This is a genomic window from Mycobacterium timonense, assembly GCF_025821985.1.
GTDB lineage: Bacteria > Actinomycetota > Actinomycetes > Mycobacteriales > Mycobacteriaceae > Mycobacterium > Mycobacterium avium.
The window spans coordinates 1-57671 of record NZ_JACKSY010000025.1 but is presented as its reverse complement, the minus strand read 5'-3'; the positions used below and the strand labels follow the sequence as shown (position 1 = coordinate 57671).

Here is a 57671-nt window from a genome sequence, read left to right as displayed (position 1 = left end):
AACACCCCGCGCGACTCGAACGTGTAGCTGGCCGAGTCCGGGTACGGCAGCAATTGGCCATCGAACAGTTTCACAGTGAACGACATGCCTCAAACTGTACGGGATCTAATGCATATCAAAACTTTCCGCCACAGGTTATTTTTGAATCGAGTACTCCTCTCAAAGCTCCTCACGCAGAGAGAAGGGCCCGGTCAGCAGGCAAGCCATGGCGCGTCTTCCAATCCTGCCGGATCGTTTACCAAGACAGCTACTGACCGTGATACCTGAGGGGTCGGTCCGACGTTAGGTTCCAGGGCCACCGTCAATCCGTACGCCGCTCCCTGCCTGTGGAACACCTGCTCCCAAGGGCACGGCCGGCCCCCTTCACACCACCTCAGTGCTCGGCGGCGCTCGCTAAAGAATGCTGCTGGAATTCGCGATCACAACCAATCGGCTGACCTCGGCAGGTCAGATTGGTTGGGAGGCCCAGTATTCGCGCAGGCTGGCGATCTTGTTGTCGACGAGGTCGAGGATGGCGACTTCGCGCATCAGCTTGCGGTGACCTTTGACCTTGTCGTCGAATCGGGCTTCCCATTCCGCAATCGCTGTCGAGCCGCCGGCATCCAGGTACAGGTTGAGCAGGCTGGCCTCGATGTTGGCTTGTTCGGCGACGACTTTGGTCTCCCAGTAGCGGCGGATGCCGTCGTGGCCGCGGATCGGCTCACCCAGAACCCGCTCGTGATAAGTCGCCTCTGGGGTGAAGATCGTGACGATCAGGTCGGGGTCCTGGGTCATCCAGGCCCGCAAATACACGTCGATCATGGCGCGGACGCGCTCGAGCGGCGCGCTCACCGACGCTCCGTGACGTCGGCCAGCGCTACTGGCCCATCGAACCTGGTGCGGGCGCTCAGCAATGTCGACACTTCCTGCGGGTCGGCGAGCGTTACCGCGGTCAGATCAACGCGGGCGGCAGATCCGGTGTCGACCCGTGCCCACGTCCATCGCCCATCGCCAACCTCGGTGTCGGTCAGTACCGCGGTGTAGAAGCCATCCATGGTCATCTCTCCGGGCAGCACGGCCAGGTGCAGCGCCCCGTAGAAGTAGCGGTCGTTGACGTTGCGCCACCGCCCGATCACATGGCGGCCGAACACGCCGGCGTCAATATCGTTGGCATACCCGCGCTCGTGGCCCTCCAGACGCGGGCTGGGTGGGTAATTTTTCACCGACACCCCATCTTTGGTTGCGCTCACCACAGACAGATCGACATGGTGGCAATCATCGACGACGTAACTGGTCACCCACAGCCCAGCTAACTCGGCGGCGTCGACGCCTGGACGCACCCCGGTCATCACATCGCCGCCGCGCGGCGTGTGCTGAGATCCGAACAATTCTTTGGCCGTCCACCCGGGGAACATCCGCTCCAGCACGGCGCAATGGTAGCCACGCGGGAGATGCTGGATTTCGCCGCCAAGCCAGCGGTAGTACTGGGCCTTGGTCGGCGGGGCTGCCTGGCGTGCCACTCCGAGTTCTCTTGCGCGCCTATTGTATTCAGCAACAAACTCTGAGTAGGCGTGCAGGTGCCGCTCCTCTAAAAGGGCTTTCAGGGCGATCACCACAAGCCGAATCGTACCCAACGAAACGAGACTCAACGAGACCGAGCTAGACGATGTGTGCACCAAACGATCCCCCGCAGCTATCGCGCGGTGACCTTGGCGCCGGGCATCGTTTGATGTGTCCGGCCTTTGCATCCCTTCGAGGAGTCGTTATGGCGAACACCGATCACGACCCAGATCTGGTCTTGGTCCGCAATTACACCCGCGCACTCAAGATCGCCTGCGACGAGTTGCATGACGATCCGTTCGATCCGGTGGCCCGCGCACAGCTGCGCCAGTTGATCCAGGAAGCAAGCCCCACCGCCGACGCCGCCCACCAACGCTTGCTCCTACGCATCGCCTGATTCGCTTTGCCGCTTTGCGGCGATAAACCGTCAAGCAAGCAATCCTGGTTACAACCCTCGCGAATGCATCCCTTCGTGGCTTCTTTGGCCGGGGCAGCGTGGTTGAGTATCGTTGTTATTCAACAGTTTTCGTGTTGACAAGTTGGGCGAGGCGATTCGTTGGGACGCGCGGGGGACCCTGCAAAGCCAAGGCCCACACGTTGATCACGTTCGGGTAGCTGCTGATTGCCACGGTGTCCCCAATCAGGTGGTGCCGTCGGGTTCGTCGGTGCCCGGACAACATTGGCCGCACGAACGTTCAGGCTCGGTCGCGCTCACACGTCCTTCCGTTGTGGTGTCTCGTCGTCTGCTGCGTCGATGACCATGAACTTGCTGGGCCGGGTGATCACTGTCTGGTCGATGTGTTTGTAGGTCTCGTGGGCCTTGACCGTGGCCGCGGCCATGGTGAAGCGTTGGCCGACCTCGATGTCGAGCGCCTTGTGGGCCTTCCACACGATGGTGTGTCCGTCGTCGGCGATCGCGACCAGGAAGGTGGTGGTGCCCCAGTCGCCGTCTTGGTACACAACGGTCTTGGCGGTGGCGGTGATGTCCTTAATGCGCGCGCCGACGTCGCCGAGGAAGCCAGCGACGACGGGGTGGGCATTGCGCTCGGCCTCGATTTGCTGTTGGCGGGCGTACACCTTAACCAGAGACCCGAGGATCCCAACGTTTTTCCCGCTGACGCTCTCCCCTGCCAGCAGCACGCGCAGGTTGCGGCCGTAGTCGCTGTCTGCGGCGGTCTCGGTCACCGAGGATTTGATCGCGGCGAGCAGATCGGTGTCGGCGAGATGGCCGGCCGCCTCGGCGGCCTTGGCGCGGTAGTACTCCCGATCGGCGTCGTGGAGTTTATTGATGTCGACGAACAGGCTGGTGCGAACCTTGCTGACAGTGGAGGTCTGGGAATACATGCCGGACGGGACGTAGGCGCGCCCTTATCGGAGTGCGCGAATGCGTAGGCCAAGACGACGTCGACCGGGGCTCCATAATGCCGCGGACCGAACCCACCGCCCAGGTCATCGCGGGCGAAGCACGCCAGCTCCTCGTCAAAGGTCAACGCCCACAATCCCTTTGGGCTGACACCGGTGTAGAGCTCAATGCAGGAATGGCCGAGCTGGATAATGGACCCATCGCGGTCGTCGCGTACCAGGTATAGCCGAGTGCGGCTGCGCTCGACCTGGCAGTGATCGCAGGCATTGTCCCCGCGGGGGCTGTACCCGCTGAGTTCCTGGCCGGGCGCGGAATGCACGGTGATGCCGGCTTCCTCAGGCACTAGGCGGGCCACGAAGGTGAAATGACCGTGCCGAAGGGTCAGCGGGCCGGTAAGCGTCGCGCGCACCCAGGGCTCGTAGACGTAGACCGGGGCGTGGTTGCTGATCACCGAGTGGTCGACGTGCGCGACGTTCTTCTTGACCTCGAAGTCCGCGTAGGAAATCTCGAAGCGGGCGTCGAGACCCGACTGTGCCAACCGCTTGTTGGCCTGTGAGATCTTCGCCTTGAAGGCGTCGAGCTTGTAGGACGGGATCTCCCACTCATGGGTCTCGACGGTCGGCAGGCTCATGGCGATCATGCTTTCCCCCTGGGGAATTGGGTGACCTGGCGAGCACGCCCGGTCGGCTGGTATGTATACCACTTTACATTTTTGTGGTGTGTTTGGCTAGCGCCGCAGTCCGGGCGTCCCTTCGGAAGCTGCCGGGATCCGCCGTGGTCCTTCGCGCGGAGCGAATGACACAAAAATCAGTGAAATACTGACGGGGTGGGGGTTCGCCCGAAAGTTCACCGCGCGGAGCTGGCTGCTGCCATTTCCAGGATCTCGCGTCGACGCGCGAAGGTTGACGATGTACACCGCGATCGCCTTCCAGACGCGCCCGACTCTGACCCGCGCGAAGTACTGCGCTACCTGCGCCGATTCAGCGGGCAAGACATACCTCGGTGGGTGCTGCAGGCCGACGTCTGCGATGCGCTGACGCTCAACAACTGGCTGTGGTGGGAAGACCGCCGCACCGAACTGCACTTCCTTGTCGAGGGCCGGCGCCGCGGACTGTTCCTGGATCAGCTGGGCGCCCAACTTGGCATCGGCAAACAGGGTGTCCGTGACCGGATCGACCGCCTCGAAGCCCTCCTGCGCTACGACCGGCCCAACGAGAAGCTGACCCGCGCGGCGCGCGCAGCCGCACGAGACGCCGAACGGCGCCGTACCGCCGAGGACCACTGGCTCGAGGAACACGAGCCGACGTTGCGAGGCATGATCGCCGATCTGCTGGCCGAGGCGGCCGCTCACACCCTTGCCGATGACGAACGTGAGTGGATTGACGAGCTGGCCGTCGAGATCCGCGGTGCCGACGGTGACCTGGGACGGACGATAATCCCGATTCTGGGGCTGGCGGCTGACGAACTCCGCACCTCAGTAGCGGTGATCTCTCTTCCACCCACGCGGCCACCACACCGAATCCACGGCGTTCTCGCGCGCTGTGACGCGCTTCGCAGCGACTTCGCCTCCCTGGGATCGACCCCTCCAGAAGCGCCACGAGCCCGCAGATCATCGGCCATGCCCCTGTAACAGCGCCCAGCTCGAACCAGAAGAGGTGGACCACATCTGACTTCTAGCGGGCACGCGTGGTCAGTGCCTCCGGCCCGGGGCACTTGCCCTGGAGGGCTCATCATGACCGAGCTGCACGTCGTGCTATTCACCATCACCGCGGCGGTGGCCATCGTTGGCTTCTACGCGACCGCCGCGTTCATCGTCGCTAAAACCGGATCCACCGAGGGCATCAGCGACCTCGGCAAGAGCGTCGCGCGGATCATCCGGGCGCTATTTGTCATCTCCGACGACCAATAGCGCTGCTCGCTGCGCCGGGGCCAAGACCTGAGCTCCATCCGGCGGTCACTTTTACTCATCGTGGGGGACGGTGACGCGCACGCCAGGCCGGCTGGTGTGTATACCGCTTTACGCTTTTCGGGGTTGTGCTCCGATGCGTCTGAAAGTAGGCCTTCGCTGCGGCGCGAACTGCGGCGCTGGCCGGGACGGGATGCTCGTGGTCCGTGCGCGCGGAGTGCGTGGCGGGTGTGGGCGCCGCCGCTGGCGGGTGCTGAGGCAGTCGGCGAAGCCGGTAGGCCAGGAAAGCCCCTGGTCTTTCGATGTGGGTTGGCCAGGACCAGCCGCGATCGCGCATGTCGGCGTTGAGGGCAGTGATGATCTGGCGTGCAGACCAGGTGTTGAGATCCAGGCCCGAGCGAGTCAGCGCGTCGCAGATGTGGCCGGGGTGGACGTGAGCGAGCCCGACGCTGGCGGCGATGAGCTCGGCGGCGAGTTTTTGTGTGCGCAGCGGACGTGGGGTGCGTGATGGTTGTTTGTGAGATCGAGATCCCCGTGGCGGACGCGTGCGTCCGCTTGGTGAGTTCTTACCAGGGTGAGTTACCCGCCTATCCCTTCGGGATGGCGGTAGGTCGCAAACGGCGTGTTTATCCACAGACTCGCTGCGGCTCACCAGGTGCCAGATGGAGGGTCGGCGTTGATCGGTCGGCGCCTTGGCCGAACCAGTGCCGCGGCGGATTTCGACCGCGAGGCCGGCTTCAGAGAGCAGCCGACGCGCCGTTGTCACTGTGCGTGGTGAGCAGCCCGCCGCGGCGGCGGCTGCCGCGTTGGTAACCGCACAGTGGCGGCCGGTGCGATGATCGGCGTGCATCGCTAGCACCTGGGCGACCCGCAGCAGCAGCGTCGCGCGCAGATGCGCTTCAGCGCACGCAGCCATGCCTGGGTCGGTGCCGAGCCATCGCTCGAGTTGCTGCAGCCAGCCGTCGCGGCTGGTCCACATCGGCAGCGAGGCTGGCGATTGACCGGATTCAACAATCCAGCGCCGTCGTGCGCGGCGTCGATGCGCACGCACCGTCCGCGGGTGCCGGACCCGCGCATAGTCAAGATTTGCATCACGAAATAGCGCGTCCTGTAGCCCTGAAGAAGGGTGTGCGCTACCGTGGCACCTGTCAGCCAAGACAAGTCCCTTCGGGGATTGGGGCGAAAGCCCACCGAACCGAGATGCCAACTCGGTTCGAAAACTTCAGACGAAGCCCTCGGTGCCTAACGCCGGGGGCTTCGTGGTTTCTTGAAGCCTGTAGACCTCACCCGCTATTCAGATGTCGGGGTCGCAGCCCGTTCCCGCCCGGGTATCTCTGTGAGGTCACGAATGCCCTCGAAAAGGGACGTTCTGGCGGGGCCGCTTATGTTCACATGGCCAGGGGCAACTCCTCCCCCAGCGGGAGTTCGCGGTTGCGGCCAAGCTCAACTACTAGGTCCGGCCGGCCCACATGGAGGGCTAGGGCATCGGCGACGTACAGGGCCGCCGACTTCACCCCGGCCTCGCGCTGCATCCGGTGAACCTCCTGCCACACCTCAAGGAGTGGACGGGTCTGCAGTAGAGGGCCACGGGTGGGTGGACCGGTGCGGCTTTCACCGGTGTCGTCGTCGGCCAGCGGCAGCTGCGGATGGTTGCCGACCTCAACTGCGAGATGCGGGCGGCCGACGTGGATCGCCAAGACGTCGGCGATGTACTGACTGAGCGACGAGACACCAGCGCTCTTCTGCCGGTCTTGGACCAACGCGGTCACTTCGAGCCAGGGGCGCGTTTGTAGGAGGGCCCGTTCTCCCTTGTGTGGACGACCCATGAGGATCACCTTCTCAACTCGAAAGGAACAATCTGATTCAACACGCCGACGCATTTCATAACATGTGCGTCGGCCCCCAGCTGAGAAACCAGCTGGAGCTTTGAGCCTACTTTTCCCCAGCGCCGAAATACTTCCCGCCATTGGACAACTTTGCAGATCGCCGGACGGGTGACCCGCTGGAGTGAGATCTGGACCTTCAGGAGCGGCGGCAACAAGCCGGATGGGTACTGCGGGGGTCATCAGATTTCCCGCGCCAGATAGACACCGTGGGACCTCCGGATGGCTACTCGATGGAGAAGGCGGTGCGCTTGTGATGATTCCCTGGATGAACTCACCCGTACCGCCCATTCGCCTTGTCACCGGTTTACGAAGTCCTCTCAGTCCATGTAGTACCGCTTGACCATCGGGTTTCCGTCGCGCGGCGATCCGATCGTGGCGCGTGCGGTCTTGGCAGGCATCGGCTCGGGCCCGCCGGTGTGCGCGCAGCATTTAGCGCGATTTGTCATTCGATAGCAACATCCCCCAGCTATTGCCGGCGCCGATTTAGGATCCCGAGGCAACGGTCGGACGTGTGCCCGTCTTTAAACTGAACGCCGGTGCCCCAGGTCTGCTGGAAAGGGTTGCGCGAGAAAGGGTTACCGCGAAGCGGCAGTCTGCGTTGTGCGCGCCGGCCTAGCTCGTTGTTGCGCGCACCACGCAACGATGGCGTGGGTTCATGGCAACCTCCCAAGGTCTTGGATGTGTACCCAGAAAGGATGGTCGCACGCGGATGCGCGGACGCCCGCGCACGACACGCGGACGTCCGCGCAATCAGATTGAAAGAGCGCGCGGCCCCGATAGCCCTATGACGCCTTTGCCGACGTCGAGGCCCCCTCTAAGGCACGCAGGATCAGCGCCTGCGCCTTGGTCAGCCCCCGCTGCTCCGCAAGATCTTGCAGTGCCTGTGGATCCGCCGCCAGCAGCGCGAGCGCCTCCGGCGTCATCAACGGCTGCAGCGCGTCCAGCAGCAGCGCCTGCACGCTGGACTTCTCAAACTCGCCGGCGAGGGCTTCAGCGACCTGCTGCTCACTAGGCAAGAGGCGCAGCGTATAGCGCTCGGTCCGCTGGCGGGTCTCGGTCCCCCGCCGGCTCTTCCTCGCCGGCGTCGCCGCAATGACTACCTCAAGCGGGAGGTCAAGCTCTGCCGTCACTGCGACTCCTTCCTACGTGGCACGGGTGGGCACAAGATCCATACCTGCGGACGTCCGCGCAGGTTGAGCGTAGCGCAAAATGCACCACGACACGTGTATTTGCACTGCAATACGTCAATATGTGTCGAACTATCCACTGACGCCCCGAGTCGCCACTACATTTAGATGCATGGTGACGCACGGTGGCGCGTCCGAGGATGTCGCGCCGGACGAGTGGATGTCGGCCGACGACATCGCCGCATTGTCACGCGGCCGAGCCACTGCCAATACGGTGCGCAGTTGGTGGCGATCCGGCGCCCTCGAGTTCGACGTGTTTCCCGAACTCGGGACCAAATCAAACAAGCGGTCCAACCGCGCCGCCGCCGAGCAGTTCCTGCGCCGCAAATACGGCAACTTTGACAAACCGGCGCCTGCGGCGGCGGATCGCAGCCACGCCACACCCCTGGTTGCCAGCTCCCACCCTGGATCACCACCAGCGGCAGGCGGCGTCGCGGATCTGATCGACACACTCGCCACGGTGAGGGCATCAGCCGACGCCGTCATGCAAGCCTTGATAGCCGAAGCCGAAGCCAACGCCGTGCGGTCGCGCGCGATCGCCGAGGCGGATGAGAAACGCGTCGAGACGCTCAAGCATCTGCAGACGATGCTGCGTGGCTACGACCTGGCGTTGTCCACGCATCTGCAGCCACCCACGGTCGGCGATGTTTCCGAGGTCAATACCTCGTAACGATCGTGCTCGCCCCCTGCCGAGTAGAGACGATCGCCTCCCTGCACAACACACCACCAGGTCGCGCCAGCCCGAGTGCGGTCTGACCTGCGATATACGGGCGATTGACGGACAAGATCACGGGTTATCAACGCCTTATCGTCGGTGTGTTTGACGGGCAAGCTGCGGCTGTACAACGCCGCTGCGCCCGGCCTTTACCCGTACTAATAGTGGTGCAACAGAGGCGCAATTGACGTACGTCGGCACGCCCGTACCACCGACTGACGTTCCGGGATATTTGCGGGTATTACACGTCCGGTAAGCCGCATGAGTTGCCGTCCAAACTTGCCCGCGTGCGAACGTGCGGCATAACACCCGCTCGCACGACCAGACGTCCACTGCGGCCCACGGCCTCCGAAACGGACAAGATCCGACCGTGCACGCGCCGGTACATCCGGATGCAAACACATCCGAGCTCCGGTAGGCACCCACGCGCGAAGTCCAGCGCGTACGACCACCCAGGCGACCGTCAGCGCGGGCGGCCCAGGCCACGGCCGGGTAGTGAGGTGAGTAACGGTTCGGAATCACGCCTGTGTGTCTGGCGGATAACCGCGCGTGTCGTCGGTAGGTTGCCGCGCATGACGATGAACGGACCAGCCAGGGCCATCCTTGTGGCCAACCAGAAAGGCGGAGTCGGGAAGTCGACCACGGTCGCGGCGATCGCCGAGATGATTGCCGCCGGCGGCCGGCGCGGCTATCGGGTGCTCGTGGTCGACGGAGACCAGCAGGCCAATCTCACTGTGGAGGACCTCGGTGTCGACGGCGACCAGGGTCGCTCCCTGGCCCAAACACTGCAGTTCGGCGCCCCGCTGGTGCCTATCCGCGATGTGCGTACGAACCTGGATCTCATCGCGGGTGGACCGCAGCTCGCGGTGGTGGGCGCCAGCGCGCACCTGATGGCCGAGAACGGCATCAACATGACCGAGCACCTGCAGACTCAACTCGAAGCGCTCTGCGCCGCAGAGGCTTACGACGTTGTCGTGATCGATTCGGGGCCCGGCGACGTGCCATTACTCGACACCTACCTATCGGTCGCCAATTACCTATTGATCCCCACCCGCGACGATCAGGCAAGCATCGGCGGCGTCGAGCGACTTGCTCGGCGGTTTTGGCGCGCCAGAAATAACGGCGCACTCATCCAGCTGCTCGGGGTCCTGCTCTTCGACGTCAATCCCCGCGCTACCAAACGCAATCAAGACGTCTTCGACCAAATCAACGAGATGCTCGAGGGTAGCGGCACGACACCATTTGATATCACCATCCGTTCTGCGCCGGCCGCGGCTGTCGACATGCGAACCCACCACAAAACTGCGGGCGAGCTCGTCGCATTAGCCAACGATGACCGCCGCCTGCGACTCTCACGCCTGAAAGACAAGCAGTCACCTGACCGCACGCTGTGGACCAGCGACCCGACTGGACTCGCGGCCGACTACCAGGAGCTCGTCCGTCAAATCGTCAAGCGCCTAGCGCGCTTCGAATCCATGGCGTCGTCCACGACTGCAGAGGAGCGCGTCGGATGACACCCCCGCGCACAAAACGCCGAGCCGTCTTCGACCCCAATGCCCTCGACGAGGACCTCGACGAGCTGTTACCGAAGGCTGCAGGACAGCCCGCGCAATTTGCACCGTCGCTGGTACCGTCACCCACCGAGCTAACTGTGGAGCGGAAAACCCTTACCGAGTCCACTCACGCTCAGCCCGGCCAGTCTGTCCGCGACGCCGAGCCCACGCCGGGCCAACAGCCGCGGGCCCAGTCCAGACCGGCGGCCGTCAACGCCGGGGCAGGCCGTGAAGCCGGCCCTCAGCGGCGCGGTGGCACTGTTTCGGCGGCGGGGGAGACCCAAACCCGTTACCGCCCCCCGGAAGTCCTGCTATCGGCCGAAGTCTACGACGCGCTGTATCAGCTTCAGATCGCCGAAAAGAAGAGCCGGCGCGGTCTCGCACGGCCGATGGGTGCCATCGTGTTGGACGCCATCGAGAAGCATGCGCAGCGACTGGTGAGCACTTGGGAAGCTGCCGAAGACACGGTGGGGGAGGGCGGTCTATTTGTGCGGCCGTCCTCGAGTGCCGTGCCGCGCCGGCGGCGCCATGCAGTAGCGCCTCGGACAGTTGTCCTGTCCGGTGTGAACGCGCTCAACAGTCGTCGTCTTGACGCACTTGTCGAGGAGTGGGGCGCTGGGACGCGCAGCGCCTTGGTCGAGCAGGCATTGCGGTACGAGTTCGCACTGATCTGAGCTCACACGGCTTGCACAAGCCCTAACGTCACCGTGACGATAAGGTCAATGGTGGCATGCGCAGACCCCGGGCATCCAACGGTCGGCGAACCCCCTGTTGCGGGCACGCCGCGCGCTTGGTCGAGGTGCGCTGCCTCGTCGCGCCCGCGGCCGGACAAGGTGCTGTCTTAACCGACACCGCACCTCGGGTGTACAGGCACAACGACCCGGGATTGGTGAATGCGCTCGAATGTGGCGAGACAAGCGCGCGCAACAACTTTATGCACGAACCGTTCCGTGGGAGGACGGGTCATCCTCTCGGTAATCCGACACTTCGCCGGTCGCGCGGCGGCCGCGCGGGCGCCGCGCACTAAGAGAGCAACGCCCTCGCTTCCCCGCACACCCCCAATGCCGACCTGACCCAAAAATGGCAATTGGCCGCCGGTCGGCCGAGGCTGCGCGGATCGCCGATTCACCTCCGCCGGAGCACCACCGCGCATCCCAGATGTAGCTTCCCGGCCGGTTACACACAAAGGCCACGAGCTGACGTAGGTGCTTCACGGCAACGGGTGACCGACCCGCGGTGGGGCTGCGCAGGCGACCGCGCCGATCGGCGTCGCGGAGTATTCGTGCAGAGCCGCGCACGCCCGCACGGCTGCGGCGCCTACCTCTGAGCGATCTTGGTCAGCGCTTGCGGCCGCTGCGACGAGCCATCTTCGGTAAATGTTCGCTGGGCCCTGTACCTCATCGCGCGCTTTGGCATAGGTGACAGACCAGCTAGTTATTGCACGATCGAGCCTGTCTAGCCCCGAGGCGAAGTCGCTGTCTACCCAGCCACCGAAATGATCGAACGTGGCAGCAGGCCGGTCACCGCTACTCACGGATGCGCGGAGCCTGCGCGCGCAGTCGTGGAGTGTTGCGGACGCCGCGCGTAACTGCGCGGTCTCAACTGGCTGGTGCGCGATCGCGTCGAGTCCTCCGGACAGCAGGACAGCCTCGCTGAGGATGCCATCGTCGTCCTGGGGGAGCGCGGGCATTGCGGACGTTGCGACAGTGCGCGAAGTGCGCTCGGTGCTGACACCGATCAACGGTGTGGGAGCGTCGACCGCCAGTCCTATCAATGCGAGTTCGGTTCGCCGCGCCAGCGTGGCGCCGTTGTATGCGTAGGCCAGGACTGCTTCCATCGCGCGCGCCAGCTCATCAGCAGCCTGCTCGGCGACGTACGCCAGGTGAAGAGCCGAGTCGTTGAGTCGGCGGCAGAGTTGGAGACTGGTCGTGTCTGTTGCCGGTGCATTGAGCGGGATGCGTAGGCGAAAGCTATAGACGGCGATGGTCCCCGCCACGTTGGCAATGTCCCAAGCGATGTCACGTATCGCATTGAGGTTCAGATGTAGCGTTGCAGGCATGGGCCTATCATGCCTGTATCGGGGCGGCTTGTTGGCTGCGGCAACGTCACAACCTGGGGGAATAGGCGTTCACAATGCATTCACAAACATCGTGACCAGAGTGACAGCATCGCTCACGGTTAGGTCATATGAGTGTCACATTCCATCAATGATTTAGCGCCATTCCACCCACGTGGATGCATCGTGCTGGGAATGATTTGAGCGCGTACGTCATATGTTGCGGTCACGCAGCGTCAATGGGCGCCGGATGCTACCTTCACGCACGGATGATGATCGACCAACGTTTCGCGTATGTGCGGCTGCTGCAGTGGTCACGAAAATGCGATGTTTGCGATGCATGACGCTGAGATGCTCAGCACGATGCATCAATCACATCCCAGCAATGCATTGGCATCGTTCTTACGCTGATCGAGCACAGCACTCACGTTATGTCGGCGTGAGAACTACGAAGGAGCAATGCAGGGGCCATAGGGGGCCGTCATAGGCCTCACACGTGGAATATGCCACGCTGACGAGGAATTGTCGTGATTAGCGGCGTGACTTCAATGTGGATCGTGACGATGTCATCATCGACAATCGGCGGTCAATCGGCGGTCAATCGGCCTCGCAGCGCATATGACAATCACACGCCGGCGCACGCCGGGTCGGCGCACAGTTGCGGCACGAGCACTATGAAATATCAGGTGGTCGCCCACGAACTATCCGCATAATTTGCGCACAATCTCGGTATGCTGCCAAGAGGTTGTTATCTACTCTGAGCTGCAGCGATTCCTTGATGCATCGTTAGCTGGCTGGGATTTGAGACGAGCTTGCGGCCCCCTGTTCGCCACGCTGGCGGGATCCTTGCCCTACGCCGGGGGGATTACATGCCCCAAGCCCTTTTAGGCGCTCTACGGGCCTCTGAGAGCCAAGTTTTTCTCTGGAGGAGGCGCGAGTCCGCGGGCCGCCTACCCTCTTGAGTGAACCCTTGGACGTGATTTGGTGGTCTGCGAATGCCAGTGACCTGCGCAGATCACGCGTTCAGTGGTGTGATGAGGCGCGCCGTTTGCGCGCGAGGGTCTCGCGGATGCTGCGCTGAGCGTCGACACGCGCCTGTGAAGGACATCCAGAGGGGCGCGTCGGGGGAATGGGTGTGATCTCTTCGGGTACACCGTGGACGCCCATCGAAGCTTTATCGGCCGACGTGGGCGGTCGTGCTGGCAAGTGGCGCAGCCGGTGAGCCAGGAATGCGCCCGGGTGGGTGATCTCGTCTGGCCAGGTGATCCCGCGGCGCTTCATGTCGTCGTTGAGTGCGCTCACGAGCTGCGGGCCGGTCCAGGCGTCGAGCTCGAGGTGGCTTGTCTGCAGAGCGTCACAGAGTTGACCCACCACGTGATGGCCACTGCGTGCTCCAAGGCCGGCGGCGGTGGATGCCAGCCATCCGGCGAGGCGCTGCGTATGAAGCGGCCGTGGAGACGCCGGCGAGTGGCGTCCTGACCGTCGCCGTTTTGGGTTGGATGAATCTCCGGGCGCGGCGCGTAGCGCCTCGCCTGGTTGTGTTGAACCCAGGGGAACAGACCCCGCTTCCCTCCGGGAACGGGGTAGGTCGCAAAAAGCCGGCCTATCCACAGGCGTGCGCCGCGACGTGAGGTGCCATACCGAGGGTCGGCGCTGGTGGACGGGTGTGGTTGCGGATCCCGTGCCGCGGCGCACCTCGACTGCGAAGGCGGCTTCCGCCAGGACGGCGCGCACGGTGGTGACGCTGCGCGCGCTGCAGCCAGCCGTCAGGGCGACGCGTGAGTTGGTCACGGCGCAGTGGCGTCCGCTGGTCCCGTCGGCGAAGCGGGCGAGGGCGGCGCTCACCCGAGTGAACAAGCGCTGAGTGAGATGGGCTCGGCGTAGGGTGCGTTGCCCTGTCGAGCTGGCGGCCCAGGCGGCGACGTCGCAGGTCCAGGAATTGCGAGAGGCCCACATGGGGATGGTGGCGGGTACTGAGCCGACCGTGACGATCCATTGACGGCGGCGCACCCGGTAGTCGGCTTCGGCCAACCGCGGCGATGTCAGGCCGTGGGGGAGTGTGGCGAAGCTGGGGTCGTGACGATCCCGTGACCCCGCAGACGCACTTTCGTCGCGTGCAAGGTTTGCCAAACGTGCTGGTCGCACGCTAAAATGGCGGTGTCGCCAAGACATCCGCTTCCCTTCGGGGAGGCCCACCGGTTGGTAGTGCCAGCTACCAACCGGTTTTTGGTTTTCTGGGTGTTGTATTCAGTTGACTCGACGCTGCCAGGCGTCTGATGAACGCAGATCGTGCCACGATTTACCATCACAGGCAATGTTTGCCTATGCAACGCCGCTCGTCGGGCCCCTTATCTGAGCCAAATCTGATGCTGTTGACCAGCGTTTTTACTGCTGTGACAGCAGTGAATTTACATCGGGTCGGCGTGTTGTGCCGCCGCGGTTCCTGCCGCGGGAACATTGAGCCGGTTATAGTTCAAGGGCAATCGCCGAGATCGTCGGGTCAGGGAAGGGAGACGCACTCATGCGTTCCACGCCGGCAGCCATGCCCGGGGTCTTCAAGTACCGCAAAATGTCGGACCTCGCCAAAAAGCAAGGCCTGAGTAACCGGTCGCTCGCGGCCGCGGTAAACGTTAACCAGGGCACCGTCACCCGCTGGGCAAAGGGTGAGGCCGCGCCTTCCCCCAAGTTCATCGCACGCCTCGCCGAAGTCCTCGGTGTAGAACCCAGCGAGCTTTACGTCGTCACCGAAACCGCGCGCAACCTCGCCTACTACCGCGTCTTGGCTGGCTACAGCCTCGCCCAGCTGGCACCTCTCATCGGAACCAGCCCCGTACACCTGGGTCGAATGGAAGCCGGCCGCAGCTCCATCCCAGTGCAAGTACGCGACAAACTCAAACAGCACCTCAACCTCGATGAGGAGCGTCTAGCAAAGGCCATTCGACGGTCTCAGACGAACCGTCGACGCCCCGTCGCACGCCCCTACGAGCTGCTGCCCATCACCCCGTCGGCAACTCGCCAGCTCATCGGCGCCTAACCGGGCAACCAATCCCTTCCGACGCGGCGAACCGTCGCCGCGCTTGCTTCGACGTGCGCCAGTGGTGCCCGTTCTCGGGGCAACGCCCGTTCGCTGATTCCTTCTCCGCCGTCCGGCCGAGTCCCCGCTCACGTTATCTGTATGTTCCTCATGGTGCCGTTCGCCGGGCAGGATGATCGTACGAATGCGAGGGAACATCCGGCAAGTAACCAGTTATGCGGTGTTGGCTTTGGTGAAGATCAAAGCTGGTCTGCCGGCTCCGGTTTCGCGTTTGCGGCTGTGGTCGGGATCTGTTTGGTACATGCCGCAGCGGCGCAGGCGGGATCCGATGGTGCTTTCACTGGCGTGGGGGTCACAGGCTCGGGTGAGCGCCATGACCTCGGTGATAGTGGTGGCGTCGCCAAGTAGGGCGTAGGTCAGTGCGGGGTCCGTGAAGAGCGCGGTGTTGATTTTGGCCAGGGCGGTGCGCACCATCTTGGAGTGCCCGAAGGGCATGTCGTCGGGAACATCGGCTACGCGCACGGCGCCTGGGGTGCCGGCGGGGATGCGGACACCGACGACGATGGACACGGTGTGTCCGCGTTCGTCGCGGCCGGGGTCGCTGACCACATCGAGGATGGCCACACCGCTGCACGCCTCGGTACCGGCCTTTTCCCGGACGACGCGCCGCGCGGCTTGCTCGACGGTCTCTTGGTCCCAGGCGGCCAGCAGGCCGCCTGGGAGGGTCGTTGCCCCGCGGTGTGGCTGGCCGGCGCGGGTGATGAGCGCGACCCGGACCTCGTCGACGTCGCGGGTCAACGCGACGACGTCCACCGACAGCCAGGTGCCGTGGATGGAGTGCTCGCCGTCCTGATAGGTGAGGTTGGTTTCCCGTAGCGAGGTCATCATGCATCCTTCTCGGCGACTGCCCGGCGGGTGCGGCGCAGGTACAGCCCTGTCTCATAGCCGAGTTCGTCGCGGACATCGGCAAAGGACTGCTGCCGCAGGAGTTTTCCGTCTTCATAAGTGAGTTGCAGCGCCTGAGTGGCTTCTTGCTCGGGATTGGAGTTCTCGATCAGGTAGGGGCGGCTGTCCATCATGCGGCGCACAGCCAACCGACCAGTGGCCGACTTTTTGGTCCCGTCGTCGGTGACGGGATCCTTTTGGATGTCGCGGCCTTGGCCGTTGATCTGCACCCAGGTCGCTTTCATCGCCATCTTGAACGTGTCGCGGGTCTGGTACTGATAGGTGTAGCTGCCGTACCCGAATACGACTGCGGTGGAAGCGAATCCCTGACGCATCAGGTTCGCGGTGATCGCGTCGGCGCGCTCGTAGGTGATCGAGTCGCCATAGATCGCACCCACGTGCGGGTCGAGATCCCGATAGCCCTTGTCGTTGACGATGGTGCCGAACTCATCGGCCAGCAGGTTCACCACACCCCGGCGCGCCGGGCTGCCCTCTGGCGCGTTCGGGTCCCCGCACAGAATCAGCTCGGGATCGCCGCTGTCCGGCCGGATGACGAGTTTGCCGTCGCGCGCCAGGATCTTGCTCCTGAGACGGGGCAGGAAATCGGTGCAAACCTGCCACAGGTCGTAGGTGTCGGAGACGATGGCCAGGATTCCGGTCGGGTAAAGGTCCAACAGTCGCTCAAACGTGGCGAACTCCGCGTCGCGGCCGCCGGCGCACATGACGCTGTGCTCGGTGGCGGGGCACGATCCCGCGACGATTCCGTTCTCGCCCGGGTAGTAGCGGTTGATGTAGCGGATCGCGGACAAGGTGTCGGTGCCGCGGAAGCTGAGCAGGTGACCGGCGCTGCTGGCGGCAGCCGCCTGCATGCCCGCCATCCCGCGGCAGGAGAAGTCGTGGCCTTGGTAGTCGACGGCGGCGGGGTCTCCGGACTCCTGGGCGCGTTCGTCGAGCAGCATGCGGTTGCGCCAGGCCAGGGTGGCGCTGGTAATCGGCTGCCACAACTCGGCGGACAGCTCGGTTTCCAAATAGTTGGTCAGCCAGAACACCCGCGGATCGGTGTTCTCGACGGTGAAGTACGGCACCCGCAACGGGACCAGGGCGCCTTCGCGGAATGCCTTGATGCGCAAGGGAAGATACCCAATGCCGTGCAGCACGCGGAAGTGCTCGGTGCCGACGTCGTTGGCGCCCAACAGTTCCGTGACGATGCGGTCGTACTCGACCAGCACCGTATCCAAAGCGGCGTCATCGAGGCTGAAGAATTCGTCCCAGCGCTCGGTGATCTGGGTGAGCAACGCTTGCAGCCCGAAGAACACGGTCACCTCCACGCCGGGGATGCGGGTGCCGCGGGCGGTGAGGTTGGAGAACACCACCTCGGTGCCCTGCGGGTATTGCCGGCGGTGATCGAGCTTGTAGGCGTCGGTGGCCAGCAGGGTGTCGACAACGCGATTGACGACGTCGTTCATGTGGGGATTCCTTCGAGATCTGTGTGCGGGTCGGCGGGTTGGGGTGGGCATCGGTTTTCTCCCGCGGTGGCGGGCGCCGCGGCCTGCTCGGCACCAAGGCTGGCCAGTATGTCGGTGATCCACGGCTGCAGGGCCCTCACCTGGATCTGGCTGTCTTCCTGGGCGGCTGCCACCGCAGTGGTCAGTGAATCGGTGGTGTAGATGCGGCGGTAGGGCGCGCGGGCGTCGGCGGAGAAGTTCGGCTTGGTGAACCCGCCGTGGGTGACCCATAAGTCGAGGACTACCCCGTCGGGGACGGCGCCGGTCAGCAGCGCGAACGTGCCGCCGCCATCGCAGATGTCGTCGACCACCAGATAGTTGCCTGGCGCCAGATCGGCCTCGAGCGAGTAATGGGTCAGTCGTCCCGTCTTGGGATCGCGGTTCTTGCTGGCCACGTACACCGGTACACCGAGTAGTGAGGCCACCTCGGCGGCCCGCGTGACCGCTCCCTTATCGGGGCTGATGACGCCCAGGTGCGCCACCCGGTCACCGTCCCTCCTCAATGCCGCCGCAACGATGTCGGCCAGCGGCAGGACGTGCTGGCGAATGGCCGGGTTGGCGGCCCGCATTGCCGCCAGCCACACCGGGCTGTGGGGATCGACTGTCACGATGTCGGTAATGCCGGTGCCGGCCGCCAGCGTTGCGTTGACAACCGCCGGGCTAGGCACATCCTTATCGCCTCGGGCGCTGGGCAAGTAAGGAAGCGCCAGCACCCGGGGCTGACCCGGAAACAAATCCTCAACCAGAGCCGCCCACTGCGCGACCAGGGTCCAGTCCACAGCGCTGCGGTGGACCTGCAGCACGTGCACGGACCCCGAAACGGGCTCAGTGTCTGGGATTCGGCGCACGGTGATGTCGCCCATCGGGTAGGAGAACACCTCAAATGCCTGGTCAACAGGCGCGTCGTCGCTGGTGTATACGCGGAACTGGTATCGACCATCGCTCATGCGGCCACCGTAACATAATTTCTCGCAAATCAACATTAATTACGGGGCGGGCGTGCCTCGCGACGCATACAGCAGTCAGAACCAGCCGAACATGACCGACATGCACCATCGCGGCCGTGCCGGAAGTTGTCGCCGGCGGCGCCGGCGGCGCGCTGATGTCCCATACCGCAAGAACTGGTGCCAAAAACGAACGTGGCATCGGCGATTCGACAAATGGGCCCATACGGTGTCGATGCGAACAGCCGACTCAAGGGCCCGGACGGAGCGCAAGGATTTCAGCGAATGCGCGGCATTCGTGACAGCCGCCGCGGCGGCACCCTGAATCGCAGTGAGTTACTGGTCGCCGATTACGAGCTGCTGGATCCCGGCGAGAATCTGAGGGTCCGGGTCGGCTGAGCTCACCGCGCCATTGCCCAGGACCGCGCAAATCCGGTCAGCCAGAACACACATCGCGTAGGCCTGTGCGTATGCGAGCAGCTCGGCACCAACCAGTTCGTCAGGGTTGACGCGCTGCAACGCAGCGTAGGCGGGGCTGACCGGGTTGGCTGCCGCAGGCCGCGATTGTGAGTCAAGTAGTCCCATGCCCCGAAGTATGGCACCCAGTTGTGACACCGCGATGTGTCCCAGTTGCACGGCGGCGCCGCCTATTTCTTCTGTCGGCGCTTATCCGGTTTCCCCTGTCGGCGCTTATCCGGCTGTAGCCGCGGCTCGTCAATCGAGGAAGAATGAGACCGCTCGCGCGAGTCCCGTCTGGGACACTGACAACCGTTACAAGTGATGTTGGTCGTTGTTGGCCAGTGCCGGGGTAACGGTTGCCCAGCGTGGGTCACCGCGTGCGTTCCGGCAAGGTGGGCGAGATTCGGTTCCTCGCATCCTTGGCCGGTGGCGGCTACCGGTGTTCACCTGTCGGCTATCGGGCCCGGTCTGGTTGGTAGCTCTCACCGTGCGATCCTCTGGTCGCTGCGGTGTCACACCTTTCCGACGCCGGGCTGAATAGCCTTGGGCGCGACGCCCGATCACCGTGGCTGCGGCTTGGTGTCGGGTGACGTTGTGGTAGGGGCGCTGCCAGTGTTGGGCGCCCCAGATGCTGCTGTAGGCGGGGTTGACCGCCAACAACTCGACACCGGCGGCGTGGCACATGCCGGCCAGCCGGTGGCGGAACACCGCGGTCGGTATTCCGGACACGGTGCGGCGGAAGCGTTTCCCGCGGGCGCCGCGGCCTAGGGCTTCGCGGCCGATTGCGCGGGCGTCGGCGAAGTCGAGGTCCTCCACCGCAATCGCGGTGATGTGATGGCGACGGGTGTAGTGGATCAGTTTTGTGATGGCGTGCCGTACTTGGGCATCGCGGCGTGACGTGCTGCCCGTCATGTCGATGTCGATGCGTTCGGCGGCTCCGACCGGGTTGCCGTGGGCGTCCAGCCGGCGCACAGCCAGGTGCCCGTCGTTGAGATCCACACCCACCACCGACCCGCTGGCATAGAGGTCGTCGCCGGCGCCGGTCTCGTCGCGGCCGACCCAGTACGGCACAGACGGGATCGCCCACGAAGCGGTCAGATACCGGCCGGCCCGTCCCGGGCGTCGGGTGATGGTGTAGGACACCGAATTGCCGCCGATGATCCGCTGCACCCATTCCCGGCCTCGGTGGGTGAACACCGCGCGGCCCGTGAGCACGTAGCGGCCCCGCGCGGCGTTCGCGAAGTGTTCCAACGGTTTCGGCAGCCGGATACTGACCTGCCCGTCGGGGGTGACGGTAATCGTCAAATTACCGAACGGTTCATCCGGGGAGCCATTAGCGGTGATTCGATACCGCGCTGCCTGCCAGCGGTCGCGCCACCCATCGACGGTGAGCCCGGCCGCCTCGAGATGGTGACGTGCTCTGGCCAGCCGCTTACCGCCCTCAACGACATGCACCCGCCCGTGCGCGCGGTCCTGTTCGACACGGGCCAGCTCGGCGCGCAGATGCTGCAACCGCTGCTGCTTGGCGTGCCGCTCCGCCTGCATCGCATAACCCTTCGGCGCCTTGGCTTTCCGGCGGGCTTTGCGCTCGCCGACGGTCAACGTGTCCGTGGTGGGGGCGGCCAGCCGCTTCTCGATCGTGGTGATCGCAGCCCGCAACCCTATGATGTGGCGGTACTGGGCGTCGCGGGCCAACCGATACTGGTCGTCGTTGCCGGCGATGATCGCATTGGCCCACCGCGCCGACGACTGCGCGGTCAACGCCTTCTTACGCGCGTTAAGCCGGCCACGGCGCACCGCTCGGCGCTGCTCGACGCTCAACCGCGGATCCACCGGTTCACGACATGCGTTCGCCGCCAGATCGGCGCAGCGTAACCGGCCCACATGCGCGGCCACGCGATCCAGCACCCACTCGTCGTCGACCGAGGTGCGCAACCGGGTCGTGATCGCCACCCCACCGGGCGCGGCCACCGGCTTCACCCCCCGCCACTCACGCAGCTTGCGGTCGCCCATACCCACAGTCTCCAAGACCGCTCCGACAAATCCACTCATCCAACGCTGACCAACAAAACCGCCAGCTGTTCTCAACCCGTGTGGGCTCGAATCGGTGTTGCGCCGTGGTGGGTGAGCTGGTGAACTACGAGACGACCGACCACGCTCTTCCGAACAGACGTACGATCGCCCATTGTGGAGCTACGGCGAACCCACCACGGCTGGGTTGAACCCCAACCCACGCACTGCGAAGGCTGCGGAGGCGACCTCGGGCCGAAGCGGGTGCTCGTGGGCACGGCGCAGTGCGCGGGATGCCCGACGTCGCACAGGACTCACACGTGCACCACATGTGGGTTCACCAGCTACACCCCGCCGCGCACCGATCAATGCGATCTCCGCGCCCTGGACAACAGGGCTGTCCCCGACTCCGGCTAAGAACTTGGCATGCCGACCACTGCGGCTTGAGCGCCCATGGCCGGCAGCGGATTGGCCGGCACCTCGTCACAGGAGAGCACCAGCATCCAGCGGCGTCCTTGGCGTTTGATCTGGATCGTTTTCGATCAGTTTCGAGACTTCAGGAAACGGCTCAGGCCTCGCCGGTACATGGCGTCGGTAGTGACCGAACACGCCGCGGCCGGCCGCACAGTACTGTTCGCCGCACGCGTCATTCGCATCACACGGCAGCGCTCACGCACCGGATGCCTCCCCGGGGTGCCTCCCCTGGGGTGCCCCAGTCACGTGTTGACAGGCCTTCTGCTCAGGCGGCGCGGTGGCCGATGATGCTGATTGAGGACACCGCGAAGTCCTTGAGATCACCGGTCTTTGGTGTGTCCGAGACGATGACACCGCCTTGGCCGGGAATGTTGCGTGTGTCGGCCACAGGTCCAGTTGGTGTGCCGAACTCGGTGACGGTGATAGTCATGGCCGAGGCCAGGACGGGCGGCTGCACCGCCGTCACAACCTCGTCGCGGACGTTGTTCGTCTTCTGGGTCAGGCGCGTCTCGTCGGGATCATTGAACTGATACTCGACGGTCGCGACGGTCTTGTGCTTGAGCCATTCGTCTGAACCGTCGGGGTTGACGCGGTTCCATCCCGGCACAATCGAGACGCCGGTGACCACATACCAGTTGTTGAACTCCACGCGCAGAACGGTGCCCGGCACACCGTAGGCCGGAACACACATCCACGCGGTGTTGACGTCGTTGTCGAAAGCTTGCATCGGATCGGTGGACCCGGCGGTGCACCGACTCTCTGCTCCCTTAATCCCGATGGGCCCGTCCGCGGCACCGGCACCAGGATTTCCCGGAGTGGGCGGCGGCGGCGGTGACTGCGTCATCGTGGGCACGGTGAAGGCCGGCGACGTGGCCGCCGTCGACGAGGACTTGTCGTCCTTACCGCTCGGCAGCACCGACACGACCACCACGAGAACGATCACGACGACCGCGGCGATCGCGCCCATGCGGTGAGAACGCCGGCTGCCGTCGAACCATCCAAACCGCCACCACGGACCGCCGCCCGCGCCGCTCACGTCGGCGAGGGAATCTGCGCCGTCGTCATCGACAACCGGCCCAGCGGCTACGTCATCGTCATCACGGTGGACGTAGGCGCCGCGGCCGGTGCCAGACAGCAGGGCATGATCCGGCGGGCCCGTCATGACGCGGTCAAGCTCGTCTAGATCGGAACGCTCGTCCTCGGTGAGGTCACGGTCGTGTCGGCCAAGCGGGTCATACGCGCCGTAGGCGGCGTCGTACTCAGCAGCGCCGTCGCCGCCATCGCTGTCATCGCCGCTAGGCATCCACGCGCCGTAACCCTCATCGGAATTCGTCGCGAATTCGTCGCTGACGGGTTCGAAGAGTTCGGGATCGGCGAGCAAGTCATCGGCGATCACGTCTGCATGGCGGTGATACAGATCGGACATGTCGACATCACTTTCCGGACCGGGCGTCGCACGCCATTCAGGGTCGAGAGCGTTACCGGTGTCGGAAAATTTTATCCCGACGGAGCCAGGGGAGACGCTCACGCGGCAGCACCAGTCTCGACGGCCGCCGTGCGGTGAGCCTCGGCATCGCGGCGTCCCCACCGAGCGTCGATGCAGGCGCGGTAGAGGCCGTCCCGATCGGCGACCACGGCGTCGCGCAGCCGCGTCATCGCCCGACGCAGCCGCGACTCCAACATGTTCTCGCTAACCCCTACGATCGCGGCGACCTCGCGAACCGGCCGGGCCTTTTCGCCGCCGTATCGCAGGAGCAGCGCGCGATGATCGTCCTCGATGATGAAGCCGCGCTTCAGCGCCCAGTCCAGCACCGCGTCTGCGGTGAGATAGCTGTCGGGATCGGCGTGAACGTCCGCTCCGGCGAACTCGTCGAAGAAGCGCGGCTCGGCCCTGTCGTACAGCGGCGCCTGGTGGAGCTTGGTGACGGTCCGCAACGTCACCCAGTACAGCTGTGCGTCGATGTACTTATGTGTCGGCTTCACCGTGGGCAGCGCGTGCGCGAGGAACGCATCCACCGTGACCTGAAAGCGCTCCTCTGCCGTGTCGCCCGGCGCGTGCCGCGCGACTGAGGCCAGCATGACGGCTTTCGCCCCGAGTAGCACTGTGGACGCCAGTGAGACACCGCGGCGATAGTCGACCAGCAGACGCGCGGTCGATTCGCCGTCACGGCCGGCGAGGGCATCAAAGAGTTCCTCCACGCTCGACACGTGCGTCGCGCGCAACCAAGCCGAAATCTGCGCGCGTTGCGAGCGCATGTCAGCGCAGCGCCGTGCGTGGTCGCGAAGGGCGGCGGCCGGGCGGGGGAGTGAGAGAGGCTGAGTGGTCATCACCGGTCTCCTGCAAAACGTCGTGTGCGCCGGTGCGGCGCAGCTGATGACCTCAGCTTCGGAACGGGTGGTGAGCTAACCGTCAGTGACGACGTGAGAGGGGCCGTGACGTGGACATGGAACCGCCTATCACGACTGTGATCCGCGCCACATCTAGGGATTTCACACGCCGCTGGCCTGCGCGCATGCGATGCCTGAGGGTTGCGCGAGCTCTATTCGCGGTTTTCACGCGACGGAAAAATCCGGTGCCATTTTTCACGCGCACAGCACACCGTCTCGGAGTGTGCGCGCGCTGTGCGTGCCCGCCGGCGCTCGATGTGCACCTGGACGTGCGCGTGATGTGCGCGGACCGTGCGCGGCGCCGCCGATAGCTGGTCACGCGCCGTGTGCGCGGGCCGTGAGCGGGAATGCACAATTCATGCGCGCAGCCTGCGCAGACGCTATTGGCGCGGGTTGTGAGCTCACAATCACACGGTTGACCTGCAAAAATAGCGCGAGCAAACGCGTCCTTGGAGGATTACGCTGTCCTTATCGCTCTGCTGCACGGTCAGCGTACCCCCCCTGTCAAGGGGGGAGCGGCAAATCTGATTGTTGTTGTTGTTGTTGTTGATGATCAGACCCCGGTGACATGAAGTGAGACGACCTCCGGCCGCCGCTGGCCAGACCTGGCGCCTGGCGACATAGGGACTGAGGAAACCAGCTGCCCACAGAACAGTGCCCCGCCTGTCCGAGACGGGACGCGCTATCGCCGATAGCGCATAGCTGGCCGACAAATTTTCCCCCCGCCGCGACGGAAACCAACCCACCGGCCGGTACTTCAGGGATAGAGCGGCACCTCGCCGCTCACCGCTCCCGACAAGGAACCCCCGCTATGGCGACCTCCACATCCGCGCATTCACGCAACCTCGACATCAGCCCCGCGATCGCCGCCGCGCGCGCGTACGCGCGAGAAGTAAGAATCGCGTGCGACGAACTCCACGACGACCCGTTCGACCTCGCCGCGCGCGCCGCACTTCTGAAACTGATCGTCGACGACAGCCCCGAAGCCGACGCCTCATTCGCCCGTGCGCTCGCCGAAAACGGCGCGGGGACTGTGGGAGACTGATTTACCGTGACAGGTAAATTTCCCACCCAAAGGAAGCGCTTCGACGAGCTGGTGAAGCCACTCGACAAGCAGCTCCTCGCGCGCCGCGTCGTGAACGTCCTCGGCGTTATCGGCGGAATCTTCGCCCTCATCACGATGCTCTCGGCGCTTTGGCCGGATACCAGTCACACCAACTCGACGCCAGGCAACGCCTCGGTGCCGGCCTCCACATTGGTGACCGGATTCGCGCGCGACTACGTCACCACCTACCTCACCGCCAAGGCCGGCGATGAAGAGAAGCTCGCACGCTACGTCACGATTAAAGACCTCAAACTGCCGCCTGTCGCCAGTGAATTCACCGACACAGACGTCGCCTTCGCCAAGCAAGTCACCACCACCGATGACGGCGTCGCCGTCTGGACGGTGACCGTCTCGGGACTCATCAACGGAGCCACCGCCGCCGCTCCGCAGCGCACCTACTACCGCGTACCCATTACCGTGCTCGACGGCGCACCGCGCGCTACCGCACTGCCGATGCAAGTGGCCGGGCCCGGCATCGGCGTGGACTTCCGGCTCGGCTACCGCAACACCGTGTCCCTCGACTCACCGCTGGGAATCGCCGCCGTTGGATTCGTCCGGTCCTACCTCACCGGTGGCGCTGACTTCAGCCGCTACGTGACTTCCGACTCATCCGACAAACCGATCCAGCCGGCGCCCTACGCGAAAGTCGACACACTCACGATCCAGGCCAACGTCGGCGACGACGGCAAAACGGCCACCACTGCCGAGGTGTACATCACCGTGGCCGCGCGAACGAGGAACTACACGCTCACCCAACTGGCCTATCCACTGACGCTGCGCTCCGTCGAAGGCCAGTGGCAGGTCGTCTCCATCGCCGCGGTCCCACTGCTGCAGACCCGCCCCGACGACCCCCGCCAAGGCGGCGCGACGACGACCACCTCGACGACACCACCGCCACCGCCGACCCGCAACTGACGCCACCCCCAACCCCAACCTGAATCGGAAAGGAACCCGGAGCAGTGACCGATATTCAAGTGCTTCTCAACAACATCAGGGCCGTCGTCCTGGGCTGCGCCAGCACGCTACTCATGCTGTGGGCCTTTTACTACTTCTTCCGGCAACTGTTCGGCCAGGGCGGCAGGGACCCGGTCAAGATCGTCGTTGCGCTCGTGGCGATTGCCGGCGCCGCCGGCGGGTTCGCGCTGATCCCCGCATTGCTCAGCGCGGGAGACAGCACCGGTAAGCAGATCGGTGGTGGCGGCGGCTACTCGATGCCGGCGCCGGCCGCGCTTCTGCCGTCGACGACCGACGCGATCACCGTCATGTCGGTCGCATGAACCCGGTGCGTTGGGTCCGGGTTGCGACTGCAGGGCGACGCTTCCGCATTTATGTCGGCCGTTTCTCCGGTGGCCGGCGAATTCCCGGCGGAGCGCGTCCGATCGAACAGGTCGTCGGCTTCGTCGGCACGCTCGCGCTCAGCTGGCTGGCCTGCTGGGTGCTGCCGTACAACACCCTCATCGTCTTCAGCGCCGGAACGGTTCTGGCGTTCGCAGTCGTCGTTGCGTTGAGCCAGATCAAGTACGACGGAGTGCCCGTGATGGGCAAGACGGCCCGCATCCTCGGCCTGGTGTTCGACCGCAAGCCGACCGTTCTGGCACGCGAGGAACTCGACCGACAAGCCGCCGCGAACCCGCACGCGTTCGTTGTCGAGGACGCCTCGGCACTCGACGTCACCTGACCTATCCGAACACGACGTCCGCCATCCGATACGAGAGGACCACAGCCCACCGTGAAGCTCCGGCAGCCGACTGCGGCCCGACGCCGACACCTCCAGTGGACGCACCACGGCGCCGTCTTCGCAACCTACTTTGTGGAGGCACTCGACTACGGACTGCGCCAGCCCGAGGACAAGGCCGGTGTCGCTGACGCGCACGAATCGCTGATTCTGAATTGCCCCGACGACACCTTGCTGCTGAGCCTGCAGGCACCTCTCGATCTCGTCGACGTCATGAACCGATCACTCGATCAAGTCGATCTGCAGCGCACCCCTGACTACATCAAGGAAGCCCTGGACGGGTACCGGCGTATCGCCGAGATCGCCCCATTGACGCGCATCTATACGATCACGTTTCCGATCGGCAAGAGCCAACTCAGCGGAGACCCCTCCGCGCAGGAGATCGCCGCGCACATGGCTGCGGCCGATGAATTGCTGAGGGTTATCGACCCTGAAGGCAACTTCAAACTGCAGCCTGTGCCCGAGGGGTTGTTGCCCTTCATCTGGAACCACAACCTCATGCGCGGCTCGGCCCTCGAACACGCACCCCACAATCCGGCCAACGCATCGCCGAGCACCGCGCCGCCGGCTATTCCGTTCTTCCAACCCGGCGTGCTCGACGAGGGCGCCCGAACCGAGAAGCCATTCAGGCGCAGCTTTGACCCGATGCTCAAGGCGATGGTTCGGCTCGACGACGGCCACGTCATCGACAGCTACCAAGCCATGCTGACCCCGATGTCGTTTCCCCCGGCGATGGCCTTCCCAGGACACTCGGAATTTCTGTCCATCCTCGACGGCATCCCTGATGTCACCGTCGACTGGGCGATGCGCGTACGGCGCCGCGATCGGGAATCCGCGATCCAACTCAACGAGAAGCAGCTCGGCAAGCTCGGCATCCAGCTCGGCGAGCGCAACACCGACGTCGGCTTCCACAGCCAAGAACTACGCCGCAAAGTCGAGACACTCGCCGCCTACAACGACAGCTTGGCCACCAACGAGAACGCCCAAGAAGTCGAATTCACCACCGTCCTGGCGGTAGGCGCACCCACCCAAGCCGACCTGACCCGCAGCGTCGGCACACTCAAGGCCAAGTTCCGTCGACTCGGAATCCGCCTCGACGCACCCCGCGGCGCCCAACGACGGTTCTGGATGATGCTCAACCCCGGCGCGCCCGCCGACTCCGTCTACACCGACTACCAGCACATCACCGCCACCCCCGACTGGGCCGGCTTCGTCCCCTTCACCACCGCGCGACTGCTCGACGACGCCGGGCCCATCATTGGCGTCAACCTGCTGTCCGGACTCTTCGAGCCCCTGCACTTCAACTTCCTCAACAAGGTGCTCTCCGACATCAGCCCCGCCATCGCGATGGCCGGAGAACTGGGATCGGGCAAGAGTTACTTCACCAAGACACTCATCAGCATCGTCGCCGACCTGCTCGGCCAATTCCTTGTTATCGACCGTTCACCAGGAGGGGAGTACGTGCCTCTGCTCGAGTCGATCCCCGGCTCGGTGCTGATCAGTCTCGACGACCCCCGCTTCACACTGGACCCCTTGCGGATCTTCACCGACCCGCACCGCGCGCGCAGCATCACCCTCGACACCATCCTGCCGCTGCTCAACATCCCCGTTGTGTCGGCACCGGGCGTCTTGCTCGCCGAGATCCTCAAACCAGAGCACCGCACCGCCCACCGACTGCACTCACTGGCCGACGTCCGCGACTTCCTGGCCGACAATGCCGCCGGCCGTCACGGCCGCGACGCCGAAGACCAACACACCCTCGTGCGCGCTATGGACGCGGTCGAGGCCCCGGTGCTCTTCGACCGCGCACTGAAGCCCATGCCGCTGGCGGCCACCGCCACGGTGGTGCGCACCCACACCCTGGCGCTGCCGACCGTCGACGAACTGACCCTGAGCCACGCCTACCAGAACCTGCCCTGGCGTAAGCGGCTGGGACACGCACTCTACGAACTCGTCGGGCTGCTCGCGCGCGAACAGTTCCTCAAACCCGGACGCTTTGGCGCACTCGTCGTCGACGAGGCCTACCACTTCACCGCCACCACCGTCGGCAAGCAGATCGTCGAGGAATTCGTCCGCGACGGAAGAAAGCACTCCGCCGGCATCATCCTCGCCTCCCACGACCCCAAGGCCGACTACGCAACCGCCGCGCACAACCTCATTCCCAACCGGTTCGCCTTTCGCCAACGCAACGCCGTCACCGCGGCCAACACCCTGGAGTGGCTCGGCGTCGATATCGAACGCGACGCCTACCTGATCAAGCAGCTCCGCGAGAACACCTCACCACCGATAGGACGCAAGGAAACGGTCGCTCCCAACCGTCGAGGGGAATGCTTCATCGCCGACGGCCGCGGCCGCATCGGCCGCGGCAAGATCCTCGGCCCCGCGCGCGCCGACCGCGCCCGCGCCGTGTCCACCACTCCCCAGCAGGTGAGCATCTGATGCTCGCCGCTGCGTTCTTCCCCCGCTGGGACCCCACGCTGCCCACCCTCGGACAACTGTTCGCGCGCGGGTGGGCAGTGTCCACCGCCACCCGGCTGCGCCGCTTCACCATGCTGCCGATCTACCTACAGCTGTGCCTGTGCGTGGTGGCCCTGCTTTTCCCCGCCGAAGCGAACGCCGCGGTTGGCGCCCAAAGCCCTGTGCTCTACGTGCTCGGCGTCACTGACTCCTATGGAGTCCCCTTGTCGCGCTACGCCATCGCCACCGATTACGGATCGATCTTCGACGGCGGATCCCGGGCCGTCCTGGCCACCCTGCTCGAAGCCGAGGCCGGGCTGTTCGTCGTGATCGGCGGCGTGGCCATCTGGTTTCTGATGTACGTCATCGGCTTCGGATTCCTGCCCGACCTCGTCCGCCCCGTGGCCGACGTCGCCCAGAGCTACGCCAGCCAGATCGTGCCGGGCGTCGCCGCGATCGCCGCGGTCATCGCCGCCACCGTCGTCGCGATCAACATTCTGCGCGGCAACCTGCCGCGTGCAGCATCGCAAGCCGCCGCTGCTGTCCTGATCGCCATCGTCGGCGGCGCGCTGGTCTATTCACCCATCAGCTGGGTCATCTCCGACTCCGGCCCGCTGGCTCAAGGCCGCGACGTCGCGGTCAGCCTGGGATCCAACTCCGTGGCCGGCGCTACCAACACCAAAGAGACCCTCAGCCGACTGGAGGGGACGCTGGCCACTTCCTTCGTCCGCCGGCCGCTGCAGACGTGGAACTTCGCCGGCCAACCGGACAACACTCCCAGCTGCGCGGCGGCCTGGAGCAGCGGCGTCAACTCCGGAAACCCCGACAACATCAAGGACGGCATCCGATCTTGCGGTGCCCCCGACTCGGCGGCGATGAAAGCCACTGCAGACAACCCGAGTCCGGGCCAATTGGGCACCGGCGTGCTGATGCTGATGTTCGCCGGCATCTTCGCTCTGTTCTGCGCCGTGCTCGGCTTCCACATCGTGCTCGAGTTCTTTCGCGCCGTCGCCAACGCGTTCAAGCTGCTCTGGGGGTTCGCCGTCGGCGTGATCCCCGGAGGACCGCAAGCCTCCTTGGTTAACACCTTCGTCGCGATGCTGTTCTCCGGGGTGGCGATGTTCGCCTACATCACGTTGACCATCTTCATCGGCGAGGTCGTGACCGTGGTCTTCCGTCCACAGGGCAACGGCCTCGTGGCGATGCTGTCAACCCTCATCCTGATGGTGGTGGCGATCCGGCTGATCTTCACGGTCTCCAAGAGCCTCAAACAGTCCAGCTCCAACGTCGCATCCGGAGTCCTCAACAGCGTCGGGGCGACCCCGCCGCCACCGACCACAAACATCCTGCACGAGAAGGCCGGCGGTTTCCTGCGCGACACCAGCGTCGTCGCCATGGGGCTGGGCGCGACCATGGCCGGCGGCGCACTGGCCGCCCGGTCCCCGTCGGCCACACACGCCCTGCACGTCGTGGCGCCGTTCGTCCGCGGCGGCCGCAGCTCCATCGTCCGGCACCTGGACCGCGGCGCCGACATCTTCGAACACAAGCAGGAACAGGCCGAACGCGCCGCGCAGAAAGCCCGCCAGCAAGCCGAGAAGGAGCAGGCCAAGCAGGCAAAGGAGCAGTCGAAGACGCCGACGGACGGCCAGCAGGCGAGCACGCCACCCACGGTGACCATGCCTGAGGCGCCCGCATCGACGTCGACCCCGCCGGCCGACAGTGCAGGAGCCGGTCCGACCCCGCAGCCCGCGCAGGCCGCTCCGCCGACGACGCAGTTCAGCGCTGCCCCCAACACCGGCGGCGACGCCCCGGCGCGGCCGGACCTGTCGGCGACCGATCTGCTGACGTCGTCGATGCCGGCAGCGCCACCGAGTACCGGCACCGAGCCAGCGTCGGGTCGATCCGGCCCCGGGGATCTGTCCGCCGCGCCGCCGCCGGTGCCCAAGACCGGCTCAGCAGCCGCGCTGCCCGAGCAGAAGAAACCGACGACCAGCGGAAATAACACGTCCCCCGCGGCGGGTGGGCCGCCGGCGTGGGAAAACCATGGTGACGTAGCGCCCCCCTCACCGTTCGAACACCGACCCGCCCCGCCGGCTCCCACGCCGCCGAATCCGCCGAAGCCCCCATTCACCGGGGCAGCGCGGCCGCTGCCACCCCCACCGGCTCATCCCCAGCCCCGCGATGACCAGGACCAGCCATGACGATGCCGTCCCCTCAGCCGGCCCGCCAACCAGCACTGAAGTCAGTACTGGGCGCAGTCGCGGTCCAAGGGACCCGCAAGGTCGCGGCCTCGGCGGGATCCGCGGCGGTCGGTGCTCTGGGCTGGCCGGTCATCGTGGCCATCGTGGCCATCGTCGCAGTGCTGGCATTGGTCCTGCTCGTCACCGCGATCGTCGCGTTAAGCCGCATGTCCGATCAGCGCAGCGACTTCAGTTACCAATGCGAATCGCGTCTGGGGTACTCCGTCGGCAACACCGCGTCTTTCGAGGTGGTGCCGCGACTGGCCACCTCGGTCTCGCTGGATCAAGCGCCACCGACGACCACCTGGGAGACCACCCTGCTGCAACCCGCCACCACGACACCCCCCACCACCACACCCACCAGCACCTCGACGACGACTGCCACGACCACCACCGCTAGCAGCACAAATAGCACGTCCCCGTCGAATCCGTACGCCACGCTCACCGCCCCGCCTAGCGCCGACGCCAAGACCACGGCATGCGCGAACGCCGTGCGTACCGGCGACGTGGTGAAAGCGCCCTTGAAGACACCCGGCGACGACACCGGCCGGCGGGCCGCGGCCTTGGCCCACGGCCAGGTCGGCCAAATGGCAACCGCCTCCGACGGAAGTACCGCTGGGCCGACGAACAACGCCTTTTCGGCAGCTAACTTGGTCAGATACGCCTATTACCAGGCCACTGGGGGAGCGATCACCTTACCGAAGGACGTCGCCCAACAGATCGCCACCGGCGACCGCGTAGACCCCACAGCGATCAGTCCTGGAGACCTAGTCTTCTTCAACTTCACCCCCGAGCACGGACCCACCGCAGTCATGCTCGCCATCACCCCCACGCTCGGCATCGACGCGACCACCCTCAACCAGCCCATCGCCGTCGGCGTCCTCCCGACCGGCAACGTCATCATCAAAAGGCCACGCGTGCACACCAACCAGGAGGTGCCGACTCCGTGAGCGAAGACCAACTCGCCGCCGCCGCAGATGCGCCTCCACTGCCGCCCGGGATCGGCACGCGACCTCCCGACACCGGCCACCGCGACAACCAGCGCCGACCGATCCTGCCGATCATCCCGCGGCTGCCCGGCAGTCCCGCCCCGCAGCAGCAAGCGGCGCCGTCGACCCCGGCGGCCCCGCCAGCTCAACCCGCCTCGCCGGCTAGCGCCCCCTCGCCCACGCCGAAACCAACCACGCCACCGGCAGCCACCCCGCCACCATCACCATCGACTGCTCCCACCACACCCGGAGGTGCTGGCGCCCCCGCCGGCGGCGCACCGTCTCGCCCGACCGGCGACGCCGGAGGCGAAGGCGAAGCCGCGCCCAAGGACGCGCTCGACGCCGCCACAAAACCCGCTATCAACCCGCAAGACGCCCTCGGCATGCTCTCGGGTCTGGCCCAGCCACTGGCCGGGCTGCCCTCGGCACTGATTGGCATCGGCTCGGGACTGCTCGCACCGTTCGGCCAGATCCTCAATCAGTTCGGCCAGGGCAACCCGGCGATGCCGTCCTCCGGTGGCTTCCCCCAAGGAGTGCTCGACCGGCTCGGCAACACCGACGCCAGTAGAGGCATCACCGGCGACGCCGGCGATGCCTACCAATCCGATGTCGACAAGCAGGCCAACCAGGCCCGCGCCATGGACAACCTAGAGCGCAAACTCCGCGCCTCCCTGCAGGATTCGGCTGCCAACTCCACCATGGGCCGCGACAAGATCGAGCAGATCATCAGCCAGGTCAAGACCGCCCTGCAGTCCATGGGTCCCATCGCCAACACCCCCATGGGCCAGCTCGGCGTCCTGACGACCATCGCGCAGGGCCTGCAACAGGCCGGTGCCGTCCTGACCAACGCCGTCGGCAAGGACTCACTCAACGCCGGCACCATCAAGGCGATGTCCGCGGACTACCTCAAAGACCTCAACGCCGGCCGACCCGACAGCGAAGAACAACAGCATCTGCTCGCCGCCGGCGGCCCGAAGGCCTGGGCAATCAAAGCGCTGGCCGCCAACGGCATCACCGACCCCCGCGCCGTCGCGAACTGGCTACCCGGCCTCATGACCATGGGCCAGCGCGAATCGGGCAACAATCCCCGGGCCATCAACGGCTCAGACTCCAACGCCGCCAGGGGAACGCCGTCCAAGGGATGGATGCAAACCATCGAACCGACCTTCGCGGCGCACTGGCGGCCCGGAACGTCACGTGACATCTTCGACCCCGTCGCCAACGCCGCGGCCGCCATCCACTACGTCATGACCCGCTACCACGTGTCCATCGACGGCTCAGACCTGATGCGGAAAGTGCAGCAAGCCAACCCCTACGCGCCTCCGAAGGGCTACTGACGTGGCGAAAACCGATACCCAACAACGCAACCCGGCCCTCGGCGCCCTCGCCGCCGTCCCCGTGGTCCTCGGCGCACTGTGGCTGAAATTCGCTGCCACCGCCACGTCCTGGGCCCTGCGCAACGGATACTTCACCACGTCGGGACCACTTTTCACCCTGCCCGCCGCCAACCCCAGCAGCGCCGGACCCACCCTGCTCACCGCGGCCGCCTGCGCGGCGATCGCCCTGGGCGTCGCCGCCGCGGTCACGATCGGGATCCGTATGGCCGCACCAGTGCAATACGACCCCGACGACCGGCGACCCATCCCACCGGTCGCCACCCCCGTGCTGGCCGCCACCACCCTCGTCGGCGGCCTGCTGATCCTGGTGCTGATTCCCTTCGTGCCGGATCTCCTCGCCGCCGCCATCGGCATCATCGCCGCCTACGGCCTGGCCGACCTGCTCACCGAGAAACTGCGCGAGCGCCGCGAACGGGCCCGCTACCTCAACGAAATCGAATGGGCCCTCTACCCCTATCTGGGTTACGACGAACTGCCGCGCCGCCGCGTCGTGGCCATCACCGAATGGGACGAGGAAATCGAGGGCCAACCACAGAAACCCAAGACCTTACTGCTGGCCTACCGGGGACGTCGCGAAGAACTCAAGCCCGAGCTCAGTCGCCGGCTCGACGACGCCGTCGGATCTCACTACACGCTGTCCTACGCCACCACCGACCAGATGATCACCGCCAGCCTGGCCAGCGTGAACACCGAGTCGCCCACAGTCCGGGGGCTGCGCGAGCAGATCAGCAGCACCGAGCTGTTCGCCTCCGGCGCCACAGTGTCCGACTTGCAGTACAGCGAAAGCGGTGACCTCGTACGCTTCACCGTCCACCACCAGATCGGCGCCAAACTGTCAGGCACCGACCGGGTCCGTGCGATCGCGCGCAAGATCAGCGATCTGTTACCCGGCCGCTGGCGGGCCGTCCGGTGCGACCACCTCGCCGGTACCGCGGTCTTCGAGATCCGCCCCGAACTGCCCACCCGGGTGTACCCGCCGGTCAAAGCGCCAGTCACCACCGTGGAAGAAGCCTGCGCCACCTACGATCGCGCCGCGATTCCGCTGGCCGTCGACGAAGAGGGCAACATCATCGAGTGGAACCTCAAGGTCAACCCCCACATGCTGCTGATGGGCCCGACCGGCACCGGAAAGACCGCCACCATCCACAACGCGATCGTCCAAGCGGCCCGACTGGGCGTGCGGATCTTCATCATCGACTTCAAAGGCGGTGAATTCACCAGCTACCGCACCTACCCGAACGTGGTGGCGGTGCTCACCGAGCCGCATGAAGCAATTGCGTTGGTGAACACCATATACAGGGAGATGCAGGCCCGCTACAACCTCTACAAGCGGGACCGCCAGGCGCTGGCCAGCAAAGAGCCATTCATGATCGTGTTCGACGAATACACCGAATTCCAGGAAGCCATCAAGACCTTCTACGCCAACCACAAGGAGAAGAAGGCCGCCCGGGACTGCCCGACGCTGCGGCAGTTCTCCTCCCTGCTGCGGCTAGGCCGCACCAGCCGATTCCACTGCGTGGCCGCGCTGCAGCGCGCAGACGCCGACTTCCTCAAAGGCGAAGCGAAAGACAACTTCACTCAACGGCTTTCGCTGGGCAAGCTGTCCACCCAAGCGGCCATGATGATCCACAACGACGCCAATGCCGGTCGCACCGTGCCCATCGGTGTGCGCGGCCGCGGCACCGCCCTCAACGGTGCCGGCTGGCCGACCGAGGTGCAGGCGTTCTACGTACCCGACCCGTCCGACCCTGCCGACGAGGACGAACGGCAGATCGTCGAGGAGCTGCGGCCGCCGATCTCGCTGTATGAGCGGGGCATCATCATGCCGCCCGACTGGGACCCCAACGACGGCGCCGAGGACTTCGCCGTGTACCTCAGCCTTCCCTTGCTCAAGGCGGCCGACTACCCCCAGTTCGACCCCCACGCCGCCGACTACGCCCCGCCAGGGTGGCTGGACTTCCAGGACCGAGGTGTGGAGTCCATCTTCGGCACGGCCCCCGGCGGTCCGCGCTCACAAACCTCCGCCCAAGAACTGGTCTGCAGCTACGTCGACCTCGACGGGGAGAGCCGCCGAGTAGAGATCAGCGACCTCGAGGTGGGCGATTACCTGTGCCATCCCGACACAGGGGAGTGGGCCATCCTCGACGAAGAACCGGCACCCGCCGACAGCCCAGACGCAACCATCCTCATCCTGCGGGATGTCTACTCCGGTGAACGTGAAGAAACCGAGGTCGCCAGCGACGCCCTGGTCGAGGTCCGCGACCTCGCAGAAACCCATCTGGCTTCAGCATGACCCCAACCCCCCGTCGGCGAATCGAACCACCAAACAAACACGCATTGACGTGCGGATAATTGCCAGCAATCGCCAATAATGGAAACATCACGTCCAACGAAAGGACCTTCACCGGTGGCCAAGAAGAACGACTTCACCAAGCGCGCCAACGACTTCCTCGCGGCGCGTCTGGGCCCGGTCCAGCACCTGGGGGAGCTGCTTGACGTCAAGGCCGAGAAGGAAGCCGAACTCAAGGACTGCGACGCCAACATCGAAAAGGCCGTCTTGGAGTGCATCGAGGCCGGCTGGAAGCCTGCTGAGCTGACCGAACTCGGGGTCCCCAGGAGTGCGCTTCCGCGCCGGCAGGGACGCTCGGCGGCCCTGGAGCCCCGCATGCCGGACAACAGCGGCAACCAGGGCGACCAGGGTGTCCACGGTAGCGGCGATCGCGGCGCAACCGCACCACAATCCACAACCTAGACGACGACAGGCGGCGCACCACGTGACGAGATCACCCCGATCCGCAACCATTCTCGAGGGCCTCCTCGCAGAGCGTGGCTGTGCGGCCACCCTCCTCGCCCATCATGACCACGCCGGTCAACGTCCACCGGCGTCGCTGACGACATCCCGCACCAGCCCGCAGGGCGCCACCCCAGACCCAGTCCACCACGGAGAGGCCGAAATCCGATGACAGACAGCGATCCTCGCAAATTCGGAGACGCCACCTCCTGGCGCACCTGGGACGCAACCCACGGCAAAGAAGGCTGGTCCGCCCCCGGCTGGGCGCTGACCGGCGACCCCTCCCGCTACATCAGCAAGGACGACCCGGCGTGGAAGGTGGTGCTGTTCAACGCCCAGAACAACTACGGCGACCCCAAGATTCACTACAACACCGACGACACCGGCTCGGAACGCTACCTGGTGTTCGGAGATGGAACCCGGCTGCCCTCCGACGGCACTATCGCCTATCACGACGCGGCCAGCGGCAAGAACTGGATCCAGAACAACAACGGCTCAGTTACCCCGGCGGACAAGGACTTTAAGCCGTCTGGCCCCTCCTTCGACCCGTTGGGCTACCGGCGCACCGCCGACGGCAAGATGTACATGCCCGTCGACGCCCGCGGCAACCAGATCGGGCCGCAGCAGGCCTTCCTCGATCCCGGCACTCAGTTGCACGGCAACCCCGCAGATCCCAACGCCATCCTCACCCCGATCAATAAGAACGGGGACTACTACACGCTGGACCCCGCAACGGGGCGCAGAGACTACTTCGACAAGGACGGCAAGCCGATCTCGGAGACCCAGTACGAGGCGGGCAAGGGAACACCGCCGCCTGCGAACGGTCAACCCCAACAACCGCACCCACCCGCACGTCCGCCCGGCCAGAAGGCGCCGCTGCAGAGCCCGAAGGTCAGCGTGCCCGACGGCATGACCACCCCGCAGTACCCGGACTGGGCCACCAACGACGACCCCGACATCCCCAATCAGATGACCAGTGTCATCGCCAAGCTCTACGACCTGTTCGGCAAGGGAACCCCGGCGACCAGCGATCTACCCGAGTTCCCGTTCAGCACCGACACCGGCGAGAAGTCAGGCATCGACGCCTACGACGCGGTCAAGGGCGATTTCAAACGGATCGAATCCGAATTCGACGCCACAGCAAAGGCTTTCAAGAACGCCGTGCAAAACTCGGCCAACGTCACCAAGGCCGGCCGCGACGCGATCAACAACGCCATCGGCACATTCAACTCCACCGCCAAGACCATCAAAGAAGGCGACTGGGACGGTCTGCTGCAGGCGGAGTCGAAGATGTTGGACTCGGTCAAGACCGAAGTCGAGAACGCCGCCAAGTCGTCGCAGGACGTGCCATCGAACCCGGCCGGCGGCCCAGCCACACCCATGACGCCAGCCGGACCCCCAACAGCCATGCCGCCCGGGGCCGCCGATCCCTCACTGGCCTCGCCACCTGCCGATGACGCCAAGAGCCTCAAAGACCTCCTCGGCGGCATGGGCGGCCCGCCTTTCGGCGGGATGCCGATGGGCGGCAACCCTCTGGGCGGGCTCGGCGGAATGAACCCGCTCGGTGGCCTCGGTAGCCCCATGGGCGGCGGCGCCAACCCTCTGGCGCCGATCGCCGACGCCGTTAAACCCCTGTCCAAGCTCGCGAGCTCCGAGGACAAGCCGGACGACAAGAAATCTCCGATCACCCCCCTGAACTCCGGACCCCAAAACACGCCCCCCGCGCCGCCTAGCGCCGCCGGCGGCGGCGCAGCGGCGCAACCGGCCGCGGCCGGCACGCCTGGGTCCACCGGCGGCGCCCCGACTCCCACGGCCAAACCCGCCGGCGATACGACAACCAAACCCACCGTGACCCTGCCCGACGGCAAGGTGATCGATGCACCCAACAAACAGGCCGCCGACGCCGCACAAAATGCACTGGACAAGGCATCCCCAGGAGGCGACGCCGCGCAAAAAGCCTACAGCCCAACTGGATTGGAGCTGCCAGGCGACGGTAAGAACCTGGGCGCCAAGGTCGACCCGTCCGACATGCAACCAGGGGACGTGCTGAAATGGCAGGACAAGACCATGGTCGCGGTCGCGCCGGGCCTGGTCGCCGACCCTAACCACCCAGGCGTAACGCACACCCTCGACGATGTCTTCAAAGACCAGAAGGGCTTCCAAGGCGTCTTCCGTCCCACCGCCACCGATCCGACGTTGTCGATGCACACCTCGGCGCCACCTCTGACTGACCCGCATGCCCCACCGCATCCCCCCGCGCACCCGCCGGCGCCGACACCACCACCGGCAGGCCAGGCGCCGACACCACCACCGGCTGACCACCCAACGCCGGCACCGCAGCCCCCGGCTGCGCCGCCACCAGTGCCTGCCGAACCGCCCCCCGACACCGTCGCGCTGTCGGGCCCGGGACCGGCGGCCGCGCCCCACCAACCCGCACCGCAGCCCAGCTCGACGGTGCCGCAGGCCGCGCCCCCGTCGCCGTTCGAAGCGGCCGCGCCGCCGCCGGCAACCAGAAGCACCAAGCAAGAACGCATCGCCGCAGGGGCGGAGTAACCCCGGTGACGACCCCCACCCACAACGCACGGAGGAATCCATGACCACCTTCGACATCAGCGCCCTGGTCGACGTCGGGCCGGGCAACCTCGGCCCGCCCAACACCAAGGAGCTGCTGCCGGGAATATTCATCCCCGACCCCGCTGCCAATGACCTCTGGCCGGGCATCGTCAGCGACAGAAACGTCCGAATGCCGCTGTACGCCAGCGACATCACGGTCCTCCCACCCGGCGCAAAGGGCCCCTACGGATACATGGAACTGGGCCACAAGACCGGGGTGTGGATCCCAAATCCCCGGATGAACGACTTCCGGCCCGGCTCCTACACGCCGCCGGCAGGAGAAAAGCCCATCCAAATCGAAGACATCAAGTTCCTTCGCCCCGGCGATCCGGGCCCTCGCGGCTACATCCCCCTGGGCGACAGCGGCGTGTGGCTACCGGGTCCACCGGAGAACGCCCTGTCAGTCCATCCATCCGGCCATGCCACCGGCCCAGACGACGCAGACCACCACGGCAAGTCGGGTAAGGACGTATTCGACGTCAACTACCACCACCTGGAGGGGTTGGCGCAGCGCCATGACGAGCAGGCCGGGCAGGTGGCTCAATGGGCCGACGCAGAAAAGGGCTTCGCCGATCGACTACTGGAAACCCACGGCAAGGTCGCCTACGCCACATATCTGAATGTCAAGGGCTACAACGATAGTCGTCAGGTAGAAGCGGGCGCCTACGCACAGCGCAACGCCGACACCGCGGTGGGCCTGCGAGGCGCGATCGCCTCCACCCGCGCGACCGACGAATCCTCCGCCGCGGCGTTCAAGCCGCCTACATCAGGAAAGGGCGTCAGCACCGTATGACAACTCCGCAAACCGCCAACATCACCACGCCCAACGGCACATTGGGCCACGACGTGTTCCAGGTCGACTACGCCGAACTGGAGAAGTTCGCCAGCGAGCACGACCTCAACGCCGAAGAGCTCGCCGAGTGGGCCTCCGGCGACCCGGACTTCCCCGAGCGCTACCTTGCCACCCACGGCAAGGTGAACTTCGGAACCTACCTCAAGATTCGAGAATTCATGGCCAGCAAGCAAATCGCCGGCACAGCCTTCGCTGAACACAACATGCAAACCTCCGCAGCGCTGCGCGCCTCGATTGCCTCCACCAAGGCGACCGAGGAAGCCAACGCCGCAGGCATCAACGCCAACAGAACGGTGTAGGAGCCGATCATGACCGTCCTTCACCCCGATGTGAGAAACGCGCTCGTGTATGCCGATACGGTGCACGACCATCTCCTCAGCCACATCGAGAAGATGAAAGGCGTGCTCGCCGAGCGACTCTCAGAAGAGCGCGACATCGCCATCAAAGTCGACATGAACGGTCAGCTCGTCGACTTGTGGCTCAAGCCAGGCATTCTCGACCGCAAGACCGCCGCTGAGATCGCCAAGGAGATCACCCGACTGGTGGCGACAGCAGGACAGGAGACAGCAGCGCAGATCGCCGACCTGTTTCGCGCCGCGCACGACCTTCCCGACTTCGACACGGTGATCGCCGAGCACGAAATCGACGCCGACGCGGACCCCGAAACAGGCCCCCAACCTCGATAGACTCACCCGTGTGAATGAGCAAGCCGCCAAGCTGACACGGTGGCTGCTTGCTGGCAACGGGGCGCTGAAAAACGTCGCCCAGCTACTGACCGACGCGTTCGGACCGCTCGGTGCCATCGCCGCGACGATCGACGCGTCGACGATCACCGCCTATCCAACCGACCCCGCCGCCCAGCCGCCGGCCCACGACGAATGGACGCCGGCCGCGCAGGGATGGTCACATCCCCTGCACTCTCAGCTGCTGCCGCGCAGTACCTCAGCCCAGCATCACGTCGTCGCAGGCATCACCTCCCGCAACGAGGTGTTGGTGGTTAACCTCGCCGCGGCCGGCTACCTGGGCATCGAGGGCGGCAACGCGGTGCAGATGATGCGGTCCTGGCTCATGCAGACCTTGTCGAAGTCCCCGGAGGCGGTACTCGCCGTCACAGATTCGGCTCTGGCGATCGCGGGCGCCGAGCGCCTGCTACTCGTCGAGAGCGCCGACGCAGCCCCACCTGCCGTATCGCTGATCCTCACCACCGGCCACACCAGCGCACCCGCCGCCGATCGGCCACATCCCATCCTGGTGTCCTCGCAGGCAGCCGGCGCCGCCAACGTCGTGCTGTGTAATGAGTCAGTCGCCGGCATCTACCTGGTCAACCGGTACTGGCCGATCTGGCGGCGCATGGAGGTGGCCGACCAGCAGTGGGAGCACCTCAAGGGCGTGCTCACGCCGCCGGCCGCCGCACCCGCGGCCGCGCCGGAAGCGCCTGCCGGACACCTCGAGCACGCCGAACCCCTCGAGCACCCCGCCGCGGCAACTACCACCACAGAGCCCGCCACCTGGGCAGACGACACGGCCCCCGAGCCGGCGGCCGCCCCGCCACCGGAAGAACACCCAGCCCCCGCGAGGGCGGCTACCAGCCGCGATGACACGTCCCCAGGCCCGGACACCACTGTCGCCGAGCAGGCCTCGACCAACGGGCGGGAAGCCGAAGCGCTCCTGCCTAAACCGGCCAGCCGCCCCCGACTAGTCGTCGACCCCCCACTGCCGGCCCCGCTCGACGCCACAGCACCGCCAACCAGCGCAGATAACACGTCCCCAGCGGCCGAACTCGCCGTCGACGAGCCCCGCACCCCGCCGCTGCTGCTCACCCGCGACATCCCCACCCCCTTCGCCCACACCAACCACGAGCCGATCGACGACGCGCACCCCGACGCCGCCCACCACCACACACCGGTTCTTCTTCCTGGCCGCCCCGCCGAAGAGCCCACCGAACCCGGCCTCTACGTCCTGGGAACGGTCTACGCCCTCGGACTCGACCCCGAGACCAAGCAGCCGGTCCAGCACTCCGCCGTCACCCGGCAAGGAGTCCGCAAACCCGTCAAGGCCCTGATGGCGCTGGCCACCTCCAACGGAGTCACCTCCACCGAATGGGAGGAAAAGATCCTCCAGGTCACCCCCCAAAACCGGCGCCAGCTGCGCACCCAGATCCGCAAGATGATGGGCGGTAACGACCCCATCCGCAACGACGCCCGCGGCCTCCTCGTCGTCGACATGTTCTGCGACTGGAAGGAATTCAACCGACTCATCGGCCACACCCCCGAGAGCGCCACCACTGAAGCCCTCACCGCCGCAGTACGACTCATCCGCGGCGCACCGTTCGAAGACGTCCCCGACCAGGACTACTCGTGGCGCTCCGTGCAGCTCCTCAAAGACGAGCTCATCGACCGCTGCAGCACGGCCGCCGCCGAACTGGCCCAACGCCAACAAGCCGCCGGCGCCCACGAAGCGGCCTACCACACCGCCCGCCTCGGCCTGCGCGTCTACGCCCAACGCGAGGACCTCTGGCTGGTGGCCGCCAATTCGGTGACCGACAAGGACCGCAAGGCCCTCATCTGGGACCTCAAGCACGCCATCCCCGTTCCCACCCATCCCGAGCTGCGCCAGCTGCTCGCGACATCGCGCGCATCCTGAAGGAGAATCTCAATGACGTTGTCAAGCCGCCGCAGTAGTGGTTGCGGGTTGGTAGACAGCGTGGTCGCGCAGCATGGCCCACAGGACGTTGAGGCGCCGGCGGGCCAGGGCGAGGATGGATTGGGTGTGGGTTTTGCCTTCGGCTCTTTTGCGGTTGTAGTAGGTCCGGGATGCGGGGTCGGTACGGATGGCGATTTGGGCGGACAGGTAACAGGCTCGCAGCAGTCGTCGGTCGTAGCGGCGGGGGCGTTTGAGATTGCCGCTGATGCGCCCGGAATCCCGCGGTACCGGGGCCAGCCCGGACACGCCGGCAAGACGATCGACGGAGTCGAAAGCGCTCATGTCGCCGCCGGTGGCGGCGAGGAACTCGGCGCCGAGTATGACGCCGAAGCCGGGCATGCTCAGGAGGATCTCGGCGTGGCGGTGGCGGCGAAATCGGTCCTCGATCATCGTGTCGGTTTCTGCGATTTCGGTGTCGAGGGTCATCACCTCCTTAGCCAGGCGGGCGACCATGGCGGCGGCGAGGTTTTGGCCGGGCACGGTGGTGTGTTGGGCGCTGGCGGCCTCGATAGCCGTGGCCGCGACAGCAGAGGCGTTGCGGGCCTTGCGTTTATGCAGCCAAGCTGTCAGGCGGGCAGCGCCGGCGCGGCGCAGCCCGTCGGGGGTTTGGTAGCCGGTCAACAGGATCAGCGCGGCCTTGCTGGCGCTGTAATCGAAGCCGCGTTCCAGGGCGGGGAAGTACTCAAGCAGCTGGGCACGCAGCCGGTTGATCACCCGGGTGCGATCGGCGACCAGGTCGGTGCGCCGAGCGGTCAGGATGCGCAGCTCGACCGCGATGTCATCACCGGGTCGCAGCGGCTGCAGGTCGCGGCGCATCCGAGCTTGGTCGGCGATGACGGCGGCGTCCTTGGCGTCGCTTTTGCCGTCGCCACGGTAGCCGGCCGAGGCGTGGTAGATGGTGCGGCCGGGGATGTAGAGCAGCCGCTGCTCGGCGGCGATGAGCAAGGTGATCAGCAGCGCGGCACCACCGGCGTTCAGGTCGATCGCCCAGGTAACTTCACCGCCGTCGGATTGCGCCGCTACTGCGTCGATCAGCTCCAGCAGTGCGGTTTCGTCGTTGGCTACCCGTTGCGACAGCAGTCGCTGACCCTCCGCATCGATAGCCACGCAATGGTGGTCGGACTTCCCGGCATCGACACCGGCCCAGACCTGTTGGCTCACAGCCACCTCCGTGATCATTGGCATCCCTATCAACCCAGCAGACGACCACGCCGGCGTGTCCTTACACAGCGATCAAATCGCATCTCTCAATTAGCGGTCGAGTCGTCGCGGGACGTCGGGCGGCCAATCTCCTTCGGCCATGAAACACCGCAAACGCATGAAAGCCATACCCGACGTCCCTGGGCAGTTCGAAGCCTACGGCCGAGGGCAACAACCACCCTGCAAGAAAGGTAAGGAAAGCCATGACGTCAGCAGCTGACTCGCAACAGCCCGAACGCTACGAGGTCTTCAACCGCGACCGCACCATCGGCGTCTCCACCGCCGCCGGCGGCGCCGTCAACGGCCTGTTCCTCCACGAGAACGTCCGCCAACTCAACGAGCGCGCCCTCACCCGCGAGATCCTCGCCGTGGCCAGCGTGGCCTCGATGCGCGGCCGCCTGGCCGTACGCGAATGCATGGAAGCCGCCGCGGCCGCCAACGGCACCACGGTGCCCGCCTCTGCCTACGACGTCCTGCCCGACGCCCCCACCGCCGAGCAATACGAACAGTACAAACGCGAAACCTTGCGGTACTGACCATGAAACGACTACTGACCGCGCTGGCCGCCATGCTCCTGGCCGCCGTCGCCGCGCTCACCACTGCCATCCCCGCCAACGCGCTCGCCATCACCGCCGGGTTCATGATCACCAGCGGAGGACGCTGGTGCACGGTCAGCTTCCCGGACCCCAAGATGGCCAACATCGTCTACACCGCCGGACACTGCTACCACGACGGTATTACCGAAGTGAACCTCGGAAACATCCAGATCGGCCGATTCATACCCGAGATCCACGACCCCACAACCGATCTCATCGCCATCCGCCTCTACTCGAACATCCCCAGCGAGTACAGCCTCATGTCGCGCGAGCCACTGCTGGACCCATGGGTACCCAACACGGGATCCACCGTCTGCAAATACGGCGCCACCACCCAAGAAACCTGCGGCACAGTGCTTTCCGTCGACGACACTAAGTTCGCCGTCCAAATGCCCGCCGACCACGGAGACAGCGGCGCCCCGATCTACGAACGACTCAACGCCACCAGCAAAGGCGTCCACGTCGTTGGCACCGTCATCTCCGAAGACCCGCGCCGCCCCGGCGTCATCTACTGCACCACCATCGGCGCCATCCGCACCTTCCTCACCCAGACCTGGGGAACCAGCTGGGACATGGACTGACCGGGCCACCACAAGGAGCCACAACATGAGCTATCCAACCGAAGCCCAGGCACGCCAGGCCGGCGAGATCGTCTTCCGCGCTCACAATGGCCTACAAGCGTGGTGCCTGTGCTCGTCCTGCACAGCCAAGCACGCCAGCGCCAACAAGCGGCGCACCCGACACGACCGGTGGGCGATCGACGGCCAGGACTGGCGTATCCGCGAAGACCTGGCCCGCCACGCCGGCTGAACATCTGACCGCGATCATCACTCATTCGTTGGTGAGGTCAGCGGATCACTTCGGGCGCCCGGGAGGCTCGGAAAGCGGGAGCGGCACAACGGTTCCGCCGGTCGCAGCAGCGTATCCGCGAGCTTCGTCCTGCTCGTCGTTGGTGAACACGCGCACCGCAGTCGGTTGGCCAGGAACGCGCACCAGCATCGTGAAGGCGGAGACCTGCACCGTGTCGCTTCGCCTGGGTGGGCTCTGACGCACGGGAGGGACCTCATTCATGACTTTCATTCTGGTCGCGCGGTCCGACAGCGCCTCACATTCCGAACGTCGCCCGTGATGGTTCTTAGCCGGAGCGGTTGGTCCTGTCTGGTGCAAGCGTGCTGGATCCTCGGCTAGCGCCGCACCACCCGCTCTTATCGTAACCACATCGTTCTCTTATTATTCTTAATATTGGGGTAGGGTTTCGGCGGGTGCCGGGACCCCGGCAGAAACGCAAAATCGAGCAGGAACCATGGACAGTCATCGGTCGCCTACGGGCCCGCAGGTCATCTTCATCACCGGAGGATCCCGGGGCGTCGGGGCAGCGACAGCACGCCACCTCGCGGCCCCCAACACTCACGTCATCCTCACCTACCGCGAAAAATCCCGACGAGCCAACCATGTCGTCGACAGCATCGCCGCAGCCGGAGGATCCGCATCGGCGGTCCGCCTCGACATCTGCGACCCGACCGCGTGCGGCGACGTAATCCATGCTGTACGAGACGAATTCGGTCGCCTCGACGCGCTGATCCTCAACGCCTCCGGCGGCCTGGAACGCGGCGCCTCCGCCGACTATCCGATGCGCATCAACCGCGACGCGCCAGTGCACCTGCTCAACCGCGCCTTGCCGCTGATGCCCGCTGGCGGCCGCGTCGTGTTCGTCACCAGCCACCAAGCCCACTTCCACGGCCTCAAACCAGTGCCCGCCGACTATATCCCGATCGCGGAAAGCAAACGCGCCGGCGAAGACGCCCTGCGCGCCATGCGCCCCGAGCTGGCCGCCCGGCACGTGTCGCTGACCGTCGTCTCCGGCGACATGATCGACGGAACGATCATTGTCCGGCTCCTTCAACGGCGCGACCCCGACGCTGTCGAGGCCCGGCGCGCCCACGGCCCGCTGCCCACCCTCGACGAATTCGCCGCAGCCATCGCCGCGGCCGCGCTCAACACGCGATCGGCCGACGACACCATCTACGTCGGCGGCCGCGACTACCTACACCCTCCCAATACGCCAACACCCGAACACCGTCGACACAGCACCGCGGCGAACAGCGAACGGGCCCAAAGCCTGTGAAACGCATTGCCTCACAACATCAAAGAAGGGAAGCACGCATCGCTTTCGCGAACCCTACACACCTTGCGCAGGCCGCTGTGGCCATCGACAACGTCTTGGCTCACGTGACCGACGACCAGTGGAGCGCACCCACGCCGTGCACGCACTGGACGGTCGCCGATGTGACCAGACACCTGATCGACGTAAACCAGTCATTCGCCAGCCAGCTTTCCCGCGGCGGCATGGCGTCGACCATCCACAACGAATCGTCACCCGACATACTCCTTGCCCAGTACCGCTGCTCCACCGAGGAATTGCACCGCGCGCTTATCTGTGCGGCACAACCCGACGGCCAGCTACCCACATCGCTGCGCAGTCGACTCGCACTCCGCGTAGCTGATCTGGTCATCCACGGCTGGGACATCGTGACCGCGACCGGCGGCTGCCTACGGATTGACGACCGCTTGGTCAACGAGGTGCTCGCATTCGCAGACAGCCGCCGCGCGGCCCTGCAACGCGGTGGCCAGTTCGCCCCACCCCAACCGATCAGCAGCAATGCCCCAACGATCGACCGTCTCGCCGCGCTGTCAGGCCGCACCGCGCCGCGCATGCCGACGGACGCGGAGTAGCCGTCTCGAAGCATGGTGCCTGCAGTTCAACACTGCAGGTGGCGTCACCCTTTCGATCAACGACTACTGGGCCTTCGTCGGGGGAGCACCTGGCGTGAGCCTTCCAATTCCTTTGGTGTCAGGCGGTATTGGGCCACGAATGTCCCTGGCCAGCGACATTGTTGCGTGATGTCTTCTGAGGCTCGTGGCTGCCTGGGAGGCGATAGCTGTTCGAGGCGAGCGCTAGGTGTGATGTCTCACCACGTTGGTTACACGTCTTCGTCGAACTCTGTTCCTGCCAGAAGCTCCTGGAGCGTCGGAATTTCAGAGTCCGGATCCGAGCCGGCGCCCGCGAGCACAAGGTTGATTACCATGACGGCACCAGCACGTACATCGTCAGGTAGATCACCAAGTTCCGGCCGGGGACCCCCGCCTTCCAAGTAGTCCAGGTAAGCATTGACGACGCACGCAATTAACTCATCGACATCCTGAGTACTCATACTCTTCTGTCGTCAGCTTGACCGAAATCGAAAGCGCAGTCACGCTCAAATTGCAGCTGAACTGAACGTAAACCCGTTGGTCGGGCTGCCATTGTTCGGAGGAGTCGAAGTGTCGTTCGTCATTCAGCTGTCTGATGGGCGCGTGATCATCCCTGGAGACGGGTCCTCCTGGACAGAGCACGAAGCGCAGGAGTTTCTGGCCGAGTTGCGCCGACAAGCTGAAGAAGACGACGGAGGTGACGATCTCATCGACGTGTTTGACTTCGTTATAGAGGATTACTCGCGTGCTCTTTCCGACGCAGCGATCATTCGCGATCCCCGCCACTAGCCGCGTCATCAACCTCATGAGATAGCACAGCTAGGGGCTGGTCGTCAGCCATCATGCGCATCCCGCATCGCATCGTGCCGTGCCCTCGGCAGTCTGCGAGCGAGTTACGCGGCGCTGTCGTCGAGGAAGCCGGCAGCGGCCCCGGGGGCACTCCGCAGGGCCTTGGCGTATCGGGGCTCGAACCGGGGCGCCATCTTGACCCCGGCCCAGTAGCTTGACCCGGTGTGCGCGGCGCCGATGACGGCGCCGGCGATGCTGGCGATCGAATCGGAGTCCCCGTTACTGGTCGCCGCCCAGCCCAGCGCCTCGCGACCGTTGAGGGGAGCGCGGCGGCGCCCGGGCGCGGTGGCCATGTCGGCTACTAGCAATCCGACGGCGGTTGCCGAACCCGACTCCCAGCCCTCGCCGATTCCCACGCAGGGGTCGCCGTACTCGGGCGGCGTCAGCGTGGCGAGCTCTTGCTTGACGACGTAGGCGTCGAGCAGTGCATCTAGCAGGACGTCCTTGACGCCGGCGGCCAACATGCCGGGAACGTCCGACGTCATAGGGGAGAGCGCTCGGAGAAGGAATTCGTCACGCAGCCAAGGGCTTTCACCCGAGACGACTTGCATCGAGACGGCGATGGCGTGCTCGAGGAAATGTCCGCGCACCGTGGTGGCCGAGCGGATGGCGTCAGCGAGGACCAGGGCGGAGGCGATCGCGCGGGGATGTTTGTGGGTCAGCACGGCCTGCAACGCGGTGATGCCGCGCCAGACCGGCTGCGGGCACAGTGCCGCGGGCGCCAGCCGCATCACGGCCCCGCAGCCCGGGCGGGGCAACGCGCCGGCGCTGTCATGCCAACGCGCGCCGTGGCGCAGCCGCGTCAGTGATCCCATACAGGTAGCGCCTGGGGCCCGGTTGTTGTCGCGGTCGACCTGCCATTCCAGGAACCGGGCGGTGATGGCTTTGGTCACGGTGTCGATGTCGTCGAGATGTCCTCCGACGTCGACGAGGGCGTCGTGCAGGGCGAGCGTCATCTGGGTGTCGTCGGAGATCCGCCAGATCTTCTTGGGTGCCCGCACCGGGTAGGCGGGCATGTTCGCGTATTTGCGGAACTCGACTTGGTAGCCCCAGGCGTCACCGGCGGCCAAGCCGATCAGGGCGTTGCGGTAGCGGGCCTGTGTGGCAGTTCGTGTCGGCATCGTGCCCCTCACCTCCAATGTAAAGCACTATACACAAAAAGGTAAATCGGCGCACATTGGGTTCTGTGCGCATCACCCGGCCGAGCCAGCCCGATTGCGTCGGCGCTCGGAAGCGCGGGGCCCAACCCCGGCGGCCGGCGCGTGAGCCGGGGCATGGCGCTGCGGATAACGATTCGCTCGGCAAGCGCCGGCTGGCCCGGAAAGCGCCATCCGTCGTGACGGAAACCGGGGACCTCGCCGGTACTTCAGGGATAGGAACGCACACCAGCCCTCCTGGCTGGCGCTATTTCAAATAGCGGTCCCGCGTCCCATTGCCGAGGAGGTATTCCATCGTGTGTCGTGCCACGACCGACCCAGGAGGGCCGCGCCGCTGCTCCGGGGACACCCGCGCGGCCTTCAGCCAGTCGGCCCACACCGTCGAGGTCCTCGAACAAGCCAAGACCGTCTTGATGGCAGCTCTGTCCGACGCCGGCCACCCCGCCGCGCCCCCCTCGCCCAGTGAGGCGGCGCCGCCCGTCCCCGCGCCCGCACCGACTCCGGCCGCACCCAAGACGGTCAGCTTCGCCGACAAGACCACCCGCATCGAGGACATCCGCCGCGAGATCGACGACGCGATCGCCAACCTCAACACCGGCGAGCAGTGGCAAGACTGGCTGCACTACGCCAGCCAGTTCCACAACTACTCCCTGCAGAACCAACTACTCATCCGCATGCAACGCCCCGACGCCACCTTCGTCGGCGGACTGAAGAAGGTGTGGAACAAGAAGTTCAACCGCAACCTGGTCGCCGGGTCGAAGGCCATCTGGGTCCGCGCCCCCAAGATCGTCAAGAAGAAGAAAGACGACGGTACCGACGAGGAAGTTCTGATCGGCTGGCTCGACGTCCCGGTCTACGACGTCTCCGACACCACCGGTCCACCGTTGCCTCAGCGGCCTGAGGTGCCCTACACCCGGGAGACCGGCGTCGCTCCGCCCGAGATGCACACCGAACTCGAGAAGCAGATCACCGCCCACGGCTATACCGTCGAGCGCGTCGAGCTGCCCGAGAACGGCCCCGAGGGCTACACCCAGACCACACCGACCAAAAAAGTCGTGGTGAGCACCCGCTTCAGCGACGCCCACCAAGCCATGACGCTCGCCCACGAACTCGCTCACATCCAGATGGGCCACATGGAACGCCACCACGACTACCACAGCGGCCCCGGCGGCCAGCGCCCCACGATGGAAGTCGAAGCCGAAAGCGTCGCCTACGTCATCGGCCGCCACTACGGCCTCACCCCCGGCGGCAGCGCCTTCGCCTACATCGACGGCTGGGCCAAAGGGGACACGAAGAAGGTGCAACAAACCGCCGATCGAGTGAACAAGGCCTGCAAATCGATCCTCGGAGCACTCCCACAGGCCACCCCGGCCGTCATCAAATGAAGGACCACAACGCCATGACCACCCCACATCACCACTCGATCGAGATCGAAGTCCAAGACCCCGACACCGGCGAACGACACGTCTTCACCGGGGACACCGAAGCCGCGGCCACCGCGGCCGCCGAAGAGTACTTCGGCGTCGACGAAGCTCAGGAGCGAGACAATGACTGACATCATGACCCACGAACCGACCCGCGAAGAACTCCTGCGCGAACTCGGCAAAGTGCAGGCCAAGTTGGACAAAGCCCGCCGCCGCCGCGACGCCGACGCGATCGCCTACGCCTCCACCCCCGACGGGGCCGCAGAAACGTTCCGCCGCTACGAACTCACCCGCGACGACACCGAACGCAAGGCCCTCAAGACCACCTACCTGGCCGGGCTGTCCATGGCCGGCGAGGAGTACGAAGAGCGACTGACCCGCGGCAACGCCGGCGACAACGACGGCCCCCTGGCCGTCATCCCCGTCGGCTCCTTCCGTGACCCACTCGCCAAGGCCCTCGTCGAACAGCGCGTCATGGCCACCTTCCGCAACAGCCCGGCCTCGATGGAGACCAACACCGTCACCCTCACCCTGCTGCGGCTACTGCCCGACCTGCAGACCCGCAAGCGGCTGCGCCTCGACGTCGTCGCCGAACTCGGCGTCCTGGCCGAGGACCTGGCCGACGTCATCGCCACCGCCTGGACCGACCCGGCCACCCAAAAGCGTCTCCGCGGCTTCCTCGACGATGCCGCCGAACCCATCGACGCCGCACTCCAACAGCGGAACCTCCGATGAGCACCGACCTCGTCTTCCAAGAACCCGGTGTGGTCGAAACCCGCCAAGAGCGCGCCCTGCGGCGAGCACAGCAGCTCCACAACGCCTTTCAAACGGCGTTCGAGGTCCTCGCCGAGATCTACCGCGACGAGGACTGGCGCTACATCAACGACGGCGCCGGCCGCCCCTACGCCGGCTTCACCGCCTTCGTCCAAGACCAGCTCGGATGTGCAGCTTCCAATGCCCGCCGGTACCAACAAGGCATCGTCGGTCTGATCCTGCCCCTGCAGGAACTCACCGCGCCCGGCACCCGCATCCCGGTCACCTCCTCCGACGTCGCCCGCCTCGGTGTCACCGGCGCCCGTGTCGTCATCGAGGAAGCTCCCGGCGCACTGGAAGGGATCACCGAGCCCGACGCCCAAACCGACGCACTGCGCGACCTCATCGACACCGTCACCCAGCGCTCCACGGCCCCCGGCTTCGGCCCCCTGCGCGAATCACTGACCCCGTCGGCATCCCCCCTGGGGGCGCTCGTCCCCGCGGAGATCCCCGACGACGTCGACGACGACACGCAGCTGACGTCCGCCGGCTCCACGAGCCCGGACCGGCACCAACGGCAGCCGGCGCCCTCCACCCCGCCATGGGATGTCGACGAAACCCCTCCTACCAGCGCCGATGACACGTCCCCGCCAGCTGCCCCCACCGCGGTCGCCCCGTCGGCCACGCCAGCCGCTCCCGCCGCGGAAAAACTTCTGACCAGCGACGATGACACGGCCCCAAAGCAAGGCGCCGCCGCGGCACAGGTCCTGATCGACCTGGAGGCAGCGATCACCGCGGTCATGGCCGCCGGCGACCCCACTGCCCTCGCCGAACAACTCTGCGACGGCCAAGGCGCCCACCTCGCACCGAAGTGCCTGGCCTCCGGCCAACGACTCGTGCGCCTGGGCCAGTTGCTGCGTAGCCTCACATAAACCAAGGCTCGGCCCGAATTCACGCCGCCGCGGCCGCGACGCAGGGGAGAGCCATGCAATGACGATCTCCCTCGACGACCTCGTCAACAGCCTCGACCCGGCCCGCGCGACCATCGAGATGTTCGCCCCGTCCCTGCACCTGGAGACCGCCGACACCGTCTACGACTCCGGAACAGTGCTGTGGCGCGCCGACATCACAATGACCCACCTCGACTCCGGCCTGGGGGACCCAAACGTCGTCGTCGGCCAGATGCATTTCGTCATGGCCCGCACCGGGGGCCAGGGCCTCGCCCAGGAGCTGCTCGACCGCGAGAAGTTCCACCAGCTACGCACCGACCGATTCGCGCCCCTTTTCGACGACCACCGCATCGGACCCGAACTGGCACAACAGTTCTCCGACTGCGTCGAAGTTGTCATGCTCGCGCTGTGGATCGTCGTCGACCCCGTATTGCAGGGCCACCGCCTCGGCGCGTGGGCGCTGTGCCAGTGCATCGACACGATGATCCCGACCTCCAACGGATTGATCCTGATGCATCCGCACTGGGACGCCGAGGCTGATCTCGCACCGTCCGTCGAGCAGCTGGAAACGGTCGAACGCCTCAACGACTACTGGAAGACCACAGGCCTGGTGCCGCTCGCGGCGGGCCCGCAGTTCCTCGGCCAGCACGCCAACCGCCACGCACTCAAAACGGCGCTGCACACCTACCGGCAACGCTTCTTCGGCGACGACGACTACCTGATCGAGGTGCAGCTGGACCTGCTACGCCAACGGATCCGCGACGGCGGTGACTTCCTCTGAAAGGAGCGCCCGGCCGTGTAGGAAAAGGGGCGCAACATTTCCAGCCCGCCGCTCACCGCCATCCAGGCCGGGGACCTACCATCACCCCAGCTAGAGGGCTATTTCGGCATCCACGATCGGCGGTCGGGATCCCATATGCCCGATGAAATCCGGCCATCAAGCACCGCGCCGACGAACCGGTCGGCCTCGGCCAGCGCGGCATCGGCGTCCCGCAACTCCGCCGGCAACCCGGCATCAGCCACCCGCGCAGGATAGCTGCGCCGCCACTGCTCACTGGGCAACACCATGGGAGAGGGCACCACGACCCCACGCCGCTGCTCCTGCTGTCGTACCGCGCCGCGCAACTCCTCGGCGTCGACCCGCGCGCACCGCGACAGGATCACGATGTCGGCCAGATCATGCGAACGCGTCGACGGGGACGCCCCACTGCTGCCGTGCACCTCATACATCGCGGCGACCTTGTCGGCCAGGTGCGAGGCCACCGCATACGTGCGCACCTTCGACATCGGCCGCACGTCGTCGATCGCCACCACCGGATCCGGGACCAGGGTGTCTGGCTCGAACGGAAACGCCCGCCCCGCAGCAACATCGAGCTTGGCCACCGCGAACCGCGCCCCGCCCAGCATGTAGGTGATCTTCCCGGTGAACGCACCGGGCCCACTGCCGGCACTCACCGCAACCACGAACTCGCCATGCTCACCGGCACGTCGGCGCGACGCCGCCGTCAACGCCTCTGTCAGGTCCTCCACCCCACGTGTCACCGCCAAGTCCAGATCCGCCGTCGCCCGCGCCTCCACCGTCCGGAACTGCAGCGCAGTCCCCCCAGTCACCAACCACGACTCCGGATCACGATCGAAGAGCCGAGACACGAACTGCTGCAACGCAAACCGCCGCGCAACCTCGGCGCCATCGACACCGCTGCGCCGCGCGATGTCACGGATCCGCGCATTCAATGCCGCCCGGAACGCGCCCTCCGAACCGTAGGTGCGGCGCGCATCGAGCATCTCCTCGATCTCGCGCTGTCGCTGCTCCAGCGCGGCCACACGGTCATGGGACTCTTGTGCCCGCGCCCGCATATCGGCCGAACACCGCTTCGGCCCACCGGGCTCACTGCTGGCCTTGCACACCCGGCACTACACCGGCAGCCGCAGCGGCCGCCCCGCAGCCACCAAGAACCGCTGCGCCAATGCCACCCCGTCGGACTCGTCCCACCGGTGCGAGAACGGATCCAAACGAGCACCCACCTCGTCGAGCGTCAGCAGCCCTTCCTCGAGAACGTCGGCGATCACCGCGCCTTGATGGGCGCCATCGAGATCATCGCGGGCCAGATCGGCCACGATCCGCCCCGGCGTGGCCACCGGCAGGCCGTCCACGACGTCCCAGTCGACCCCGCGCTCCCCGATGTCGCGCCGGTAGGTATGCACCCGCGCCGAGCGGGTGTTGATCCGCCGCGGCCCCGTCAAGAACAAGCCCCGGGCCACGATCGTGCCCAACTCGCGGATCACCGCAGCGCTGTCGTGACTGATGACGCAATCAGGATCGGCCCGTCGGCGCTCGATGTCCGCCTCAGGCCGCAAGGCCAACCACTGCGCAGCCCAATCCCAATACGCGAACATCTCCGCCGAGTCGTCGGTGAACCCGTACACACCGTGATGGGCCCGGAACAGCTCTCCGGAGTGGGCGCGTCGAGCCAGCTCGTAGCGGGCCACCCCGTGCTGACGGGCCTGGGCAGCGGTGAACAGACCGAACTGGCCGGCGGCCACCTCGTGCAGCCGGCCCCACACCTGCGCATCGGCCATGCAGCGATAGTAGCAATCCGGGGACGTGATATCCGCCCTGCTCAACGACCACGCCGCCCGGCTCGGAGCCGAGATCATCACCCGCCCCTGCTCCGCCGCGGCCGCGTCGCGCCCTCACCCAACCAGGAGTCCAAGGTCGGCCGGGTGACACCGAGAGCCTGAGCGATGTCACGCTTGCTGTGGCCCTGCGCGAAGTAGTACCGGCGCGCCAACTCCCGCGCGGCCTTCTTCTCATCGTCGAGCCGTGAGTCGGCCTGCATCAACCGCCGTCCCTGCTCCGCGAGGTCGTCAGGCCCACGCGAGTAGACGTAGGGCGCTCCGACGACCTCGGGGCCGGTGCGCCGCACCGGTTCAGCCTCGGCGGCGGCGGCCAGGATCTGTTCGTCGCTGGCACTGCTGTTCACGCCGGGAAGGTCGTACTCGGCGACCAGTTCCGCCGGCGTCCGAAGGATCACCCTCACGTCTGCCTCCTGTTCGTTCAGCGCGCGGATGCGCGCGAGCTTCTCGCGGGTCTCACCACCGGTCGCACCACAGTGTCATGTACGGGCCCAACACCGATAGAAAGCACTATACATAAATTAATAAAATGATATACAGTGAGTTGTAGGTGAGCACGACGACTCCCGGGAGGACCCCATGAGCACCCACCCACCAGCGGGCTGGTACCCCGACCCCACAGGCGCAGCGCAGCAACGCTATTGGGACGGCGAGCAGTGGACCAACGCCCTGGCCGCCCCCACCATCATCGGCGTACCCGTCGCCGTCCCACCCGCCAAGGACTGGGCGCAGCGCCACCCCGCCTGGACCACCCTCATCGTGTTCTGGATCGCCTGCATGATCTGGCAGTGGGAATGGCTGGCACCCACCCTTGCCCTCGGCGCGGCGGCCACCTGGGGCATCCGCCGGCTCCACCGCCGCAACGCCCGCCTCGCCGCCGACGCCGACCGGCAAAACGCCCTCGTCGCCGAAGGCGACGAACGCGGCATCTACGGCGACTACCCACCCGCCGACGCGGCCTGACCAGCAAGGTGAACTCCCATGCCCACAACTATTTCCTTCAAAGCCGGCGACTACCTCCACGCCGGCCAAGCGATCGAGGACGCCACCACCCGCCTGGACGCCTTCGACGACACCGCCAAGATCGTCGCCCGCAACGCCATCATCGAACTCATCAAGCTGCAAGGCGGCACCATCACCTGCCACCAGGTCGCCGTCATCTCCAGCGCCATCGCCAACGCCCTGCAAGGGAACACCTACGGAGAACAACTCTGATGACCGACCCGGCCACCATGACACCACCCAACGTCGACGACCTCGTACCCGGGCTGCAAACCTGGGTCCGACACAACGGCATCCCGGCCTGAATAACCCAAGCCCACTAACCCAAACACGCACGGAGACAACGGAAATAGAGGATCACGCCACGTTCCGCTATCGACACCGCCGATCGCCGATGGGCCAACTCACCCAGGTGATCTCGACCTAATTGCTTGCCGGTGGCAATCGCGCGCGGCGCGGATCCACATCGCGCAAACCCTTCCACGACACATGCCGAAGACCGCGTTCCGGCGTGTACTCACGAAACGCCACCTCGCCCACGTACACCGGCCCAACCCACCGCCAACCTTGAGCGGCAGCGGGGCCGGCGACGGTGGGGGAGTGCCGCTCGATCGGCTGCAACAGCTCGAACAGGTGCCGCCGCATCGCCGCACTAAACCCCGTCCCGACTTGCCCGGCGACCTCGAGCTCACCTGCCTCGTCGTACCCGGCCAGCAACAACGCCCCGACCCTCCCTGGCGGCCCAGCGAAGGCTACGACCACCAGCTCGGCCGTCTGCCGGACCGGCGTCTTCACCCACCACGGTGATCGCCCCTCCCGATACGGCGAGTCCAGCGCCTTGGTCACGATGCCTTCGATCTGGTGCTGGCGCGCCACCTCCAGCATGTCCGCCGCCGGTATCCCCACGAACGCTTTCGGTACCGTCAACACGGCCGACTCCTCGACGATCAGCGACTCCAGCACCTCCCGGCGCCGCTCGTAGGGCTCATCAGTGAGGTCCTGCCCGTCCACGGCAAGAACATCAAAGGCCATGAGCCGCACGGGGACTGCCCGCAATAGCTCAGGACGGGGACGTCGCTGCTGCGGCCAGCGCCGCTGCAGCCGGGTAAACGACGGCCGCCCATCCGCGTCGAGGGCCACGACTTCACCGTCCAGCACCACCGCCCGGCCCCCAACAGCAGCGGCCGCCGAAGAAAGCTCCGGAAACGTCAACGACACGTCGGAACCGTTGCGCGAGAACACGATTACCTCGCCACCCGCGATGATCACCGATGCTCGCTGGCCATCGAACTTCCATTCCACCGACCACCGGTCACCCCGCGGAGGCGCACCCAGTGTCGCCAACATGGGGCCGGGCGTCGACCGCCGGCGCACCACCGAAGGGAGCGTCCCGGGGAGTGGTGTAAGTGATGGCGGCGTGTCGGTCCCTGACGTAAGAGGGCCATCGCGTGAGTCTCTGTGGTGAAACGACCAAGAATCACTACCGAGAGGAACATCGCGATGGC

At 65.7% G+C, this 57671-nt stretch carries 58 protein-coding genes (1 of these 58 running past the window's edge); 35 read left to right on the top strand and 23 right to left on the bottom strand.

The features are described 5' to 3' along the window. The 3 genes from H7I87_RS08235 to H7I87_RS08225 all read right to left on the bottom strand — a co-directional run. On the bottom strand, positions 1-86 hold the 5' portion of the coding sequence (locus H7I87_RS08235) for a hypothetical protein (protein WP_083071561.1). Its footprint begins 208 nt before the window's first position; 86 of the gene's 294 nt are visible here — the first part of the coding sequence; it begins with the start codon at positions 84-86; its stop codon lies off the left edge, out of view. Between the two features lie 361 nt (positions 87-447). After that, positions 448-831 carry a nuclear transport factor 2 family protein gene (locus H7I87_RS08230; RefSeq protein ID WP_244179140.1) on the bottom strand — a complete coding sequence of 128 codons (384 nt, stop codon included), beginning with the start codon at positions 829-831 and terminating at the stop codon, positions 448-450. After that, positions 828-1595, bottom strand: coding sequence for a hypothetical protein (locus H7I87_RS08225; protein ID WP_139800145.1), 768 nt, complete (start codon positions 1593-1595; stop codon positions 828-830). Before H7I87_RS08225 ends, H7I87_RS08230 begins: the two co-directional genes overlap by 4 nt. A gap of 149 nt (positions 1596-1744) precedes the next feature. On the opposite strand from H7I87_RS08225, the gene H7I87_RS08220 reads away from it, so the two are divergent. After that, a complete protein-coding gene (locus H7I87_RS08220) occupies positions 1745-1936 on the top strand; it encodes a hypothetical protein (RefSeq protein ID WP_023901053.1) in 192 nt (63 codons plus the stop codon). Between the two features lie 314 nt (positions 1937-2250). On the opposite strand, the gene H7I87_RS08215 is transcribed toward H7I87_RS08220, so the two are convergent. Then, on the bottom strand, positions 2251-2724 hold the full coding sequence (locus H7I87_RS08215) for a hypothetical protein (protein WP_244179138.1): 474 nt from the start codon (positions 2722-2724) through the stop codon (positions 2251-2253). Next, positions 2721-3533, bottom strand: a complete 813-nt coding sequence (locus H7I87_RS08210; protein WP_244179137.1) for a hypothetical protein — start codon at positions 3531-3533, stop codon at positions 2721-2723. The genes H7I87_RS08215 and H7I87_RS08210 overlap by 4 nt, the downstream gene beginning before the upstream one ends. Positions 3534-3908: 375 nt before the next feature. Here H7I87_RS08210 and H7I87_RS08205 point away from each other — a divergent pair, with 375 nt between their 5' ends. Then, a complete protein-coding gene (locus H7I87_RS08205) occupies positions 3909-4532 on the top strand; it encodes a hypothetical protein (protein WP_244179136.1) in 624 nt (207 codons plus the stop codon). A 102-nt stretch (positions 4533-4634) separates the two neighbouring features. Then, entirely contained in the window at positions 4635-4811 is a 177-nt protein-coding gene (locus tag H7I87_RS08200) for a hypothetical protein (RefSeq protein WP_023901002.1), read from the top strand. Between the two features lie 1385 nt (positions 4812-6196). Here the strand turns inward: H7I87_RS08200 and H7I87_RS08195 are convergent. The 3 genes from H7I87_RS08195 to H7I87_RS08185 form a co-directional block, all read right to left on the bottom strand. Continuing rightward, positions 6197-6577 carry a hypothetical protein gene (locus tag H7I87_RS08195; RefSeq protein ID WP_244179135.1) on the bottom strand — a complete coding sequence of 127 codons (381 nt, stop codon included), beginning with the start codon at positions 6575-6577 and terminating at the stop codon, positions 6197-6199. A 434-nt stretch (positions 6578-7011) separates the two neighbouring features. Continuing rightward, complete coding sequence (locus H7I87_RS08190; protein WP_264002635.1) at positions 7012-7140, bottom strand: hypothetical protein; 129 nt, start codon at positions 7138-7140, stop codon at positions 7012-7014. 336 nt (positions 7141-7476) lie between these two features. Beyond that, complete coding sequence (locus H7I87_RS08185) at positions 7477-7824, bottom strand: hypothetical protein (RefSeq protein ID WP_083071560.1); 348 nt, start codon at positions 7822-7824, stop codon at positions 7477-7479. 169 nt (positions 7825-7993) lie between these two features. Between H7I87_RS08185 and H7I87_RS08180 the strand changes: the two genes are divergently transcribed. The 3 genes from H7I87_RS08180 (at position 7994) to H7I87_RS08170 (ending at position 10823) form a co-directional block, all read left to right on the top strand. Next, the gene (locus H7I87_RS08180) at positions 7994-8551 is read left to right on the top strand and encodes a hypothetical protein (protein ID WP_083071559.1); all 558 of its coding nucleotides are present in this window, start codon (positions 7994-7996) and stop codon (positions 8549-8551) included. A 617-nt stretch (positions 8552-9168) separates the two neighbouring features. After that, positions 9169-10110, top strand: coding sequence for a ParA family protein (locus H7I87_RS08175; RefSeq protein ID WP_023901013.1), 942 nt, complete (start codon positions 9169-9171; stop codon positions 10108-10110). Continuing rightward, positions 10107-10823, top strand: coding sequence for a hypothetical protein (locus H7I87_RS08170; RefSeq protein WP_083071558.1), 717 nt, complete (start codon positions 10107-10109; stop codon positions 10821-10823). The genes H7I87_RS08175 and H7I87_RS08170 overlap by 4 nt, the downstream gene beginning before the upstream one ends. A gap of 536 nt (positions 10824-11359) precedes the next feature. On the opposite strand, the gene H7I87_RS08165 is transcribed toward H7I87_RS08170, so the two are convergent. Continuing rightward, positions 11360-12208 carry a hypothetical protein gene (locus H7I87_RS08165; protein ID WP_139800144.1) on the bottom strand — a complete coding sequence of 283 codons (849 nt, stop codon included), beginning with the start codon at positions 12206-12208 and terminating at the stop codon, positions 11360-11362. A gap of 2518 nt (positions 12209-14726) precedes the next feature. Here H7I87_RS08165 and H7I87_RS08160 point away from each other — a divergent pair. Continuing rightward, positions 14727-15239 carry a helix-turn-helix transcriptional regulator gene (locus tag H7I87_RS08160; protein ID WP_083071556.1) on the top strand — a complete coding sequence of 171 codons (513 nt, stop codon included), beginning with the start codon at positions 14727-14729 and terminating at the stop codon, positions 15237-15239. Positions 15240-15452: 213 nt separating this feature from the next. Here the strand turns inward: H7I87_RS08160 and H7I87_RS08155 are convergent, their stop codons facing one another. The 7 genes from H7I87_RS08155 to H7I87_RS08125 all read right to left on the bottom strand — a co-directional run bounded on the left by H7I87_RS08155 (position 15453) and on the right by H7I87_RS08125 (position 23832). Beyond that, positions 15453-16124 (bottom strand): NUDIX domain-containing protein, encoded by a 672-nt coding sequence (locus tag H7I87_RS08155; RefSeq protein WP_023900971.1) that lies wholly within the window; start codon positions 16122-16124, stop codon positions 15453-15455. After that, positions 16124-17650 carry a nicotinate phosphoribosyltransferase gene (locus H7I87_RS08150; protein WP_023900972.1) on the bottom strand — a complete coding sequence of 509 codons (1527 nt, stop codon included), beginning with the start codon at positions 17648-17650 and terminating at the stop codon, positions 16124-16126. The genes H7I87_RS08155 and H7I87_RS08150 overlap by 1 nt, the downstream gene beginning before the upstream one ends. Then, positions 17647-18636, bottom strand: coding sequence for a phosphoribosyltransferase family protein (locus tag H7I87_RS08145; RefSeq protein WP_083071554.1), 990 nt, complete (start codon positions 18634-18636; stop codon positions 17647-17649). Before H7I87_RS08145 ends, H7I87_RS08150 begins: the two co-directional genes overlap by 4 nt. Positions 18637-18969: 333 nt before the next feature. Continuing rightward, a complete protein-coding gene (locus H7I87_RS08140) occupies positions 18970-19218 on the bottom strand; it encodes a hypothetical protein (RefSeq protein WP_139800142.1) in 249 nt (82 codons plus the stop codon). Between the two features lie 186 nt (positions 19219-19404). Beyond that, positions 19405-21105, bottom strand: coding sequence for a hypothetical protein (locus H7I87_RS08135; RefSeq protein ID WP_083071553.1), 1701 nt, complete (start codon positions 21103-21105; stop codon positions 19405-19407). 736 nt (positions 21106-21841) lie between these two features. Beyond that, on the bottom strand, positions 21842-23104 hold the full coding sequence (locus H7I87_RS08130; RefSeq protein WP_142277465.1) for a hypothetical protein: 1263 nt from the start codon (positions 23102-23104) through the stop codon (positions 21842-21844). Continuing rightward, positions 23101-23832, bottom strand: a complete 732-nt coding sequence (locus tag H7I87_RS08125) for an RNA polymerase sigma factor (protein ID WP_083071551.1) — start codon at positions 23830-23832, stop codon at positions 23101-23103. Before H7I87_RS08125 ends, H7I87_RS08130 begins: the two co-directional genes overlap by 4 nt. 943 nt (positions 23833-24775) lie before the next feature. On the opposite strand from H7I87_RS08125, the gene H7I87_RS08120 reads away from it, so the two are divergent. The 15 genes from H7I87_RS08120 (at position 24776) to H7I87_RS08050 (ending at position 42787) form a co-directional block, all read left to right on the top strand. Beyond that, positions 24776-25009, top strand: a complete 234-nt coding sequence (locus H7I87_RS08120) for a hypothetical protein (RefSeq protein ID WP_083071550.1) — start codon at positions 24776-24778, stop codon at positions 25007-25009. Between the two features lie 6 nt (positions 25010-25015). Further along, positions 25016-25984 (top strand): conjugal transfer protein, encoded by a 969-nt coding sequence (locus H7I87_RS08115; RefSeq protein ID WP_139800141.1) that lies wholly within the window; start codon positions 25016-25018, stop codon positions 25982-25984. A 44-nt stretch (positions 25985-26028) separates the two neighbouring features. Further along, on the top strand, positions 26029-26346 hold the full coding sequence (locus H7I87_RS08110; RefSeq protein ID WP_083071548.1) for a hypothetical protein: 318 nt from the start codon (positions 26029-26031) through the stop codon (positions 26344-26346). After that, entirely contained in the window at positions 26343-26747 is a 405-nt protein-coding gene (locus tag H7I87_RS08105) for a hypothetical protein (RefSeq protein WP_023900932.1), read from the top strand. Before H7I87_RS08110 ends, H7I87_RS08105 begins: the two co-directional genes overlap by 4 nt. A gap of 132 nt (positions 26748-26879) precedes the next feature. Continuing rightward, positions 26880-29243: an ATP-binding protein gene (locus H7I87_RS28955; protein WP_083071547.1), complete on the top strand. Its 2364-nt coding sequence runs from the start codon at positions 26880-26882 to the stop codon at positions 29241-29243. Further along, positions 29243-31462, top strand: coding sequence for a ribosomal eL19 family protein (locus tag H7I87_RS08095; RefSeq protein WP_083071546.1), 2220 nt, complete (start codon positions 29243-29245; stop codon positions 31460-31462). The genes H7I87_RS28955 and H7I87_RS08095 overlap by 1 nt, the downstream gene beginning before the upstream one ends. Positions 31463-31596: 134 nt before the next feature. Continuing rightward, positions 31597-32451 (top strand): NlpC/P60 family protein, encoded by an 855-nt coding sequence (locus tag H7I87_RS08090; RefSeq protein WP_083071545.1) that lies wholly within the window; start codon positions 31597-31599, stop codon positions 32449-32451. Beyond that, entirely contained in the window at positions 32448-33827 is a 1380-nt protein-coding gene (locus H7I87_RS28950; RefSeq protein WP_139800140.1) for a DUF4226 domain-containing protein, read from the top strand. The genes H7I87_RS08090 and H7I87_RS28950 overlap by 4 nt, the downstream gene beginning before the upstream one ends. Position 33828: 1 nt before the next feature. Then, positions 33829-36180, top strand: coding sequence for an FtsK/SpoIIIE domain-containing protein (locus H7I87_RS08080; RefSeq protein WP_083071544.1), 2352 nt, complete (start codon positions 33829-33831; stop codon positions 36178-36180). Between the two features lie 114 nt (positions 36181-36294). After that, on the top strand, positions 36295-36639 hold the full coding sequence (locus tag H7I87_RS08075; protein ID WP_083071543.1) for a hypothetical protein: 345 nt from the start codon (positions 36295-36297) through the stop codon (positions 36637-36639). 207 nt (positions 36640-36846) lie between these two features. Then, positions 36847-39231 carry a hypothetical protein gene (locus tag H7I87_RS08070; protein ID WP_083071542.1) on the top strand — a complete coding sequence of 795 codons (2385 nt, stop codon included), beginning with the start codon at positions 36847-36849 and terminating at the stop codon, positions 39229-39231. A gap of 40 nt (positions 39232-39271) precedes the next feature. Beyond that, the gene (locus tag H7I87_RS08065) at positions 39272-40084 is read left to right on the top strand and encodes a type VII secretion target (protein ID WP_023900979.1); all 813 of its coding nucleotides are present in this window, start codon (positions 39272-39274) and stop codon (positions 40082-40084) included. Next, the gene (locus H7I87_RS08060; protein WP_023900978.1) at positions 40081-40443 is read left to right on the top strand and encodes a type VII secretion target; all 363 of its coding nucleotides are present in this window, start codon (positions 40081-40083) and stop codon (positions 40441-40443) included. The genes H7I87_RS08065 and H7I87_RS08060 overlap by 4 nt, the downstream gene beginning before the upstream one ends. 9 nt (positions 40444-40452) lie before the next feature. Further along, complete coding sequence (locus H7I87_RS08055; RefSeq protein ID WP_023900977.1) at positions 40453-40830, top strand: hypothetical protein; 378 nt, start codon at positions 40453-40455, stop codon at positions 40828-40830. Between the two features lie 10 nt (positions 40831-40840). Further along, on the top strand, positions 40841-42787 hold the full coding sequence (locus H7I87_RS08050) for an AfsR/SARP family transcriptional regulator (RefSeq protein WP_264002634.1): 1947 nt from the start codon (positions 40841-40843) through the stop codon (positions 42785-42787). A 21-nt stretch (positions 42788-42808) separates the two neighbouring features. On the opposite strand, the gene H7I87_RS08045 is transcribed toward H7I87_RS08050, so the two are convergent. Beyond that, positions 42809-44008, bottom strand: coding sequence for an IS110 family RNA-guided transposase (locus H7I87_RS08045; RefSeq protein ID WP_174900762.1), 1200 nt, complete (start codon positions 44006-44008; stop codon positions 42809-42811). 242 nt (positions 44009-44250) lie between these two features. On the opposite strand from H7I87_RS08045, the gene H7I87_RS08040 reads away from it, so the two are divergent. The 5 genes from H7I87_RS08040 (at position 44251) to H7I87_RS08020 (ending at position 47376) form a co-directional block, all read left to right on the top strand. Next, a complete protein-coding gene (locus H7I87_RS08040) occupies positions 44251-44583 on the top strand; it encodes a hypothetical protein (protein ID WP_023900921.1) in 333 nt (110 codons plus the stop codon). Positions 44584-44585: 2 nt separating this feature from the next. Beyond that, positions 44586-45224 carry a chymotrypsin family serine protease gene (locus H7I87_RS08035; protein ID WP_083071712.1) on the top strand — a complete coding sequence of 213 codons (639 nt, stop codon included), beginning with the start codon at positions 44586-44588 and terminating at the stop codon, positions 45222-45224. A 25-nt stretch (positions 45225-45249) separates the two neighbouring features. Continuing rightward, positions 45250-45453 (top strand): hypothetical protein, encoded by a 204-nt coding sequence (locus tag H7I87_RS08030; protein WP_083071711.1) that lies wholly within the window; start codon positions 45250-45252, stop codon positions 45451-45453. Between the two features lie 493 nt (positions 45454-45946). Further along, positions 45947-46768 (top strand): SDR family oxidoreductase, encoded by an 822-nt coding sequence (locus tag H7I87_RS08025; RefSeq protein ID WP_083071710.1) that lies wholly within the window; start codon positions 45947-45949, stop codon positions 46766-46768. After that, a complete protein-coding gene (locus H7I87_RS08020) occupies positions 46765-47376 on the top strand; it encodes a TIGR03086 family metal-binding protein (protein WP_081216176.1) in 612 nt (203 codons plus the stop codon). Before H7I87_RS08025 ends, H7I87_RS08020 begins: the two co-directional genes overlap by 4 nt. Positions 47377-47624: 248 nt before the next feature. On the opposite strand, the gene H7I87_RS08015 is transcribed toward H7I87_RS08020, so the two are convergent. Beyond that, positions 47625-47855 carry a hypothetical protein gene (locus tag H7I87_RS08015; RefSeq protein WP_062886712.1) on the bottom strand — a complete coding sequence of 77 codons (231 nt, stop codon included), beginning with the start codon at positions 47853-47855 and terminating at the stop codon, positions 47625-47627. Positions 47856-47964: 109 nt separating this feature from the next. On the opposite strand from H7I87_RS08015, the gene H7I87_RS08010 reads away from it, so the two are divergent. Beyond that, a complete protein-coding gene (locus H7I87_RS08010) occupies positions 47965-48183 on the top strand; it encodes a hypothetical protein (protein ID WP_023900926.1) in 219 nt (72 codons plus the stop codon). 104 nt (positions 48184-48287) lie between these two features. On the opposite strand, the gene H7I87_RS08005 is transcribed toward H7I87_RS08010, so the two are convergent. Beyond that, on the bottom strand, positions 48288-49364 hold the full coding sequence (locus H7I87_RS08005; RefSeq protein ID WP_062886711.1) for an ADP-ribosylglycohydrolase family protein: 1077 nt from the start codon (positions 49362-49364) through the stop codon (positions 48288-48290). Positions 49365-49696: 332 nt separating this feature from the next. Between H7I87_RS08005 and H7I87_RS08000 the strand changes: the two genes are divergently transcribed. Genes H7I87_RS08000 through H7I87_RS07980 form a run of 5 tightly spaced genes read left to right on the top strand, consistent with a single transcriptional unit; the run spans position 49697 to position 53308 of the window. Continuing rightward, positions 49697-50785 carry an ImmA/IrrE family metallo-endopeptidase gene (locus H7I87_RS08000; RefSeq protein WP_062886710.1) on the top strand — a complete coding sequence of 363 codons (1089 nt, stop codon included), beginning with the start codon at positions 49697-49699 and terminating at the stop codon, positions 50783-50785. 14 nt (positions 50786-50799) lie between these two features. Next, on the top strand, positions 50800-50955 hold the full coding sequence (locus tag H7I87_RS07995; protein WP_155727251.1) for a hypothetical protein: 156 nt from the start codon (positions 50800-50802) through the stop codon (positions 50953-50955). Then, positions 50948-51559: a hypothetical protein gene (locus tag H7I87_RS07990; RefSeq protein WP_062886709.1), complete on the top strand. Its 612-nt coding sequence runs from the start codon at positions 50948-50950 to the stop codon at positions 51557-51559. Before H7I87_RS07995 ends, H7I87_RS07990 begins: the two co-directional genes overlap by 8 nt. Then, positions 51556-52509 carry a hypothetical protein gene (locus tag H7I87_RS07985; RefSeq protein ID WP_062886708.1) on the top strand — a complete coding sequence of 318 codons (954 nt, stop codon included), beginning with the start codon at positions 51556-51558 and terminating at the stop codon, positions 52507-52509. The genes H7I87_RS07990 and H7I87_RS07985 overlap by 4 nt, the downstream gene beginning before the upstream one ends. 58 nt (positions 52510-52567) lie before the next feature. After that, positions 52568-53308 (top strand): hypothetical protein, encoded by a 741-nt coding sequence (locus tag H7I87_RS07980; RefSeq protein WP_062886707.1) that lies wholly within the window; start codon positions 52568-52570, stop codon positions 53306-53308. Between the two features lie 98 nt (positions 53309-53406). Here H7I87_RS07980 and H7I87_RS07975 read toward each other — a convergent pair whose 3' ends face one another. The 3 genes from H7I87_RS07975 to H7I87_RS07965 form a co-directional block, all read right to left on the bottom strand. Beyond that, the gene (locus H7I87_RS07975; RefSeq protein WP_062886706.1) at positions 53407-54351 is read right to left on the bottom strand and encodes a nucleotidyl transferase AbiEii/AbiGii toxin family protein; all 945 of its coding nucleotides are present in this window, start codon (positions 54349-54351) and stop codon (positions 53407-53409) included. A gap of 90 nt (positions 54352-54441) precedes the next feature. After that, positions 54442-55107 carry a type IV toxin-antitoxin system AbiEi family antitoxin domain-containing protein gene (locus H7I87_RS07970; protein WP_062886705.1) on the bottom strand — a complete coding sequence of 222 codons (666 nt, stop codon included), beginning with the start codon at positions 55105-55107 and terminating at the stop codon, positions 54442-54444. A gap of 77 nt (positions 55108-55184) precedes the next feature. After that, positions 55185-55568, bottom strand: coding sequence for a helix-turn-helix domain-containing protein (locus H7I87_RS07965; protein WP_062886704.1), 384 nt, complete (start codon positions 55566-55568; stop codon positions 55185-55187). 175 nt (positions 55569-55743) lie between these two features. Between H7I87_RS07965 and H7I87_RS07960 the strand changes: the two genes are divergently transcribed. Further along, positions 55744-56127: a DUF2510 domain-containing protein gene (locus tag H7I87_RS07960; protein ID WP_062886703.1), complete on the top strand. Its 384-nt coding sequence runs from the start codon at positions 55744-55746 to the stop codon at positions 56125-56127. A gap of 18 nt (positions 56128-56145) precedes the next feature. Further along, a complete protein-coding gene (locus tag H7I87_RS07955; RefSeq protein ID WP_023900864.1) occupies positions 56146-56379 on the top strand; it encodes a hypothetical protein in 234 nt (77 codons plus the stop codon). 210 nt (positions 56380-56589) lie between these two features. On the opposite strand, the gene ligD is transcribed toward H7I87_RS07955, so the two are convergent. After that, positions 56590-57513 (bottom strand): non-homologous end-joining DNA ligase, encoded by a 924-nt coding sequence (gene ligD / locus H7I87_RS07950; RefSeq protein ID WP_062886702.1) that lies wholly within the window; start codon positions 57511-57513, stop codon positions 56590-56592. Between the last annotated feature and the right edge of the window lie 158 nt (positions 57514-57671).

Excerpts from the sequence above, each read along its gene's own strand:
- H7I87_RS08150 (WP_023900972.1), bottom strand. The coding sequence starts at position 17,650 with ATGAACGACGTCGTCAATCGCGTTGTCGACACCCTGCTGGCCACCGAC.
- H7I87_RS08025 (WP_083071710.1), top strand. The coding sequence starts at position 45,947 with ATGGACAGTCATCGGTCGCCTACGGGCCCGCAGGTCATCTTCATCACC.
- H7I87_RS08155 (WP_023900971.1), bottom strand. The coding sequence starts at position 16,124 with ATGACCTCGCTACGGGAAACCAACCTCACCTATCAGGACGGCGAGCAC.
- H7I87_RS08055 (WP_023900977.1), top strand. The coding sequence starts at position 40,453 with ATGACCGTCCTTCACCCCGATGTGAGAAACGCGCTCGTGTATGCCGAT.
- H7I87_RS08040 (WP_023900921.1), top strand. The coding sequence starts at position 44,251 with ATGACGTCAGCAGCTGACTCGCAACAGCCCGAACGCTACGAGGTCTTC.
- H7I87_RS08200 (WP_023901002.1), top strand. The coding sequence starts at position 4,635 with ATGACCGAGCTGCACGTCGTGCTATTCACCATCACCGCGGCGGTGGCC.
- H7I87_RS07995 (WP_155727251.1), top strand. The coding sequence starts at position 50,800 with ATGACCACCCCACATCACCACTCGATCGAGATCGAAGTCCAAGACCCC.
- H7I87_RS08095 (WP_083071546.1), top strand. The coding sequence starts at position 29,243 with ATGCTCGCCGCTGCGTTCTTCCCCCGCTGGGACCCCACGCTGCCCACC.
- H7I87_RS08140 (WP_139800142.1), bottom strand. The coding sequence starts at position 19,218 with ATGGGACTACTTGACTCACAATCGCGGCCTGCGGCAGCCAACCCGGTC.
- H7I87_RS08005 (WP_062886711.1), bottom strand. The coding sequence starts at position 49,364 with ATGCCGACACGAACTGCCACACAGGCCCGCTACCGCAACGCCCTGATC.
- H7I87_RS08015 (WP_062886712.1), bottom strand. The coding sequence starts at position 47,855 with ATGAGTACTCAGGATGTCGATGAGTTAATTGCGTGCGTCGTCAATGCT.
- H7I87_RS07985 (WP_062886708.1), top strand. The coding sequence starts at position 51,556 with ATGAGCACCGACCTCGTCTTCCAAGAACCCGGTGTGGTCGAAACCCGC.
- H7I87_RS07980 (WP_062886707.1), top strand. The coding sequence starts at position 52,568 with ATGACGATCTCCCTCGACGACCTCGTCAACAGCCTCGACCCGGCCCGC.
- H7I87_RS08035 (WP_083071712.1), top strand. The coding sequence starts at position 44,586 with ATGAAACGACTACTGACCGCGCTGGCCGCCATGCTCCTGGCCGCCGTC.
- H7I87_RS08170 (WP_083071558.1), top strand. The coding sequence starts at position 10,107 with ATGACACCCCCGCGCACAAAACGCCGAGCCGTCTTCGACCCCAATGCC.
- H7I87_RS08190 (WP_264002635.1), bottom strand. The coding sequence starts at position 7,140 with ATGACAAATCGCGCTAAATGCTGCGCGCACACCGGCGGGCCCGAGCCG.
- H7I87_RS08060 (WP_023900978.1), top strand. The coding sequence starts at position 40,081 with ATGACAACTCCGCAAACCGCCAACATCACCACGCCCAACGGCACATTG.
- H7I87_RS07990 (WP_062886709.1), top strand. The coding sequence starts at position 50,948 with ATGACTGACATCATGACCCACGAACCGACCCGCGAAGAACTCCTGCGC.
- H7I87_RS08030 (WP_083071711.1), top strand. The coding sequence starts at position 45,250 with ATGAGCTATCCAACCGAAGCCCAGGCACGCCAGGCCGGCGAGATCGTC.
- H7I87_RS08135 (WP_083071553.1), bottom strand. The coding sequence starts at position 21,105 with ATGGGCGACCGCAAGCTGCGTGAGTGGCGGGGGGTGAAGCCGGTGGCC.
- H7I87_RS08160 (WP_083071556.1), top strand. The coding sequence starts at position 14,727 with ATGCGTTCCACGCCGGCAGCCATGCCCGGGGTCTTCAAGTACCGCAAA.
- H7I87_RS08120 (WP_083071550.1), top strand. The coding sequence starts at position 24,776 with ATGGCGACCTCCACATCCGCGCATTCACGCAACCTCGACATCAGCCCC.
- H7I87_RS08125 (WP_083071551.1), bottom strand. The coding sequence starts at position 23,832 with ATGCGCTCGCAACGCGCGCAGATTTCGGCTTGGTTGCGCGCGACGCAC.
- H7I87_RS08105 (WP_023900932.1), top strand. The coding sequence starts at position 26,343 with ATGAACCCGGTGCGTTGGGTCCGGGTTGCGACTGCAGGGCGACGCTTC.
- H7I87_RS07955 (WP_023900864.1), top strand. The coding sequence starts at position 56,146 with ATGCCCACAACTATTTCCTTCAAAGCCGGCGACTACCTCCACGCCGGC.
- H7I87_RS08070 (WP_083071542.1), top strand. The coding sequence starts at position 36,847 with ATGACAGACAGCGATCCTCGCAAATTCGGAGACGCCACCTCCTGGCGC.
- H7I87_RS07960 (WP_062886703.1), top strand. The coding sequence starts at position 55,744 with ATGAGCACCCACCCACCAGCGGGCTGGTACCCCGACCCCACAGGCGCA.
- ligD (WP_062886702.1), bottom strand. The coding sequence starts at position 57,513 with ATGTTGGCGACACTGGGTGCGCCTCCGCGGGGTGACCGGTGGTCGGTG.
- H7I87_RS08145 (WP_083071554.1), bottom strand. The coding sequence starts at position 18,636 with ATGAGCGATGGTCGATACCAGTTCCGCGTATACACCAGCGACGACGCG.
- H7I87_RS08165 (WP_139800144.1), bottom strand. The coding sequence starts at position 12,208 with ATGCCTGCAACGCTACATCTGAACCTCAATGCGATACGTGACATCGCT.
- H7I87_RS08210 (WP_244179137.1), bottom strand. The coding sequence starts at position 3,533 with ATGAGCCTGCCGACCGTCGAGACCCATGAGTGGGAGATCCCGTCCTAC.
- H7I87_RS08180 (WP_083071559.1), top strand. The coding sequence starts at position 7,994 with ATGGTGACGCACGGTGGCGCGTCCGAGGATGTCGCGCCGGACGAGTGG.
- H7I87_RS08065 (WP_023900979.1), top strand. The coding sequence starts at position 39,272 with ATGACCACCTTCGACATCAGCGCCCTGGTCGACGTCGGGCCGGGCAAC.
- H7I87_RS08220 (WP_023901053.1), top strand. The coding sequence starts at position 1,745 with ATGGCGAACACCGATCACGACCCAGATCTGGTCTTGGTCCGCAATTAC.
- H7I87_RS08175 (WP_023901013.1), top strand. The coding sequence starts at position 9,169 with ATGACGATGAACGGACCAGCCAGGGCCATCCTTGTGGCCAACCAGAAA.
- H7I87_RS07970 (WP_062886705.1), bottom strand. The coding sequence starts at position 55,107 with ATGGCCGATGCGCAGGTGTGGGGCCGGCTGCACGAGGTGGCCGCCGGC.